At 40.0% G+C, this 57,671-nt stretch carries 57 protein-coding genes, 4 tRNA genes and 4 pseudogenes (1 of these 65 running past the window's edge); 31 read left to right on the top strand and 34 right to left on the bottom strand.

The annotated features are described in order from the left end of the window. The 8 genes from ACERCF_RS05835 to ltnD form a co-directional block, all read right to left on the bottom strand. Positions 1-1,178, bottom strand: partial view of an alpha/beta hydrolase gene (locus ACERCF_RS05835; RefSeq protein ID WP_373624954.1) — the 5' portion only. The gene continues 616 nt to the left of window position 1, outside the view; only the first 1,178 of its 1,794 coding nucleotides appear in the window; it begins with the start codon at positions 1,176-1,178; its stop codon lies beyond the left edge, outside the window. A gap of 8 nt (positions 1,179-1,186) precedes the next feature. Next, complete coding sequence (locus ACERCF_RS05830) at positions 1,187-1,861, bottom strand: cyclase family protein (protein ID WP_373624953.1); 675 nt, start codon at positions 1,859-1,861, stop codon at positions 1,187-1,189. An 11-nt stretch (positions 1,862-1,872) separates the two neighbouring features. Then, entirely contained in the window at positions 1,873-3,213 is a 1,341-nt protein-coding gene (locus tag ACERCF_RS05825; protein WP_373624952.1) for an alpha/beta hydrolase-fold protein, read from the bottom strand. A gap of 61 nt (positions 3,214-3,274) precedes the next feature. Continuing rightward, complete coding sequence (locus ACERCF_RS05820) at positions 3,275-4,633, bottom strand: GntT/GntP/DsdX family permease (protein ID WP_373624951.1); 1,359 nt, start codon at positions 4,631-4,633, stop codon at positions 3,275-3,277. Positions 4,634-4,684: 51 nt separating this feature from the next. Then, positions 4,685-5,461 (bottom strand): 2-oxo-tetronate isomerase, encoded by a 777-nt coding sequence (otnI, locus tag ACERCF_RS05815; RefSeq protein ID WP_373624950.1) that lies wholly within the window; start codon positions 5,459-5,461, stop codon positions 4,685-4,687. 1 nt (position 5,462) lies between these two features. Beyond that, on the bottom strand, positions 5,463-6,095 hold the full coding sequence (gene otnC, locus ACERCF_RS05810) for a 3-oxo-tetronate 4-phosphate decarboxylase (RefSeq protein WP_373610167.1): 633 nt from the start codon (positions 6,093-6,095) through the stop codon (positions 5,463-5,465). Continuing rightward, positions 6,092-7,333 carry a 3-oxo-tetronate kinase gene (otnK, locus tag ACERCF_RS05805; protein ID WP_373624949.1) on the bottom strand — a complete coding sequence of 414 codons (1,242 nt, stop codon included), beginning with the start codon at positions 7,331-7,333 and terminating at the stop codon, positions 6,092-6,094. The genes otnC and otnK overlap by 4 nt, the downstream gene beginning before the upstream one ends. Next, complete coding sequence (ltnD, locus tag ACERCF_RS05800; protein WP_373624948.1) at positions 7,333-8,238, bottom strand: L-threonate dehydrogenase; 906 nt, start codon at positions 8,236-8,238, stop codon at positions 7,333-7,335. Before ltnD ends, otnK begins: the two co-directional genes overlap by 1 nt. A 174-nt stretch (positions 8,239-8,412) precedes the next feature. Between ltnD and ACERCF_RS05795 the strand changes: the two genes are divergently transcribed. Next, on the top strand, positions 8,413-9,174 hold the full coding sequence (locus ACERCF_RS05795) for a DeoR family transcriptional regulator (RefSeq protein ID WP_373610170.1): 762 nt from the start codon (positions 8,413-8,415) through the stop codon (positions 9,172-9,174). Here the strand turns inward: ACERCF_RS05795 and ACERCF_RS05790 are convergent, their stop codons facing one another. From ACERCF_RS05790 to ulaG, 6 genes and pseudogenes are all read right to left on the bottom strand, one after another. Beyond that, positions 9,175-9,843 carry an amino acid ABC transporter permease gene (locus ACERCF_RS05790; protein WP_373624947.1) on the bottom strand — a complete coding sequence of 223 codons (669 nt, stop codon included), beginning with the start codon at positions 9,841-9,843 and terminating at the stop codon, positions 9,175-9,177. Further along, positions 9,833-10,484: pseudogene (locus ACERCF_RS05785) on the bottom strand (amino acid ABC transporter permease). Before ACERCF_RS05785 ends, ACERCF_RS05790 begins: the two are co-directional and overlap by 11 nt. Before the next feature lie 137 nt (positions 10,485-10,621). Beyond that, the gene (locus ACERCF_RS05780; protein WP_373624946.1) at positions 10,622-11,341 is read right to left on the bottom strand and encodes an L-ribulose-5-phosphate 4-epimerase; all 720 of its coding nucleotides are present in this window, start codon (positions 11,339-11,341) and stop codon (positions 10,622-10,624) included. After that, positions 11,338-12,198: an L-ribulose-5-phosphate 3-epimerase gene (locus ACERCF_RS05775; protein WP_373610174.1), complete on the bottom strand. Its 861-nt coding sequence runs from the start codon at positions 12,196-12,198 to the stop codon at positions 11,338-11,340. Before ACERCF_RS05775 ends, ACERCF_RS05780 begins: the two co-directional genes overlap by 4 nt. 239 nt (positions 12,199-12,437) lie before the next feature. Further along, positions 12,438-13,181 carry an HTH-type transcriptional regulator UlaR gene (gene ulaR / locus ACERCF_RS05770; RefSeq protein WP_373624945.1) on the bottom strand — a complete coding sequence of 248 codons (744 nt, stop codon included), beginning with the start codon at positions 13,179-13,181 and terminating at the stop codon, positions 12,438-12,440. An 84-nt stretch (positions 13,182-13,265) separates the two neighbouring features. Next, a complete protein-coding gene (gene ulaG, locus ACERCF_RS05765; protein ID WP_159628895.1) occupies positions 13,266-14,357 on the bottom strand; it encodes an L-ascorbate 6-phosphate lactonase in 1,092 nt (363 codons plus the stop codon). A 361-nt stretch (positions 14,358-14,718) separates the two neighbouring features. Here ulaG and ACERCF_RS05760 point away from each other — a divergent pair, with 361 nt between their 5' ends. From ACERCF_RS05760 to ACERCF_RS05740, 5 genes and pseudogenes are all read left to right on the top strand, one after another. Next, positions 14,719-16,518: a PTS ascorbate-specific subunit IIBC gene (locus ACERCF_RS05760; protein WP_373624944.1), complete on the top strand. Its 1,800-nt coding sequence runs from the start codon at positions 14,719-14,721 to the stop codon at positions 16,516-16,518. Between the two features lie 62 nt (positions 16,519-16,580). Beyond that, positions 16,581-16,847 (top strand): annotated as a pseudogene (locus ACERCF_RS05755) (bifunctional metallophosphatase/5'-nucleotidase); the annotation flags it as partial. Positions 16,848-16,932: 85 nt separating this feature from the next. Then, positions 16,933-17,049 (top strand): Ser/Thr protein phosphatase, encoded by a 117-nt coding sequence (locus tag ACERCF_RS05750; RefSeq protein WP_373610287.1) that lies wholly within the window; start codon positions 16,933-16,935, stop codon positions 17,047-17,049. An 18-nt stretch (positions 17,050-17,067) separates the two neighbouring features. Continuing rightward, complete coding sequence (locus tag ACERCF_RS05745; RefSeq protein WP_373624943.1) at positions 17,068-17,538, top strand: PTS sugar transporter subunit IIA; 471 nt, start codon at positions 17,068-17,070, stop codon at positions 17,536-17,538. Between the two features lie 38 nt (positions 17,539-17,576). Continuing rightward, positions 17,577-18,257, top strand: a complete 681-nt coding sequence (locus ACERCF_RS05740; protein ID WP_373624942.1) for a 3-keto-L-gulonate-6-phosphate decarboxylase UlaD — start codon at positions 17,577-17,579, stop codon at positions 18,255-18,257. A gap of 70 nt (positions 18,258-18,327) precedes the next feature. Here ACERCF_RS05740 and ACERCF_RS05735 read toward each other — a convergent pair whose 3' ends face one another. From ACERCF_RS05735 to ACERCF_RS05720, 4 genes are all read right to left on the bottom strand, one after another. Next, positions 18,328-19,467 carry a glycerate kinase gene (locus ACERCF_RS05735; protein WP_373624941.1) on the bottom strand — a complete coding sequence of 380 codons (1,140 nt, stop codon included), beginning with the start codon at positions 19,465-19,467 and terminating at the stop codon, positions 18,328-18,330. A gap of 9 nt (positions 19,468-19,476) precedes the next feature. Beyond that, positions 19,477-20,856 carry a GntP family permease gene (locus ACERCF_RS05730; RefSeq protein ID WP_373610180.1) on the bottom strand — a complete coding sequence of 460 codons (1,380 nt, stop codon included), beginning with the start codon at positions 20,854-20,856 and terminating at the stop codon, positions 19,477-19,479. A 122-nt stretch (positions 20,857-20,978) separates the two neighbouring features. Continuing rightward, a complete protein-coding gene (locus ACERCF_RS05725) occupies positions 20,979-22,073 on the bottom strand; it encodes a CdaR family transcriptional regulator (RefSeq protein WP_373624940.1) in 1,095 nt (364 codons plus the stop codon). A 29-nt stretch (positions 22,074-22,102) separates the two neighbouring features. After that, positions 22,103-22,936 (bottom strand): alpha/beta hydrolase, encoded by an 834-nt coding sequence (locus ACERCF_RS05720; protein WP_373610182.1) that lies wholly within the window; start codon positions 22,934-22,936, stop codon positions 22,103-22,105. 224 nt (positions 22,937-23,160) lie between these two features. Here ACERCF_RS05720 and ACERCF_RS05715 point away from each other — a divergent pair, with 224 nt between their 5' ends. From ACERCF_RS05715 to ACERCF_RS05705, 3 genes are read left to right on the top strand one after another with little or no spacing between them, the layout of a single operon-like run. Next, positions 23,161-24,702, top strand: a complete 1,542-nt coding sequence (locus ACERCF_RS05715) for a YjjI family glycine radical enzyme (RefSeq protein ID WP_373624939.1) — start codon at positions 23,161-23,163, stop codon at positions 24,700-24,702. Positions 24,703-24,706: 4 nt separating this feature from the next. Beyond that, positions 24,707-25,495, top strand: a complete 789-nt coding sequence (locus ACERCF_RS05710; protein WP_373624962.1) for a 4Fe-4S cluster-binding domain-containing protein — start codon at positions 24,707-24,709, stop codon at positions 25,493-25,495. A gap of 11 nt (positions 25,496-25,506) precedes the next feature. Further along, the gene (locus ACERCF_RS05705) at positions 25,507-26,763 is read left to right on the top strand and encodes a NupC/NupG family nucleoside CNT transporter (protein WP_373610184.1); all 1,257 of its coding nucleotides are present in this window, start codon (positions 25,507-25,509) and stop codon (positions 26,761-26,763) included. A 79-nt stretch (positions 26,764-26,842) separates the two neighbouring features. On the opposite strand, the gene rimO is transcribed toward ACERCF_RS05705, so the two are convergent. The 3 genes from rimO to ACERCF_RS05690 form a co-directional block, all read right to left on the bottom strand. Beyond that, the gene (gene rimO / locus ACERCF_RS05700; RefSeq protein WP_373624938.1) at positions 26,843-28,177 is read right to left on the bottom strand and encodes a 30S ribosomal protein S12 methylthiotransferase RimO; all 1,335 of its coding nucleotides are present in this window, start codon (positions 28,175-28,177) and stop codon (positions 26,843-26,845) included. Between the two features lie 134 nt (positions 28,178-28,311). Continuing rightward, entirely contained in the window at positions 28,312-29,004 is a 693-nt protein-coding gene (gene mtnN, locus ACERCF_RS05695) for a 5'-methylthioadenosine/S-adenosylhomocysteine nucleosidase (protein ID WP_373610186.1), read from the bottom strand. A gap of 42 nt (positions 29,005-29,046) precedes the next feature. Beyond that, positions 29,047-29,268, bottom strand: a complete 222-nt coding sequence (locus ACERCF_RS05690; RefSeq protein WP_373610187.1) for a SlyX family protein — start codon at positions 29,266-29,268, stop codon at positions 29,047-29,049. 86 nt (positions 29,269-29,354) lie between these two features. On the opposite strand from ACERCF_RS05690, the gene fkpA reads away from it, so the two are divergent. The 6 genes from fkpA to ACERCF_RS05660 all read left to right on the top strand — a co-directional run bounded on the left by fkpA (position 29,355) and on the right by ACERCF_RS05660 (position 32,874). Beyond that, positions 29,355-30,080 (top strand): FKBP-type peptidyl-prolyl cis-trans isomerase, encoded by a 726-nt coding sequence (gene fkpA, locus ACERCF_RS05685; protein WP_373624937.1) that lies wholly within the window; start codon positions 29,355-29,357, stop codon positions 30,078-30,080. Between the two features lie 94 nt (positions 30,081-30,174). Continuing rightward, on the top strand, positions 30,175-30,831 hold the full coding sequence (locus tag ACERCF_RS05680) for a helix-turn-helix transcriptional regulator (protein ID WP_373624936.1): 657 nt from the start codon (positions 30,175-30,177) through the stop codon (positions 30,829-30,831). After that, positions 30,831-31,208: a sulfurtransferase complex subunit TusD gene (gene tusD / locus ACERCF_RS05675; protein ID WP_373610290.1), complete on the top strand. Its 378-nt coding sequence runs from the start codon at positions 30,831-30,833 to the stop codon at positions 31,206-31,208. Before ACERCF_RS05680 ends, tusD begins: the two co-directional genes overlap by 1 nt. A 1-nt stretch (position 31,209) precedes the next feature. Further along, entirely contained in the window at positions 31,210-31,581 is a 372-nt protein-coding gene (gene tusC / locus ACERCF_RS05670; protein WP_373610190.1) for a sulfurtransferase complex subunit TusC, read from the top strand. A 9-nt stretch (positions 31,582-31,590) separates the two neighbouring features. Then, positions 31,591-31,863: a sulfurtransferase complex subunit TusB gene (gene tusB / locus ACERCF_RS05665; RefSeq protein ID WP_373610191.1), complete on the top strand. Its 273-nt coding sequence runs from the start codon at positions 31,591-31,593 to the stop codon at positions 31,861-31,863. Positions 31,864-31,926: 63 nt separating this feature from the next. Then, a complete protein-coding gene (locus ACERCF_RS05660) occupies positions 31,927-32,874 on the top strand; it encodes a hypothetical protein (protein WP_373624935.1) in 948 nt (315 codons plus the stop codon). A 116-nt stretch (positions 32,875-32,990) separates the two neighbouring features. Here the strand turns inward: ACERCF_RS05660 and ACERCF_RS05655 are convergent, their stop codons facing one another. Genes ACERCF_RS05655 through ACERCF_RS05645 form a run of 3 tightly spaced genes read right to left on the bottom strand, consistent with a single transcriptional unit; the run spans position 32,991 to position 35,428 of the window. Continuing rightward, entirely contained in the window at positions 32,991-33,443 is a 453-nt protein-coding gene (locus tag ACERCF_RS05655) for a DUF302 domain-containing protein (RefSeq protein ID WP_373624934.1), read from the bottom strand. A 37-nt stretch (positions 33,444-33,480) separates the two neighbouring features. Beyond that, positions 33,481-34,233 (bottom strand): esterase family protein, encoded by a 753-nt coding sequence (locus tag ACERCF_RS05650; protein ID WP_373624933.1) that lies wholly within the window; start codon positions 34,231-34,233, stop codon positions 33,481-33,483. Positions 34,234-34,243: 10 nt separating this feature from the next. Next, on the bottom strand, positions 34,244-35,428 hold the full coding sequence (locus ACERCF_RS05645) for an ATP-grasp domain-containing protein (RefSeq protein ID WP_373624932.1): 1,185 nt from the start codon (positions 35,426-35,428) through the stop codon (positions 34,244-34,246). 306 nt (positions 35,429-35,734) lie between these two features. Between ACERCF_RS05645 and ACERCF_RS05640 the strand changes: the two genes are divergently transcribed. Both ACERCF_RS05640 and ACERCF_RS05635 read left to right on the top strand, forming a co-directional pair. After that, complete coding sequence (locus ACERCF_RS05640; protein ID WP_373610196.1) at positions 35,735-36,166, top strand: PAS domain-containing protein; 432 nt, start codon at positions 35,735-35,737, stop codon at positions 36,164-36,166. Between the two features lie 80 nt (positions 36,167-36,246). Continuing rightward, positions 36,247-37,803 (top strand): diflavin oxidoreductase, encoded by a 1,557-nt coding sequence (locus ACERCF_RS05635; RefSeq protein ID WP_373610197.1) that lies wholly within the window; start codon positions 36,247-36,249, stop codon positions 37,801-37,803. A gap of 62 nt (positions 37,804-37,865) precedes the next feature. Here the strand turns inward: ACERCF_RS05635 and ffh are convergent, their stop codons facing one another. The 10 genes from ffh to ACERCF_RS05585 all read right to left on the bottom strand — a co-directional run bounded on the left by ffh (position 37,866) and on the right by ACERCF_RS05585 (position 43,442). Continuing rightward, complete coding sequence (ffh, locus tag ACERCF_RS05630) at positions 37,866-39,269, bottom strand: signal recognition particle protein (RefSeq protein ID WP_373610198.1); 1,404 nt, start codon at positions 39,267-39,269, stop codon at positions 37,866-37,868. 347 nt (positions 39,270-39,616) lie between these two features. Continuing rightward, a tRNA-Asn gene (locus ACERCF_RS05625) sits at positions 39,617-39,692 on the bottom strand. Positions 39,693-39,697: 5 nt separating this feature from the next. Beyond that, positions 39,698-39,773, bottom strand: a tRNA-Phe gene (locus ACERCF_RS05620). Between the two features lie 167 nt (positions 39,774-39,940). Then, positions 39,941-40,016 (bottom strand) — tRNA-Asn (locus ACERCF_RS05615). Between the two features lie 5 nt (positions 40,017-40,021). Then, a tRNA-Phe gene (locus ACERCF_RS05610) sits at positions 40,022-40,097 on the bottom strand. A 131-nt stretch (positions 40,098-40,228) separates the two neighbouring features. Then, a complete protein-coding gene (gene mltC / locus ACERCF_RS05605; RefSeq protein ID WP_373610199.1) occupies positions 40,229-41,326 on the bottom strand; it encodes a membrane-bound lytic murein transglycosylase MltC in 1,098 nt (365 codons plus the stop codon). 18 nt (positions 41,327-41,344) lie between these two features. Then, positions 41,345-41,614, bottom strand: a complete 270-nt coding sequence (locus tag ACERCF_RS05600) for an oxidative damage protection protein (protein WP_373610200.1) — start codon at positions 41,612-41,614, stop codon at positions 41,345-41,347. Between the two features lie 10 nt (positions 41,615-41,624). Beyond that, the gene (mutY, locus tag ACERCF_RS05595) at positions 41,625-42,764 is read right to left on the bottom strand and encodes an A/G-specific adenine glycosylase (RefSeq protein ID WP_373610201.1); all 1,140 of its coding nucleotides are present in this window, start codon (positions 42,762-42,764) and stop codon (positions 41,625-41,627) included. A gap of 133 nt (positions 42,765-42,897) precedes the next feature. Beyond that, a complete protein-coding gene (locus ACERCF_RS05590; protein WP_373624931.1) occupies positions 42,898-43,167 on the bottom strand; it encodes an NGK_0946 family protein in 270 nt (89 codons plus the stop codon). A 17-nt stretch (positions 43,168-43,184) separates the two neighbouring features. After that, entirely contained in the window at positions 43,185-43,442 is a 258-nt protein-coding gene (locus ACERCF_RS05585) for a hypothetical protein (protein WP_373624930.1), read from the bottom strand. A gap of 211 nt (positions 43,443-43,653) precedes the next feature. Between ACERCF_RS05585 and gloA2 the strand changes: the two are divergent. From gloA2 to ACERCF_RS05515, 14 genes and pseudogenes are all read left to right on the top strand, one after another. Beyond that, positions 43,654-44,057 (top strand): annotated as a pseudogene (gloA2, locus tag ACERCF_RS05580) (SMU1112c/YaeR family gloxylase I-like metalloprotein). After that, positions 44,058-44,939 carry a DMT family transporter gene (locus tag ACERCF_RS05575; RefSeq protein WP_373624929.1) on the top strand — a complete coding sequence of 294 codons (882 nt, stop codon included), beginning with the start codon at positions 44,058-44,060 and terminating at the stop codon, positions 44,937-44,939. 35 nt (positions 44,940-44,974) lie between these two features. Then, on the top strand, positions 44,975-45,214 hold the full coding sequence (locus ACERCF_RS05570; RefSeq protein WP_373610207.1) for an AbrB/MazE/SpoVT family DNA-binding domain-containing protein: 240 nt from the start codon (positions 44,975-44,977) through the stop codon (positions 45,212-45,214). Beyond that, a complete protein-coding gene (locus ACERCF_RS05565; RefSeq protein ID WP_373610208.1) occupies positions 45,202-45,525 on the top strand; it encodes a type II toxin-antitoxin system PemK/MazF family toxin in 324 nt (107 codons plus the stop codon). The genes ACERCF_RS05570 and ACERCF_RS05565 overlap by 13 nt, the downstream gene beginning before the upstream one ends. Before the next feature lie 38 nt (positions 45,526-45,563). Further along, the gene (gene sfsA, locus ACERCF_RS05560; protein WP_373624928.1) at positions 45,564-46,295 is read left to right on the top strand and encodes a DNA/RNA nuclease SfsA; all 732 of its coding nucleotides are present in this window, start codon (positions 45,564-45,566) and stop codon (positions 46,293-46,295) included. Between the two features lie 73 nt (positions 46,296-46,368). Continuing rightward, on the top strand, positions 46,369-46,872 hold the full coding sequence (locus tag ACERCF_RS05555; RefSeq protein ID WP_373624927.1) for a cytochrome b: 504 nt from the start codon (positions 46,369-46,371) through the stop codon (positions 46,870-46,872). A gap of 132 nt (positions 46,873-47,004) precedes the next feature. Beyond that, the gene (gene hslV, locus ACERCF_RS05550) at positions 47,005-47,526 is read left to right on the top strand and encodes an ATP-dependent protease subunit HslV (RefSeq protein ID WP_373624926.1); all 522 of its coding nucleotides are present in this window, start codon (positions 47,005-47,007) and stop codon (positions 47,524-47,526) included. A gap of 146 nt (positions 47,527-47,672) precedes the next feature. Then, a complete protein-coding gene (gene hslU / locus ACERCF_RS05545; protein ID WP_373610212.1) occupies positions 47,673-48,995 on the top strand; it encodes an HslU--HslV peptidase ATPase subunit in 1,323 nt (440 codons plus the stop codon). A 75-nt stretch (positions 48,996-49,070) separates the two neighbouring features. Next, positions 49,071-49,937 carry a VirK/YbjX family protein gene (locus ACERCF_RS05540; protein ID WP_373624925.1) on the top strand — a complete coding sequence of 289 codons (867 nt, stop codon included), beginning with the start codon at positions 49,071-49,073 and terminating at the stop codon, positions 49,935-49,937. A gap of 375 nt (positions 49,938-50,312) precedes the next feature. Then, a complete protein-coding gene (locus tag ACERCF_RS05535; protein ID WP_373624924.1) occupies positions 50,313-50,813 on the top strand; it encodes a toxin-activating lysine-acyltransferase in 501 nt (166 codons plus the stop codon). A gap of 18 nt (positions 50,814-50,831) precedes the next feature. Then, positions 50,832-53,693, top strand: a complete 2,862-nt coding sequence (locus tag ACERCF_RS05530; protein WP_373624923.1) for an RTX family hemolysin — start codon at positions 50,832-50,834, stop codon at positions 53,691-53,693. 74 nt (positions 53,694-53,767) lie between these two features. Continuing rightward, positions 53,768-55,894, top strand: coding sequence for a type I secretion system permease/ATPase (locus ACERCF_RS05525; RefSeq protein WP_373624922.1), 2,127 nt, complete (start codon positions 53,768-53,770; stop codon positions 55,892-55,894). An 11-nt stretch (positions 55,895-55,905) separates the two neighbouring features. Next, a complete protein-coding gene (locus ACERCF_RS05520) occupies positions 55,906-57,342 on the top strand; it encodes an HlyD family type I secretion periplasmic adaptor subunit (RefSeq protein WP_373624921.1) in 1,437 nt (478 codons plus the stop codon). Between the two features lie 165 nt (positions 57,343-57,507). Further along, positions 57,508-57,671, top strand: a pseudogene (locus ACERCF_RS05515) (IS1595 family transposase); the annotation flags it as partial.

Genomic DNA, 57,671 nt, shown 5'->3' with positions numbered 1-57,671 from the left:
TTCCAAAGGAAGAAAAACAGGAAGTTAATCACAGCACTAACCGACAGCCAAGTGATAATTCCATTCCCCATCTCTAAAGGCATAAAGCTCAATTTTGCAGCAATGGGTTCATTCGCTCCACCCCATTGGGTTAATAAAGGATAAAGTACGATAGTAACTGCAATATTAATTACTGCAAATAACCGCCAACGGCTTGGTGTGATTGCCATCTTGGTAGTAACGGTTTGTGTTGCCGCAGCAAAATAAGGGGCTTTTAGTAAATGATTTGCTAAAAACAATGCAGAAATAACAGCAAAAAATAGGGCAAATAGGCCACTAAACTCTTTATACCAATAGGTTTGTTGCTCAGGCTCAATCCAGCCTTCTCCTTTTTCGCCATTTTGGAGAGCTTGGTTAAACCAAAGAATTGCTTCTTTATTACTGTGTTCTGCGATCATTACACCTAAATGCGTGCCATCAACTAAGGCTGCTCGGCGTGCTGAACCAGCATTGAAGTTGCCGTAAGTATGATCCCATTTCAAGTTTTCACCACTAGACAATGAGAAAGCGGTCAATCTTGCTTCATTATTTACAAGATCTTTTACTGGGAACGTTTTTTCCCGATAAATTCCAATTTCTTCATATAACCCCTGTGTTAATAAGTAGTTGTTTAACTCTTTATCGCCACCATTGCTACTTAAACCATTTACTGCTTTGTGATCAGGGTTTAGTTTTGCTACTCGGATCGCATTTAATGCCCCTGTGGAATGCCCAAAGATCCCCAGTTTTTCCTTATCAACGAAAGGAAGCGTTTTTAAATATTGATAGCCATTATTTGCACCGCTGATCGTTTTATTCGAGGCTGGTAATTTTGTTGAGTAGCCGTGACCAAAGTGGTCAATGGCTAATACTACAAAACCTCGCTTTGCCAGTTCTAATGCACCAAAAGTATTGGTGGCTTCTTTATCGCTTTGATAACCGTGCAATGCCAAGAGGGCAGGTTTAGGCGAGTTTTCAGTTGCAGAGATCGGACGATAGAGTTTGGCTATCATCGGTTGATTCTGCTCCGTCATAAAGCTCACGGTTGAAACATCAATTCTGCCGAAATCCCGCTCAATCAATGAGCCAATATAACTACTGATAAAACTCAATGCTAAGAAAATAATGGCTAACACTAAGCTAAATTTACTTGTTTTCATCTTTTTTCCTATTGGATTTCTGCCAAGACTGTAACTTGCGAGCTATCAACGCCTTTTACTCGTAAAGGTAAAGCAAACACTTTTTTGAGTTTCTCTGCGTTTACTTCCGATAACATTAAATCCTCAATAATGCAGATAAAATTCGAGCTATACATTCCAAGCATAACTTGATGGGCTTTTACACCGTGATCAGGGTGAGCTGGGGAAGCAAGCGAAATAAAATCAAATCCAATCGCTTTCAAATTTGCTGCATCTTTAATCAAAAATTCGGCACATTGAATGCTTACAGCTCCACCGTTATGAGCATATTCGCTTGGGTTTTCCTTGCGTAGCTGTTCAAAACCTGTGCGGATCAATAACAAATCAGCTTGTTGAATAGCAGCTAAATGCGGTTGTAAATCCTCAGGTTCAATCATTTGCCCTGATTGCTTTGGAATATCTAACAACAAGGGTTTTTCATAGATAAATTGCGAAAGTGGCAGCTCCGTAATTGTTACACCATTCGGATTAAAATGGCGAGGGGCATCAAAGTGCGATCCAAAATGGTTAAACAGATGAATTTTAGAGCTGTTATACACATCACCTTTATCAGTACTCGTACAAGTTTCTAAGCTCAATGTCGGCTCGCCGGGAAAACCAGGGTCATTCACATCTAATGGATAAGAAAGATATTGATAAGTCATAATAAAGTCCTCTATGGGCGTTTTTGTTGAAGTAACCACTCAATCACTTCAGGGCTGTTATACACAGCGTCCCAAGTGTTGTGAGGGTTGTTATTGACAATACCGTTGTCGCCGGCTTGTTCAAAGCTAAATTCGGTGTATTTCACATTTGGGGCATTAAGCTGCTCGTGTAGAATTTGGTAGTTGATACGAGAACCTTTCACAGGCGAGACTTTGTCTTCTTTGCTGTGGAAGAACCAAATCGGTAAATCTTTAATTGCCGCTAAATTTTCTATGGTAGCATTGCCATCTACCCATTCGTTTGTATAGGCTTCGCGGCCGCTCATTAACAATGCTCCTGCAAAGAAATTCGGGCGAGCGAGTAACAGGTTTAATCCGCCCTCTGCCCCACGAGATAATCCATTCACATAGATGCGGCTGGTATCAATTTGTGGGTTGGCTTTGAGGGTTTCATCAATCATTTTTAACACGAGATTGATACGATTTTCCGTTTGCCAGTGAATACCGCCTTTTTGCCCCTTGGCGGCATTATCAAATGGGTCGAAGACTTGGTCGTATTGCGGTGCCAGCACAAAACTTGGCTCATAAGGTAAGGTTGCAATCGCCCCTTTACTGGAAATTAAGTGAGCAAGATTATCGGAACCCACTTGCCCTGAACCGTGTAGGAAAATCACAAGCGGGTATTTTTCGCCATTTTTTTGCAAAGGCGAATAGAGCCGATAGTTCAGCTTATTTTCAGGCTTATCTAAGTTCACTTGTTTTGTTTTGAAATCGTCAAGGTAAGTGGTTTTGATTTTTTCAGGCTCAGCAGTTTGTGTCCACTCTGCTTTGCCTAAGGTTGTGCCATTAGTTAATTTGAGTAAGCCTTTTTGTTCTACCGAATAGGCTAAACGATTTGCAAAAAATTCAGGAATTTTGACCGCTTGTACTTTCTCGGTTGCTATAATGTTGCCGTTTTCATCTTTGGATTTAAACTTCATCGGTGCTTTATTGGCATCTTTTACGCTATAAGTTGCCGCATTTTTATCTGCCGTATCCAATTCAACAATCACAAATTTACCGGCTTTCGGAAGTGCGGTCGTTTTTGGCTCGGCATTCACATAGGCTTTCAATACTGAACGGCTTTCCTTTTCCGCATTGTCTAAACTGGTTTGGACTTGGTAAAGTTGGCGAAGATCGCTACCCGACAGCACATTTTCAGGGTATTCCAACGCCAATCCGTTAATTTTTTGCCCTTGAGCGGTGATTTCGGCAAGCAGCGTAATATTTACTGATTTATTTTCCTGAATCATATCCTCTGCATAGAGGGAGTGAGAAAGTAATAGCGTAAATAAAAGTGTTTTTTTCAGCATAGTTTTCTCCTAAAAAAACCCACCTCATAAGAGGCGGATTTTAAGCAGTAACAGAGTGATATTAAACGAATAACATCCAAATAATGCCAACAACAGCAAAGGCGATTACACCGAAAATAGTGGTTAAAAACGTCCAAGTTCTTAAGCCTACGGATACAGGAACATTGAAGAATTTAGTCCATACCCAGAAGAGTGAATCATTCACGTGGGATAATGTCATAGAACCTGCACCAATAGCTGCTGTAAGAAGTGCTAATTGCAGATCATTATAACCTGCTGCTACGGCTGCAGGAGCTAGAATAGTTGTAGTGGTAATAGTTGCAACCGTTGCAGAACCTTGTGCTGCACGCAATAATGCAGAAAGTATGAAAGAAAGAACCAATAACGGTAAGCCCGTATTGGCTAATACGTCTGCTAATGCTTTACCTACACCACTTGCATCTAATACTTTACCAAACATTCCTCCCGCACCAGTGATTAAAATAATTCCTGCAATCGGTGCTAGAGCAGAATCTAGTACTTCTTCTAATTTATGCTTAGTCCAACCGTATCTAAAGCCTAATACATAAGCAGAAAGACAGACTGCAACAAATAATGCAAACGGAGAACTTCCAATCATACTAAATACTTCACGTACAATATGCTCTTTTGGTAGTGCTGTCGCCGTTACCGTACCTAACATGATCAGAATTAGAGGGAAAGAAATCATTGCTAACACTTTACCGAAAGAAGGTAATTCAATCTCTTTCTCTTTGATTAAATCTTTTTGGTGCTGTAAAAGATCAGTTGAAGTTACTACTTTTACGAAGTTATTTTTTGTAAAGAACGGAATAAATTTTTGACCGATTAAATATGCAGGTAGAGCTGCTACTAAGCCAATTCCCAATACAAAGCCAATATCTGCATTTAAGTTCTGAGCTCCAGCCACAATACCTGGGTGAGGTGGAAGTAATACGTGAACAAGTAACATTGCAAGCCCGATTGGTAAAGAATAAACGAGGATATTTCCCCCCAAACGTCTCGCTACACTAAAAATAATCGGGATCAATACGATAAAGCCAACATCAACGAAAACTGGGATACCGAAGATAAAACCTGTCATACCCAATGCAAAAGGGGCGTTTTTCTCACCAAAACGCTGTAATAACCAATTTGCTAATACATCGGCACCGTGAGATTTTTCAATGATTTTCCCTAGCATTGCTCCTAAACCTACGATTAGTGCAACGCTACCTAAAGTGCTGCCCATACCTGAAATCAAAGTTGGGATCACTTTACCCATTGGAATACCTGCAGTTAAAGCAACTGCAATACTGACTAATCCAAGTGCTAGGAATGGGTGTACTTTACCTTTAATCATAATGACTAGAAGTGCAATGACACTTGCCAATCCAATCAAAATTAACATTTCATTTGACATAAAGTTTCCTTCTAATGTTGTATTTACATATTTATCAGTAAATCATTGTGATTATTTATACTGCTCAAACCAACCTAGTCCTGAGGTGGTTTCCGCTCGTGGTTTATACTCACAACCCACATAGCCTTCATACCCGATTTCATCGAGTTTATTGAAAATATATTCGTAGTTAATTTCGCCTTCGTCTGGTTCGTGTCTATCTGGCACAGACGCAATTTGAATATGAGCAAATTTGCCGTTTAATTTATCGGTTAAGCGAGAAAGATTGCCGTCCACATTCTGTGCGTGGAAGTAGTCAAGCTGCACAAAAACATTGTCTCGGTTCACTGCTTCTACAATTTCCAGCGTATCAAACTGGCTTTTAAGCAGATAATTCGGTTTCACTTCTGGGCTAAGTGCTTCAAGTAATACCTTAATGCCGTGTGGTTTAAATTTATCAGCGGCATATTGCACATTTTTGATGAAAGTTTGTTTATAGGCTTCACGATCTTCGCTTTCTGGCACGACCGCTGCCATAACGTGAACATTCTCACAACCTAATGCGAGGGCATATTCCAACGCTAAATCAATATCACGATGGCTATCAGCTTCACGCCCCGGAATGGCAGAAACACCCCATTCACCTTGAGCAACATCGCCGGCTGCGGTATTGAACAACACCTGTTTTAAGCCATATTGCTCAAGTTTGGCTTTCAATTCTGCTGCCGGATAATCATAAGGCCAAAGGTATTCAACATATTTGAAACCAGCCTTTGCTGCCGCTTCAAAACGATCTAAAAACGGCACTTCGTTAAACATCATTGTGAGATTTGCTGCAAATTTAGGCATTTTATTTTCCTCTGTTTTTCAGGTCGTTCACTTCATCATCAGTGAGATAACGGACTTTCTGACCTTGTAGAATAAAATGAAGTTTGGCGGTTTCTTCCAGCTCTTCAGTGTTATCCACCGCATCAACCAAATCTGAACCAGTTACCACAACACCGTGATTTGCCAGTAAAAACGCTTTGCCATCTAAGGCTCTTTCGCCTAACTCACGGGCAATATTGCTATCGCCTGGGCGGTAGTAAGGAATGACGGGCAGTTTACCCACACGCATTACATAGTATGGAGTGAAGGCTTTCATTGCGTTGTCAGTATCTAGATTTTCCAAGCACGAAAGTGCAGTTAAATAAGTAGAGTGAAGATGTACGATTGCTTTGCAATGTGGATTTTTTTGGTACATCGCCAAATGGAAAATCGATTCTTTAGAAGGTTTATCGCCTTCAAGAACATTTCCTTCCATATCAAGGACTGAAAGGCGATCCGCCTGTAGTCGCCCAAGTGATGAGCCTGTTGGCGTAACTAAAATACGATTTTCATCTAAACGAACGGAAAGGTTGCCCGCTCCGCCTACGGTATATCCTCGCTCAAATAAAGAGCGAGCGAGGTTTACCATTTCAATTTTTTGTTCTTGTTCGGTCATTGGTACATTCCTTGTGCATAAGAGAAGAAATCTTCTTTTCCGAAATTCCCTGATTTCAATGCAAGAAAAATTGGTTTTTCAACCGCTTGTAACCACGGCACACCCGGTGCAATTTGTTTACCGATGTGGAAACCGCTAAATCCGAGCTGTTGAACCACAATGCTTGAGGTTTCGCCACCAGCGGTAATAAAGTTAGTTACACCTGCTGCTTGCAGCTTTTCTGCTAGTTTGGCAAAGGTATTCTCAATGGCGTGGCTGGCTTTATCGCCGCCGAATTGGTTTTGGATCTCTTTAAGTTGTTCTGGCGGAACAGTTGCATAAACCAGAGGAGCTAGTTCGCCATCTAAATTCTCAAGCACCCATTGGTAGATTTCTTCTACATAGTTCGGATTGTTAATCGCTTTTTCTGCCTCTAAGAAATAGCTTGGGGCTTGTTGCTTATAAGCATTTACTTGGCTATTCGTCATTACTGAGCAAGAACCTGAAAGCACAACGGTTTTGCCTTTGCTTGGTACAAATGCTTGAGTTCCTTTCTTGCCGCCTGAGCGGTAAGCCGCCATATAAGCCCCTAAACCTGAGCCACCTGTAACTAATTTGAAGTCAGCAACCGCTTCAGCAAGTACCGCAAGTTGTGAATTGTCTGCGGCATCAACAACGGCATATTTGTAGCCCTGTGCTTTTAATTCTACAAAGCGAGCTTTCACACGTTCTGCCCCTTGAATCACATCAGCATAGGCGACTAAACCTGTTTTACCTTGAGATTGAGCGTCCATTAAACGCACTAAGTTGGCATCTTTCATTGGGGTAATTGGATGGTTACGCATACCTGATTCACTTAACAGCACATCACCAACGAATAAGTAGCCGTTAAAGATCGTACGACCATTGATAGGCAAGGCTGGCGTTACTACGGTGAAATCAGTTTCTAATGCTGACATTAACGCATCGGTAACTGGGCCGATATTGCCTTTTTCGGTACTGTCAAAAGTTGAGCAGTATTTGAAATAGAATTGTGTGCAGCCGTTTTGTTTTAACCATTCAAGGGCAGATAAAGATTGTGCAATCGCCTCATCAACCGGGTTTGAGCGAGATTTCAAACTAATTACAATCGCATCAACTTCACCGTTTAATGCCGTTTTTGGTACACCGTTCATCTGTACGGTGCGTAAGCCATTTTCAACTAAGAAGCTGGCAATATCGCTCGCACCAGTAAAATCGTCTGCAATAATGCCTAGCATTAGTTGCCTCCTTTTTTCGGTAGCTCAATACCGCTGAAAATTTTGATGACCGCACTGTCATCTTCTTTGCCGTAACCTGCGTTGCTTGCTTCGGTAAACATTGAGTACGCTGTGCTTGCTAAATGGAGTGGGAAGCGTAATGATTTTGCTGTGTCATTCACTAAGCCTAAATCTTTTACGAAAATATCTACCATTGAAAGTGGGGTGTAGTCGCCATCAACAACGTGTTTCATACGGTTTTCAAACATCCAAGAGTTACCTGCAGCGTTAGTTACTACATCGTACATCAGATCTAATGGAATACCTGCACGAGCAGCTAATGCCATCGCTTCTGCACCTGCGGCAATATGTACACCAGCTAATAATTGGTGGATAATTTTCACCGTTGCACCTAAGCCAATTTCTTCGCCGATGTTATAGACTTTTCCTGCAACGGCATCTAAAACAGGTTTTAGTTTCTCAAACGCTTCACTTGAGCCTGATGCCATCACGGTCATTTCACCTTGTGCTGCCTTAGCTGCACCACCTGAAACAGGGGCATCTAACATAATTAAGCCAAGATCTGTTAATTTCTGTGAAATACCTTTCGCATCTTGTGCAGAAATGGTAGATGAAACCATTACTACAGTACCCTTTTTCAAATGTTGTGCTAAACCGTTCTCGCCGAATAGCACAGCGTTCACTTGGTTGGCATTCACAACTAATAACAGTACTGCGTCTAAATCAGCTGCAAACTCAACCGCACTATTGCCAACACCTTTTGCACCGGCTGCTTTTAAGGTTTCTAAGTAAGTTGGATTTAAATCTACACCGTAGGTATCTAAACCTGCTGCGATACAAGATTTTGCAGCACCCATACCCATTGCACCTAAGCCGACAACGGCAACGCTATATTTTTGACTCATTGTTTATTCCCTCAAATAAATTAATGAACTTGATGGGCGTATATTAACCAATCAAAAAGATAAAATCTGTGACAAAGATCACAAATATTAACAATTAATGTTAAATTTTGTTATTTTAAGTTTGGGAGCTAAATCTGATATAATTTGTTACAACAACTAAAATTAGGCGAAAAAATGATTCCTATCGAACGACAACAAAAGATATTGCAATTTATTAATAATAATGGGGTGGCTAGCATTCAATTTTTGGCAGATAAGTTAAATGTGTCGCATATGACTATCCGCCGTGATATTCAAAAACTTGAAGATGAAGGCAGAATTTCATTGGTTTCAGGTGGGGCTCAATCTGTTGAGCGATTAGCGGCTGAGTTACCACATATTGATAAATCAAGTTTATTTCACGATGAAAAATCCGCCATTGGTACTTTAGCAGCAAAGTTGATTTCAAACCATACTACGGTGTATCTTGATGCAGGAACAACAACCTTAGAAATTGCTCATCAAATTGCAGAGAGAAAAGATCTACTGGTTATTACAAATGACTTTGTAATCGCTCATTATCTTAGTAATGCAGGAAAATGTGATTTAATCCATATAGGTGGGAGTGTTTGTAAAGAAAATTTTTCAACAACAGGCTCTCTTGCCGCGGAGTTTCTTAAAAACCTTTCTATTGATATTGCCTTTATTTCAACTTCATCTTGGAGCTTGAAAGGTTTAACAACGCCAAATGAAAATAAAATTCCTGTAAAAAAGGCGATATTACAATCATCAAAAGAAAATATTTTAGTAACTGATTCATCAAAATACGGCAAAGTGGCTACTTTTTTTGTTTGCCCTTTAACCGTATTTGATCAAATTATTTGCGATAACGGCTTGTTTGAAAATGTGCAAGATGCTCTTAAAGGGCTTGACGTTAAACTAAATATTGCACAGTAATTAACTCTCCCACCTATGTTCTAATTTATTCGCCAATAATGAAAGTGGGTAGCAAATTAAGAAATAAAGCACGAAAATGAGCCCATAGACAAAAAAAGAAGCATTCGGGCTGGTTAGTAGTGAGTTTTCAATAATCTGTTGCCCTACTTTTACCACTTCAATCACCCCAATGAGTGCAGCGAGTGAGCTGGTTTTAATCATTCGAGTAAAGAGATTAATCGCACTTGGCAGTAGTCGGCGAGTGCCTTGCGGTAACTCAATGTAGCGGAAAATCTGCATACGAGTTAAGCCGATTGCTTTGGCGGATTCGATTTGGTGTTTTTCGATTGAAGCTAAAGCCTCTCGTACTAAATCGCCCATTTCAGCTGTTCCCCATAAGGTAAATACCCAGATACAAACCCAAACACCGCTAATGTGAATATCTAACCAAGTTGATAGTCCAAAATAAAGCATAAAGAGCCAAACTAAGATTGGCACAATGCGTATTGTTTCGAGGTAAAAACGAGCAAATCCGCGTACAATCAGGCTATTTGAACGCATAATCAAGCCAAATAATGTGCCGAAAATGAGCGATAGTGCAACGGATATAAAAGAGATTTTAGCCGTGAGCCATAGCCCTTGAGCCAATCGAGCGGTATTTTGCCCTTCCCATAACCAATCAAACCCCATATTTTGCCTTCCTTACTCTGTTTTCAAAATGACGGACTAAAAGCGATATTGGTAGCAAAATAATTAAATAAGCAATGAATAGCATAAATAACGCTTCGTTGGTTTTGTAATCCATTCTGGTAATGTCTTTAGTTACAAATAATAATTCCGCTACAGCGATAGCACTAATAACAGAGGTTTCTTTAATTAAAAAGAGTATATTTGCCCCAACGGCAGGAATTGAAACCTTGTGGGAAAATCATATATCGGAAGATTTGGTAGGGCTTTAAGCCGATGGATTTTGCCGCTTCCATCTGCCCTTTCGGAATAGCTTGTAAACCTGCTCGTAGGCTTTCTGCCATATAGCTAGAACCTAGAAAAACTAACGCAATCACACCACAGGTGAAACCGTCCCACTTAATCCCGATTTTCGGTAAGCCGTAGTAAAGAAAAAAGAGTTGAATAAGCAAAGGCGTGTTACGCGAAAGCTCTATATAACCTTTTGCAATACTATCAAGCGGTCTTATTTTGTAAGTGGTAATAACGGCAATAATCAACCCGAAAAAGAGAGAAAGAGAAATTCCCCAAAAGGAGAGTTGCAAGGTAAGCCAAGCTGCATCTAAAAATTTGGGAATACTGTTATAAATATAAGTGCAGTTCATATCGCATAAACATTTTTGGGATAATAATGGCTATTGTGCGAGAGGTAAAATAAAAAGGGAAAGAATTAGAAATACTTTTTTATAGAAATTAGTTATAAAAAAGTCAGCACATTGCTGTGCTGACTTTTTCGTTTGAATTATTGCCCGTAGTAAGCGTTTTTACCGTGTTTACGCAGATAGTGCTTATCTAACAACTCTTGTTGCATTGGCTGAATATCAGGACGAATTTGATGGCTGATAAAATTCATATAGGCAACTTCTTCCATTACTACTGAATTATGTACCGCATCGTGTCCGTTTTTACCCCAAGAGAATGGACCGTGCGAATGGACTAACACGCCCGGAATAGACATCGGCTCAATGCCACGAGTGCGGAAAGTTTCTACAATTACACGCCCTGTTTCTAACTCATATCCACCCGCAATTTCTTCAGGAGTCATTTTACGCGTGCAAGGAATAGCACCATAGAAATAATCGCCTTGTGTTGTGCCGAGTGCTAAAATATCTTTACCTGCTTGAGCCCAGCCCACCGCATTGCGTGAATGCGTATGCACCACGCCGCCAATATCTTTAAATTCACGATAAAGCTCTAAGTGAGTTTCAGTATCAGAAGATGGCTTTTTATCACCATATACACAGTTGCCTTGTAAATCAACCAGTACAATATCTTCCACCGTCATTTCATCATAGTCCACGCCTGATGGTTTGATGGCAACAATGCCTGTTTCACGGTCGATTTCACTTACATTACCCCAAGTGAAAGTGACTAAACCGTGTTTTGGTAATTCCAAATTCGCTTTTAAAACACGTTCTCTTAATGCTTGTAATGCTGGTGTTAATTCAGCTAATTGAGTCATAGCGTGAAGCCTCCTTCTTTCATTTTTTGTTCAATCCAACGGCGAGCGTTAATAATCTCCGCAATTGGCTCTTCTGCTTTTTCTGTCCACATTTCGATTAAAAATGCACCACGATAATTTAATTCAGCCAGCGTTTTAAAGCAAGCAGCAAAATCTACACAGCCATCACCAAATGGCACATCACGGAATTGCCCTTTGCAGGTTTCTGTTACTTTATAAGTATCTTTTAAGTGGATTGCTGAGATCTTATCCATTCCTAATTTAAGTTCTTCCGCTACGTTATCATTCCACGCAGAAAGATTGCCTAAATCAGGATAAACGGTAAACCAAGGGGATTTGATAATATCATCCCATTTTTTCCAACGAGAGATAGAACTCATAAACTTGGTATCCATAATCTCCACCGCAATGGTTACTTGGTTGCTTGCTGCAAGTTCTACAGCCCATTCTAAGCCTTCTTGGAAGCGTTGGATTGTGCCTTCGTCCTGCTCTTCATAATAAACGTCATAGCCTGCTAACTGAATGGTGCGAATACCGAGATCCACCGCTAACTGAATTGCTTTTTCCATAATTTCATAGGCTTTTTGGCGAGTAGCTTCATCACGAGAACCGAATGGGAAACGGCGATGCCCTGATAAGCACATTGATGGAATAGTTACACCAGTATTGATGATGGTTTTAACTAATTTCGCACGCTCTTTTTTGCTCCAATCTAAACGAGCTAAGCGTTCGTCTGTTTCATCAATAGAGATTTCAACAAAGTCAAAACCGCAGGCTTTGGCGATGGAAAGTCTATCTTGCCATGAAATATTTTTTGGCAAGGCTTTTTCGTAAATACCGAGTTTGTGTTTTCTCATAATTTTCCTTGAAATAATATTTTGTTTATTTGATATGATATTAAAATTGAGTATGAGCGTAAATTACTTCTGCCAAATCTCTCCTAACCCCTCTTTGCTAAAGAGAGGAGCTGATCTCCATAAAATTTCTATTCATCTTTTATTATTTAGCTTAAAAAAGCCCAGATGAACTTTAAATTTACTCCGATGGGTCACCCCTCTTTAGAAAAGAGGGGAGGGGGAGATTTGATGTAACGCCATTACGCCAAAATAATCTCTAATCCTTTCGCTTTCAATTCCTGAATAATGGTTGGATCAGCTTCTTTGCCTGTAATCAATAAATCAATTTTATTGAATTCTTTAAATAACATACCGACTTTTTTGCCCAGTTTGGTACTATCGAGTAACACAACATAGCGTTCAGCGTGCTTTGCCATTTGTTGTTCAGCGTTGGCAATGATCATATCGGTTTTAAATAAACCTTCGGTGGTTAGCCCTTTACCGCTGGTAAACATTGTAGTTGCGGCATAGCTGAGTTCATTTTGTGTGTTGAGTGAGAGCATTACTTTTTTATTTTTATTATATTGCCCACCCATAATCACTACATCATCGTGAGAGCCTTCAATCAGCTGATTTGCAAGCGGTAAATAATTGGTAATAATTTGCAATTTTTGCCCACACAGCACATTGCCGAGCATTTCCATTGTAGAGCCGCAAGTTAGGATTAAACTTTCCCCATCTTTACATAAACGCCCAGCGGCTTCGGCAATACGTTGCTTTTCTTCCGCATTGTTGGTTTTTTTAAGTTCTTTATTTGATGGCGAAAAAATGGCTTCCGCCCCATTTCGTACTTTTTTTAATTTGCCTTGCTCATTTAATTTACTGATGTCTCGACGTGCGGTGGCAGGCGAAATATTTAGCAACTGCATAATATCAGCAGTTGAAAGGACTTTCCGTTCGCCTAACAGTGTTAATAATTCTTTATGTCTGTAGCTTTCGTTCATTATTCCTTCCTTGTTTTCATTGCTATTGTAAGTTGTAATGAACCCTAAAGATAGAGGCGAATTAAATTCACCTCTAAGTTATCATTATAGCATTGATTTAAACTGAATATTTGGTTCTTGCTCAAAGCAATCATCGAAACCACGAGGGTGATGATATTCAATTAAATCTTTATCACGAGGGTAAACATATTTGCCGCCTACTTCCCAAATGAATGGGTGGAATTTGTATTGTAAGCGGTCTTTACGCATACGCCATAAATCAATAATTTCTTGCGTGCTTGCCATAAAGTTTGTCCAAATATCGTGGTGAACAGGAATGATAACTTTACAACGTAAGCATTCTGCCATACGCAATAAATCAATTGAAGTCATTTTGTCGGCAATACCAACAGGGTTTTCGCCATAGTTGTTTAATGCAACATCAATATCGAATTGTTTACCGTGTTTAGCAAATTGGATTGAGTAGTGAGAGTCCGCACCGTGATAAATATTACCCCCTGGTGTTTTGAACACATAGTTTACCGCTTTATGTCCCATTTCTTCATCAGATGGGCAAAGACCTGCTAATTCGCCACCACGTTCTTCAGCACCTTCAACAGGTAAAGTCACTAAACAAGTACGGTCGAAAGAATCCAGTGCGTGAATTTCTACGTCTTTTAACTTCACCACATCGCCCGGTTTCACCACAATAATGCGCTCTTCCGGCACACCCCATTTTTTCCATAATTCCGCACAATGCCAAGGGCCAACAAATTTAACGTGATCTAAGTTAGGATTATTGCAAATAGCTGCGGCTACGTTTACATCAATATGATCTGAATGGTAGTGAGAGGCAAGAATGAAATCCACTTCGTTAATCGCAAACGGATCTAATACCATTGGTTGAGCTCTTAAATTTGGTTGTAGTTTGCGAACACCTGCCATATTCGCCATTTGATGCCCTCGCACCATATCTTTTACTTTCTTGGTCGATTTACCACGACCACACCACAAGTCCATACAAATGTTTGCACCAGCAGGGGTTTTGATCCAAACGCCCACACAACCTAACCACCACATTGCGAAATTGCCTTCTGGCACAACTTCTTCTTCAATTTCTTCGTTTAACCAAGTCCCCCACTCAGGAAAAGTTGAAAGAATCCAGCTTTCACGGGTGATTTCTTGAATTTTGCTCATTGTGAACTCCTGTTTTGTTCATTTAAAGAATAATTTAATCACAAATAATCATATATAATCACACAAAAATAGCCAACTACTTTTTTTAAAAAATGTGATCTAAGTCTAATTTTAGTATTTATTTTTGTAGATATTAATTTAGCTATTTGTTATTTATTTGTTTTTTTAATTGTTAATGTATTTATTTACTCTTTAGGATATAAAATTAAATAATCATAATGAATAAAAATAAAATGTGATCTTGTTCACAAATAATAAGAAATAATCTTTTTTAATCTAATTAGAGCGTTTATCATTTTGTCGCTGCCTTTAATAGGCTATATTTCCCTCAAATTCAAATCTCTCAAAAAGAGGCTAAATTATGGATTTTTTAACTGAAATTCTCCTTTTCTTAAAGGATCAGGTGTTAAATAAAGCACCTTTCTTATTAGGTATTGTGGCTTGCTTAGGCTATATCCTACTAAAAAAAGATACATCTACTATTCTAAAAGGTACGATTAAAACCATCGTTGGTTTTATGATCGTGCAAGCAGGTTCAGGATTCCTTGTAACAAACTTTAAGCCTGTAATTGATGGCTTGGCAAAATATCATCAACTTGCCGGGGCGGTAATTGACCCTTACACCAGTATGCAATCCACCATTCAAACAATGGGTGAAAATTATGCTTGGGTTGGCTATGCGGTAATTGGAGCGCTATTACTAAATATCTTATTCGTTGTCTTCCGCCGTTTAACGGGTATCCGCACCATTATGCTAACAGGGCATATTATGTTCCAACAAGCAGGTTTGGTAGCGGTATTCTATATGATTATCGGTGCTTCATTTTGGGAAACGGTTATTTACACCTCTGTGTTAATGGCTCTTTACTGGGGGATTTCTTCCAACATTATGTATAAGCCAACCCAAGCGGTAACCGGTGGTGCAGGTTTCTCAATCGGTCACCAACAACAAATTGCCTCTTGGATTGCGGTCAAACTGGCGCCAAAACTCGGTGATAAAAACGACACTGTGGATAAAATGAAGCTCCCTAACTGGCTGAATATTTTCCACGACAGTATTTCTGCCACCGCATTAGTAATGACCATCTTCTTTGGAATCATCTTACTTTCATTCGGTTTAGATAACTTAAAAGAGCTTGCGGGCAAAACTAACTGGTTTATGTACATTCTTGAAATGGGCTTGAAATTTGCGGTCGCAATTCAAATTATTGTAACCGGTGTGCGTATGTTCGTTGCTGAACTTTCCGAAGCCTTCAAAGGTATCGCAGAACGCTTAATTCCAAACTCTGTATTAGCGATCGACTGTGCGGCAATTTACGCATTCTCGCCAAATGCGATGGTATTCGGCTTTATGTGGGGTGCTATCGGTCAGTTTGTGGCTGTGGGCGGCTTGCTTGCGGTTGGTTCTCCTGTGTTAATCATTCCGGGCTTTATCCCAATGTTCTTCTCTAACGCAACCATTGGTGTATTTGCAAACCAATTCGGTGGTTGGAAAGCGGTGATGAAAATCTGTTTTGTGATGGGGATCATTGAAGTGCTAGGTTCAGCTTGGGTTATCCAAATGTTAGCGAGCCAAGGCACAACCTTTAACGGCTGGATGGGTATGGCTGATTGGGCATTGTTCTTCCCACCAATCTTACAAGGTATTGTGAGTATTCCGGGCTTCTTCTTTGTAATTGTAGCAGCTTCATTAGTGTATATGTTCTTTGCATCTAAACAACTTCGTGCGGAAGAAGCGGAAGCGGCAGCAAAAGGCTTAACCCTTGAGCAATTAGATGGATACGGCTTAGATGATGTAAAAGCAGAAGAGCCAAAAGCAGAAAGCGTGGTTCAACAAGCGGTCGAAAATACTGAAAATTCTGCAAATCCGGTTCGTATTCTTGCTGTATGTGGTTCAGGTCAAGGCTCATCAATGATGATGAAAATGAAGATCAAAGGCTACTTAGACAAACGTGGTATTCCTAATATTATGGATTCCTGTGCCGTAACCGATTACAAAGGCAAATTAAGTGAAGTAGATATTATTGTATCTAGCAAGCACTTAGCCAATGAAATTGACGTGCCAGAAGGTAAATCAGTATTAGGCGTACAAAATATGTTAAACCCAAATTCATTCGGCGATGAATTAGTTGAATTAATCAACAAACATCAGGCAAAATAAGGATAACTAGGAGCAGTTGTTGCCCCTATATCAACTTATCTAATAAATATAGGAAGCATCGAATGAAGAAACTTCTCTCTACAATTTTTATTCTTTCAGCAGTCAGCGTGGCGGTTGCCAAAGAGGTAAACATAAAACTGCTCGGGACTTCCGATGTTCACGGTCGGATTGTGCCGTGGAGCTACGGAGCCGATGTGGAGGACAAATCCGGCTCATTCTCGCAAATTTCCACCTATGTGAAAGAGGTGCGGGCAAACCACAAAAATGTGTTGCTGTTTGATATTGGCGATGCGATTCAAGATAACCAAGTCGAAGAGTTTGCCAAAACCTTAGATCGTGCCAAAGAAGCTCATCAAAAAAGGCGGTGTCTGGGAAGGCCAAACAATCCCAACCCTGTGGGAATCGAAAGTGGCAATGGGATCTGAAAAAGGCACAATCCAAAATATGCTGATTGATTATATTAGCAATGTTAAAGGCGGAAAGATTGAGGGTAACTCACATCACCGCTGGGCAATTATTGGTTTGAATTAAAGTATTAAAGGACATTCTATGAACTTAAAACAATCTCTTATTGAAAACAATTCGATTCTTCTTAATCAAAAAGCAGAAAACTGGAAAGAAGCCATTAAACTAGGCACAGATTTACTTGAGAAATCAGGTGCGATTGAAACACGTTACTACGATAACATTATCAGCAAAGTTGAAGAAATGGGGCCTTACATCATTCTTGCTCCGGGTTTGGCAATGCCACACGCTCGTCCAGAAGAAGGGGTCATTAAAACATCTTTTGCGTTAGTCACTTTAGCCGAGCCTATTTATTTTGATGGCGAAGATGAGCCTGTTTCGGTGTTATTCACACTTGCAGGGAGTGATTCAGACCGCCATATGCAAGGCTTAATGGAAATTACTCAAGTTTTAGACGATGAAGAGAGCGAAACAGGGGTAAATTTAGAAAAAGTGTTAGCCTGCAAAAATGCTGATGATGTTTATGCGATGATTGATAACGTATTGAACGGCTAAGAATTAACGAATTTTAAAATCCACAGAGGAATATTAATATGTCAAAACCTTTACTACAAATCGCATTAGATTCACTGAGTTTAGAAAAAGCCGTTGCTGATGCAAAACAAGCTGAAAATCTTGTTGAAATTATCGAATGCGGCACAATTCTTGCTTTTGCTGAAGGTATGAAAGCGATTTCTACCTTGCGTGCATTACACCCGAATCACATCATTGTGTGTGATTTAAAAACTACAGACGGCGGCGCAATTTTAGCCAAAATGGCGTTTGAAGCAGGTGCGGATTGGCTAACCGTTTCAGCGGCAGCTCACCCAGCAACCAAAGCAGCTTGTAAAAAAGTGGCTGATGAGTTCAATGCGGCTCACCCAGAGCTTAAAGTGAAAAAAGAGATCCAAATTGAAATCTACGGTAACTGGACGGTTGAAAAAGATGCGAAAGAGTGGGTGGAATTAGGTGTTACCCAAGCGATTTACCACCGTTCTCGTGATGCGGAATTAGCAGGTAAAGGCTGGACGGCAGAAGACATTGAATTAATGAAACAGCTTTCTGATTTAGGCATCGAAGTGTCTATCACAGGCGGTATTGTGCCAGAAGATATTCATCTGTTTAAAGAGATCAAAAATGCCAAAGCCTTTATTGCAGGCCGTGCTTTAGTGGGTGAAAAAGGCAAACAAACTGCTGAAGCTATTCGTGCAGAGATCGATAAATATTGGAGCTAAATAGCCCTAAAAAAGAAATTGAGTTCTAACTGTCCATTAGAACTCAATTTTTTATGCGTTGAAAATAGCTTTATTTAGCTCTTGCCATTTTCCATAATCTTGCCACATTTTCTGCGGTTGAAATCAAGTTTTCTTTACCAAGTTTCAACGTCTCTTCCAAGCTATTGAGCTGGCGGATAATCGGAAATACCGCATCAATGCCGTGTTGGTAAACCACAGGGTAATCTTCCCGTAAACAGCCAACAATCGCAATCACAGGTTTGTTAAACTGTTTAGCCGTTTTCGCTACGCCAACAGGTGTTTTGCCTGCGATGGATTGAGCGTCCATTCTGCCTTCACCTGTAATCACTAAATCGGCACTCGCCACTTTGCTGGCAAGCTGGGTGGCTTCAATAATAATTTTCACACCCGAACGCAACGTGACATTTGGCAACAACAGTAAACCGCCACCCATTCCACCAGCCGCCCCTGCCCCTGCGGTATCGGCTATATTCACACCAAGCTGGACTTGAGCTTGTTTGGCGAAATGGCGGAGGGCATTATCTAAGGTTTTGACCATCTCAGGTGTTGCTCCTTTCTGCGGTCCGAAAATGGCGGAAGCCCCTCGCTCACCACATAATGGATTATCCACATCGCACGCCACTTCAAAAGCGACTTGCGATAAGCGTTTATCTAAATCGCTTAAATCAATCTGCTGAATTTGGCTTAACGCTTTGCCGCCAAAACCGATTTCTTGCTGCTGTGCATTTCGGAATCTTGCACCTAAGGCTTGCAGCATTCCTACCCCGCCATCATTAGTGGCACTGCCACCAATGCCGAGAATGATTTTTTCCACGCCAAAATCGAGTGCAGCTTTAATCAGCTCGCCTGTGCCATAGCTAGTAGTAATCAGCGGATTTCGTTCGTCGTTCGGCACAAGATGTAAACCACTTGCCGCCGCCATTTCAATAAAGGCGGTTTTTTTATCGCCCGACAGCCCGAAAAAGGCTTCCACTTGGTTTGCAAGCGGTGCTTTTACGCTGATTTTTTGCAAATTACCTTGAGTCGCATCAATCAGCGATTGCACCGAGCCTTCGCCGCCGTCTGCCATTGGCACAAGTTCATATTCAGCATTCGGAAAAATGCGGGAAAAGCCCGTTTGAATTGCCTGAGCCACCTCTAAGGCGGTCAGGCTCTCTTTAAATGAATCGGGAGCAATTACAATCTTCATCATACTTCCTTACAACAATACTAATGAGAGAAGATACACAGTCAGAATACCCACCACGCCCATAATAAAGGTTAGCGTAGTTTGGGTACGATAGCCTTGCTGTGGTGTGAGTTTGGTAAAGTTCGTTACCACCCAGTAGTAGCTGTCGTTAGCGTGGGAAACACACATTGAACCTGCGGCAATTGCCATCACAGTTAGAGCTGCTGCCATTTCGCTGGTTAAACCTAAGGCATTCATTAGCGAGTCTGGGGCGTTGAACATTCCCATAATAGACGCTGTTGTGATAATCGCCACCGTTGAGCTGCCCTGTGCGGTTTTCAAAATGGCTGAAATCAAGAACGGGAAGAAAATCCCTGCGGTGCTGATAATATGAGCATTTTGTTTGATGTAATCCACAAAGCCTGCTTGCGTAATCACACTACCTAACACCCCACCTGCGGCGGTAATGAACAGGATTGGGCCGACTAATTTCAAGGTGTCGTTAGTTAAGCTGTCAAACTCTGCCATTTTACCGCTTGACGCGAGTAGGAAAATAGCAAACACCACACCCACTGCAAGAGCAATAATCGGATTTCCGACAAACTGTAAGAATGTGCCAAAATCGCCACTTACCCCTGCAATTTTTGCGATAGAACCTAATGCCATTAAGATAATCGGCACAAAAATCGGGGCAAGGCTTAAAAAGCCACTCGGTAATTTGCCGTAGTGTTTGAGTAAATCTTCATAACTTTGGCTGATGACTTTGTCCGCTTCCGCTTCTTCGGCAATGCTCACTTGCTTGCCAATGTATTTAGCGAAGAAGTAGCTGGCAATCAGTACAGGAATAGAGACCACAACGCCCATTCCGATAACCAATAATAAGTTATTGCTTAATCCTACTGCACCCGCAGCTGCAATCGGACCGGGTGTCGGAGGAATAAAAACGTGAGCAGCATATAAACCGGCACTCAGTGCAACTGCCATTCCAACCGGATTTGCCAAGATTTTTTTACGAATCGCTTCACGGATTGGGTTTAACACCACAAAACCGCTATCGCAGAAGACAGGGATACCAACCACCCAGCCCATAATCAGCATCGCAAGTTCAGGGCGTTTTTGCCCTACCACTTTTACCACCATATCAGCCAGTTTCAGAGCTGCCCCTGTTTTTTCCAAAATCGTACCAATAATCGCCCCAAAGATGATGACGATACCGATACTTTTGAAGGTGTTACTAAACCCCTCGCCTATAATAGACGGAATTTTCGCCAGCGGTAAGCCAGCTAGAAGAGCTAACGCCAATGAAATCGACATTAACGCTAAGAAAGGGTGAACTTTCAGTTTAGCAATCATATAGATCATAATGATGATTGCCACCACAAAGGTCAGAATAAGTGCAATACCAGACATAATCAGTCTCCTCGTTGTAGAATAATCGACTCATTATTGGCGATATGCGGGTAAAAATCTTTATATAAAATTGCAAAGAAATTGTTAAAAATGATCGCTTGTTTTGTATTTTTCTACAATTTTTACGCTAAAACTGCACCGAGGTAAAGCACAAATTTTTGCTCTATGTTATTGAAAGATAAGCCAGTAATCTGCTCAATCTTCTCTAGCCGATAACGAAGGGTATTTGAGTGGATAAACAATTTTTGGGCAGCGTGATCCAGATCACAATTTGCAAAAAAATAATGGCGAAGGCTCTTTAACAACACCTGTTTTTTATCTGAAGCCAGCAATGCTTGGAACGGAACAAGTAAGGTTTTTGCCTCCCAAGAGTGGCTAAAGCTATGTAACAAAGCAGGCAGTTTGAAATCTTCAAAATGGATAATCCGCTTACGGCTTTGGATCTGCTCAGCATAGTTGAGGGTGTGGCGAGCGGTTTGATATGAAATGTTGGTTTGCGATAAATTCTCAACCGCCAACCCAACCACCGTTTTAAAGGAAATATCGGGGTCAGCCAGTTTATTTAACGCATTGCGAATGAGCGATTTATCATTCGATAAATTATTCAGTAAGGCGATTTTATCTAAACTAATTACCGCTGTGAGCAAGGTGGGGAAATGATGCTCAAAGAAATCTATCAAGTGTTGTAATTTCTCAGCTGTTGGCGTATTCACTTTAATTAGTATAACCGAGAGCGGTTTTGCAAAATCTTGCTCAAAAAAGACCGCTTGTTCGTGAATTTCTGCCGTACTTAATGTGCCGTTGAGCAACGCCCGCACAAACTCTTCACGATAACGCCGCTGCCAGCGTTCCTGCTCTAACTCAAAAGCTTGCTGCATAATCAGCTCGGCCGCCATTTTGACTAATTGAGCATATTGGCGGATCTGGGCAGGCTCGCCTGAAATGCCAACCACACCCACCGTAGAGCCGAGATAGTGCAATGGTAAATTAATGCCTGCTTTTGCCTCGTAGTGCCACTGTTTTGCAAGATTTTCATCAATTTCGACCGCTTGATCTTGGCGTAACACCAACACCGCCCCCGTGTGCCGTTGCCCGATGCGAGTAGCATCACCAGAGGCAATAATCACACCCTCGCTGTCCATCACATTGACGGAATTGGGAATAATCTGCATTGTGCGTCTGACAATGCGGTCGGCAATGGCTCGGTTGAGTTTCATATTTTATCCTGTTGTTCAGCACCGCCTAGTTAGCGTTTTAACAGCGAGAAATGCAAAAACTCCACAAAATGATCCGCCCAATGCATTTCGTGGTGGATTTCGTTTGCCATAATGCGTAGGCAAATGTTATCCAAAGGAACACCAATCCGAATTAACGACTGATAATAGTTTAATGAGCAGTCAATGTAGGTTTGATTCATATTAGAGATAAAGTGTGAATCAATTTCATCGCCTTCATTTGTGCCAACTTGAATAAACACTTTAGTGTTTGGTTGGATTGGGTGCTGGTGCGTAAATCGTAGAAAATCGGGCTCGCTAAACCAAGAGGCAAGCGAGAACACGCCTAAATGCCCGAAAATGTGAGGGTAAGCACTTCCCATATAAGCAGTGATAATGCCCCCCATTGAGCTACCTGCAAGCAGGGTATGTTCTCGCTGTGGTTTGGTACGGTAATGAACATCAATAAACGGCTTCACACTTTCCACTACCCATTTTGCATATTCTCCACCTAAACCACCTGCGTTTTTGGTTTCTGGAGTAGAACCTGTAGTTGTTTTCCAAGGGCCGTATTCATCTAAACGATCTTTGCCCGCATTATCAATACCGACAATAATCATTTTCGGCAATTCTTGCTGCGATTTAATAGTTGGGATAATTTTCCACGAATGACCGGAGTAAGACTCTTTGCTGTAAAACACATTCTGTCCATCGTGCATATATAACACGGGATAATGTTCCCATTTTTCTTGATGATAATCTTTCGGCAACAATACACGAATACGGCGATGATGGTGTAAATATGGCACATATAAAAAATGTTCCTGCATTTCCAGATAGTGATGATTGAAATGTTTATGTGCCATTATATTTATTCCTTTTTGATATTAAATGTTGTCATAATGTTATTTTACATCTTAATTTTATGGTGAGAAACAAGCGGTCATAAAAAGTGAATTTTTTGCAAATCCAAGCAATCGTTTGCCTTATTCTTTTTGGATATATTAAGACAAACTGTGATCTAAATCACAGTAATTTTAGCTAGGCTTGGGTAAAATTCTCCCCGATATTTTACATAAAGGAGAAGGCTATGCAGGCTTCATTACAAGATATTCTTGATGTAGTAAAAGCAAAAAACTTAACTTATCAACAAAAGTTGATGAGCTTAGGCAACATTGCTGAGCGGTTATTTAACCCTGTCGAATTACTTGGTTACACCGAAGAAGAATGGGCCTATATTAACAATCAGATGATTTGCGATTTGAACGAAGGTTATGCAATTTACCGTCCTCGCTATATTCTGCCTGATTACAATGTTTATATTCAAAAGGGTTGTAAATTCTTAGACTTACCGCCACCAACTAATCTTGATGAAGCCCTAGATGGCTTATTAATTATCTACTCACACGTTCCATCAATTACCACTTTCCCTGTTTATATCGGGCGTTTAGATGAATTGTTAGATCCGTTTATTACCGATGAAGAACAAGATTACATCAAAATCAAACGTTTCTTAAATCATATCGATAAAACCATTTCAGACTCATTCTGCCACACCAATATCGGGCCTTATGACACCAAAGCTGGTCGCTTAATCTTAAAAGCGGTGATTGAGCTTGAAAATACCACCCCGAATATGACCATTCGTTATGATAAAACCAAAACCTCTCGTGAATTTGCCGAACTTGCAGCGAAAGCCTGCTTGCTGGTTTCTAAACCCTCTTTCGCTAATGATGCCTACTACCGCCAAGATTTAGGCGATGAATACGGCATTGCGAGCTGTTATAACGCCTTACCAGAATGCGGCGGAGCTTACACCTTAACCCGTTTACGTTTAGGTACTATAGGGCGTGCTTGTGCAAGCGTTGATGAAATGGTGAATGAACTATTGCCAAAAGTAGCGAAATTAGCCCTTTCGACAATGGACAAACGCCATAAATTCTTAGTGGAAGAAAGTAATTTCTTTGAAAGTAGTTTCTTAGTACACGAAGGCTTTATTAAACGCACAAATTTCACGGGAATGTTTGCGATTGTAGGGCTTGCTGATGCAGTCAATCATTTATTAGCACAAGAAGGCCTAAACGAGACCTTTGGGCAAAGCAAGCGTGGTGATGAAATTGCTACCTTGATTATGGATAAACTCCAAGAAGTGAATGATGCTCACAAAGGCGTATATGCAGAACGTACCAACGATCACTATTTATTGCACGCTCAAGTTGGGGCAAGCAACCACGAAGAAGATAAACTTAATACGCCAGCTCACCGCATTCGTGTTGGGCAAGAGCCAACACTATTGGCACATTTAAAACAATCTGCGCCTTTCCATAAATATTTCCCATCGGGTACGGGCGATCTGTTTGCGTTTGACCAAACCTACACCGACCATTTAGATGCTGTGGTGGATATTATTGATGGTTCATTTGAACAAGGTTATCGCTACATTACCACTTATTTGAAAAATACCGATTTAATTCGAGTAACGGGCTATTTAGTGAAGAAAAGCGAGGTAGAACGCTATCGCAAGGGCGAAGCCGTATTGCGTGATACCACTTGGTATGGCGCAGGAACGGACGATTGTGCTAAGGTGTTCGATCGTCAGCTTCGTGATGAAGAAAACGTGAATGCGGCATAATAAAATGGCTGCACTTGCTGATATTTTTGTGCCGTTGCACCGCATTATTCCCTTTTCTAATGTGGAAGGACAGGGCAACCGCACAAGTATTTTTCTACAAGGCTGTAAGCTAAATTGCTTGTATTGCCATAATCCGGAAACGATTCCTCGTTATACGGAGGAAGCAAAACAGGTTAATTTGCAGTACTTATATGATCAAGTGATGGAGGCGGTGCCTTTTATTCGAGGGGTAACCATCTCGGGGGGTGAGCCAACCATTCATCACAAAAAATTAGTGCCGCTGTTTGAAGCTCTTCGCCAAAAAGGTTTAACTTGCTACTTAGACAGCAGCGGCTTTTTTGATTTTGAAGCCACAGAGCCGTTAATTGAGGTTACCGATAAATTTCTGTTTGACCTTAAAGGCGATGGAGCAGGTTTACAAACGCTGTGCTTTGATCGAAAAAATCAAGCAGGCAAAGTGCCAGAACAGGTAATCCCAACGGTGAATCATATTAAGCCTGAAAACTTGGCACGTAATTTGCAAAATTTAGCCAAATTATTACCGCTTGATAAAGTGGAAGAAGTACGTTTGGTTTACCTTAATGAGTTTTATGATGCCTATCATTTGCTTGAGAAAGTAGCTCAATTACTCAAGCCTTATCCAGATGTACTACTCAAAATTATTCGAGTTCATACTAAAGGAGCAAGGGACGAAGAGGGTTTAGCCCACTTTGTACCAAGCATTGAGCAAACAGATAAACTAGCGGCATTTGCTAAACAGTGCGACATAAACAAAATTATTACTATCTACTAACGGAGTTCTCTATGGATATATTCATTAGCATTATCGGCATATTTGTCCTATTAGGTATTGGGGCTTTACTCTCTAATAATAGACGTGCAATCAATTTGCGAACGGTATTTGGGGCATTAGCCATTCAAATTGCTTTTGCTGCACTGATTCTTTATGTGCCGGCTGGACGTGATGCGTTACTTGCCACCGCAAATGGCGTGAGCAAGGTCATCAATTACGGGAATGAAGGGATTTCATTTTTATTTGGTAACTTAGCTGATCCAAGCAATAGCGGCATTGGCTTTGTGTTCGCTATCAAAGTATTACCAATTATTATCTTCTTCTCTGCCCTGATTTCATTACTCTACTACATTGGTGTGATGCAATGGGTGATTAAAATTATTGGTGGTGGCTTGCAAAAATTACTTGGCACTTCACAAGCAGAATCAATGTCAGCAGCAGCGAATATTTTTGTTGGACAAACAGAAGCTCCATTAGTGGTAAAACCTTATATCAGCCGAATGAGTGATTCAGAACTCTTTGCGGTAATGGTGGGCGGAACAGCCTCCATCGCAGGTTCTGTAATGGCAGGTTATGCAGGAATGGGCGTACCTTTAACTTACTTAATTGCAGCCTCATTTATGGCAGCTCCGGCTGGTTTGTTATTTGCGAAATTAATGTATCCACAAAATGAGCGCATTTTAGATCAAATTGATGAAAGCGTTGAAGTTGAAAAGCCAAACAATATAGTAGAGGCTCTTGCTAACGGCGCAAGTTCGGGGGTATCTTTAGCCATTAACGTTGGTGCAATGTTAATTGCCTTCATTGCGGTCATTGCGTTACTTAACGGCATTATCGGCGGAATTGGTAACTGGTTTGGACGTGAAGATTTAACACTACAAATTCTCTTAGGTTATCTGTTCCAACCGCTTGCCTTTATTATTGGCGTGCCTTGGGAAGATGCAGATATTGCAGGACAGATGATTGGTATGAAATTAGCAGTAAATGAGTTCGTTGGCTATCTTGAGTTTACAAAATACCTACAACCTGATTCAGTAGTTCAACTAAGCGATAAAACCAAAGCCATTATTACTTTTGCATTATGTGGTTTTGCGAACATCAGCTCCATTGCGGTATTAATTGGTGGTATTGGTAGTATGGCTCCAAATCGCCGTTCAGACATCGCTCGCTTAGGTTTTAAAGCGGTGATTGGCGGAACCCTTGCCAACTTAATGAGTGCAACCATTGCTGGCTTCTTTATCGGCTTAAGTGGTGTGGCTTTAGGTTAATATAAAGGTTTATACAAGCGGTTAAAAAATGCTGCTAGATTGCAAATCTAGCAGCATTTATTTTTAGTTAGATTGATTATTAATTCAAGGTTCCCCACAGATCGTATTCATCTGCATTGATAATAGTTACGGAAATCACTTGACCGACACTTACCTCTTTATTTTCAAGGTTATCCACATACACTACACCATCAATTTCCGGTGCATCAGCCATTGAACGTCCGATAATGCCTTCTTCATCAATTTCATCAATAATAACAGGTAAAGTTTTACCAATTTTGGCTTGTAAACGCTCAGCTGAAATTTGTTGTTGTAACTGCATAAAGCGGTGGAAGCGTTCCTCTTTTACCTCTTCCGGCACTTGGTCTGGCATATCAGTTGCTACAGCCCCTTCAACTGGGCTGAATTTAAAGCAACCAACACGGTCAAGCTGAGCTTCTTTTAAGAAATCGAGTAACAGTTGGAAATCTTCCTCTGTTTCGCCCGGGAAGCCAACAATAAAGGTTGAACGCAGCGTTAGTTCCGGGCAGATTTCACGCCATTTTTTGATACGCTCAAGGGTTCTTTCAATAGAGCCTGGGCGTTTCATTGCTTTTAAAATTTTAGGGCTGGCGTGCTGAAGTGGAATATCCAAATACGGCAGAATTTTGCCTGCTGCCATTAGTGGGATTAAATCATCAACGTGAGGATACGGATAAACGTAATGCAAACGCACCCAAACACCCATTGAGCCTAATTGCTCGCAAAGTGTGATTAAGTTGCTTTTAATCGGCATACCGTTCCAGAATACCGTTTTGGTTGCTTCTTCTTTTTTGCGATCTAACGAGTAAGCAGAGGTGTCTTGCGAGACAATTAATAACTCTTTTACGCCAGCATCTACCAAGCGTTTTGCTTCATCTAACACCTGCACGATAGGGCGGCTTTCCAAATCGCCACGCATTGATGGAATAATACAGAATGTGCAGCGATGATCGCAGCCCTCTGAAATTTTTAAGTAAGCGTAATGCTTCGGTGTAAGTTTTACACCTTGCTTTGGCACTAAGCTAGTGTAAGGGTTAAACTCTGGCTTCGGCACATATTTATGGACGTGGTTCATTACCGCTTCATAGCTATGCGGACCTGTAATTTCCAACACTTTTGGGTGAACTTCACGGATTTGGTTCTCTTTTGCCCCTAAACAGCCTGTAACGATCACTTTTCCGTTTGCTTCTAAGGCTTCACCAATGCTTTCTAATGACTCTTGCACTGCAGAATCAATAAATCCGCAGGTGTTTACAATCACTAAATCAGCATCTTCATAGCTTGGAATAATATTGTAACCATCAGCACGCAGCTCAGTTAAAATACGTTCGGAATCAACTAAATTTTTAGGACAGCCTAAGCTGATAAAACCAATATTCGGGGTAGCACTCATATCACTCTCAACAATTAAAAAAGAAAATGCCTACAATTTTTGTCTTGTAGGCAAAAAAATTAGCGAGATTTTACAAAAAATTACCGCAAATAGCGATAACAAGCGGTCATTTTTTGATAAAGTTTTGCAACTAGTTAGTCAATATCATTCAACATTGCCAACACAATAGCGGATGATTTTTCTGCCGCTAAAGGTAAAAATTCTTCAAATGATAGATGAGATTCTTTATCTGCCACATCAGAAACCGCTCTCACAATCACAAATGGCACGCCAAAACCATTACAAACTTGTGCAATCGCTGCCGCTTCCATTTCTACCGCAACCACATTTGGGAAGTTTTGGCGGATTTCGTTAATTTTCTCTTTGCCATTGATAAAAGCATCGCCACTGCAAATTAAACCTGAAACCACATTAAAACCAGCTTTTTTCGCTTCTTTTTGGGCAAGTTCGACTAATTGTTCGTTTGGCTCAAAGGCTGCCGGGTTGGCAGGAAGTTGCCCGATTTCATAGCCGAAAGCAGTTACATCAACATCGTGATGGCGGACTTCGGTTGAAATAAGAATATCGCCCACATTTAAGTTTGAGTCTAAACCACCCGCAGAGCCTGTGTTAATAATCATATCAGGTTGTGCGAGCTGAATAAGTAATGTAGTGCCGATGGCAGCCGATACTTTACCAATGCCGGATTGTAATAACGCAATGCGAGTGTTGTTAATTTTTCCTTCAAAAATTTTACAGCCTGCTAATTCAGTTGTTTTTGGCTCAACCATTAACTTACGTAAAATTTCAACTTCCTGTGCCATCGCACCAATAATACCAATCTTCATTTTTGCTTTCCTATTTATATTAATTACTAAAAATACACCACATTAATAATGTGGCGGAGGTGTTTCTTCTGAGCGTGAGGCAACTTGGCTGAGTTGCGCTCCTTTTAATTTTTCGGCAATGTGGCGAATTTGCGTTTGTAGCTTATCGATTGCAAATTGTTGGTCAATTAATGATTGATTTAATTCCTCAATAATCATCTCTTGAAAGGCTACTTTTGTTTCTAATTCGGTAATTCTTGCCGATAATGTACAATTATTATCCATTTTTATGAAAAAAAGGTTGTGTGAAATGAAATTACACTTTACCCTATCTAGAATTTTCTTAACAGTTATTTTTATAAGGAAAAATTATGTTAAAAACTAAATTATCATTAGCGGCTGTTATTGCAGGTGCTTTTTTCGCCACAAATGCAATCGCACAAGAGAAAGCAGATCCAAAATTTGTTGATGACTCTTCTTATGCAGTCGGTGTGTTAATGGGTAAAAACATTGAAGGTGTGATTGAATCACAAAAAGAGATTTTTACTTATAACCAAGATAAAATTTTAGCGGGTGTACAAGACACGTTAAAGAAAACAGGCAAATTAACTGATGAAGATTTACAAAAACAGTTAAAATCTTTAGATGCTTATTTGTCAGCGAAAGAAGCTAAAATTAACGAAGAAAAAACGAAAGCCACTGTTTCTGCCGGTGATAAATTCCGTGCAGAGTACAAAAAACAAGCCGGTGTGAAAGAAACCTCTTCTGGCTTGCTATACAAAATTGAAAAAGCAGGCGAAGGCGAATCGCCAAAACCGCAAGACTCCGTTAAAGTTCACTATAAAGGCACTTTAACCGATGGTACGGTATTTGATAGTTCATACGATCGTGGCGAGCCGATTGAATTCCAATTAAATCAATTAATTCCGGCGTGGATTGAAGCAATCCCAATGTTGAAAAAAGGCGGTAAAATGGAAATCGTTGTGCCACCAAAATTAGGCTATGGCGAGCGTGCGGCAGGCAAAATTCCGGCGAACTCAACCTTAAAATTTGAAATTGAACTATTGGATTTCAAAGCGGCAGACGCTAAGAAATAATTGACATTCAATTCTCATTGAACCTACACAAGCGGTTAGATTTATTATAAGATTTGCAAAAAATGTAATAAAACTAACCGCTTGTAATTTATATATGACCCAAAAATTCACGCCTTTTTCCGATGAAGATCACGCCATTCTGGCTTCTTACTTCCCGATTGTAGATGGCATTGCCGCTTTAATTGGCGAGCATTGCGAAATCGTGCTGCATTCATTAGAGTTTCTTGAACATTCCGCTATTTATATTGCCAACGGACACAATACCAGCCGCAAAATCGGCTCACCGATTACAGACCGTGCTTTAAAATCACTGCACCATATGGCAACCGATAGTGTGTCTAAGCCTTACTTCACAAAAGCAAAAGGCGGTGTGCTGATGAAATCGATCAGTATTGCGATTCGTAACGGCAAGCAACACGTTATCGGTTTACTCTGTATTAATATCAATCTGGAAGTGCCAACCTCTCAATTTCTAAGTTCTTTTATTATGCCGCAAGATGAAGCTGCGGAAGTTACCTTTGCAAGTTCGGTAGAAGATTTGGTGGCTCAAACCATTCAAACAACCATTGATGATGTGATGGCGGATAGATCGATTTCTAACAATAATAAAAATCGCCAGATTGTGATTTCGCTGTTTGAAAAAGGGATTTTTGATATTAAAGATGCGATTAACCAAGTAGCGGAAAAGTTGGATATTTCCCGCCACACGGTTTATCTCTATATTCGACAAATCAAGCAGGATAGTGAGTGATGGATTATGTATTAGCGATAAAATCCCCCGTTTACGGCTCGCAGGGGGCATTTCTTGCCTACCAAGTGGCGGAAGAGTTGTTACAAGCACATCACAATATTTGCCAAGTGTTCTTTTTTCAAGAAGGGATAAGCAATGCCAATGACTTGGTAAATCCGGCAAGCGATGAAGTTAATTTAGTCGAAAAGTGGAAAAATTTGGCAAAATCGCACCGCTTGCAGCTGCATTTGTGCATTGCTGCCGCTCAACGCAGAGGCGTGGTTGATGAACAAACTACCGCCACTTCCACCACAAATGTGGCGGAGGGTTTTACCCTTGCAGGCTTGGGAGAATTTAGCCAAGCAGTGTTAAAAGCCGATAGACTTCTCACGTTTTAAAATGAAAAAATATAAACTCGCTTTTTTATTCACACAGCCGCCTTTTGGCTCTTCGGTAAGTCGTGAGGGGCTAGACGCTCTGCTTGCGGCGAGTGCGTTTTGTGATGAGCAGGAGATCTTAATCTGCTTTATCAATGATGGCGTGTTTAACTTACTGGCTAATCACCAACCTGAGCAAATTCTGCAAAAAGATCATATCTCAACATTTAAATTATTAGACCTTTACGACCTAACAGAATGTTTTGTTTGCCAAGAATCGGTAAGTTCTCGTGGTTTAGATAATGCAAAATGGATTTTGCCTAATATGCAATTCTGCCAAGAAGTAGAAATCATCGAATTACTGAATCAAGCCGAAAAAATAATGACTTTTTAAGGAAGTAGAATGCTTTATACCCTATCCAAAGCACAATATGATAAAGAAACCTTGAGTATATTAAATCATATAACCGAAAATGACACCGTTGTATTATGGCAAGACGGCGTATTACAAGCGGTCAAAAATCCACAATTTTTTGCAAATTTGCCCCGTTGTTATCTCTTAGAACAAGATGTAACGGCAAGAGGATTGCAACAATCGCTCTCGGAATTTCGCACTATTTCATTAGCAGAATGTGTGAAATTAACCGAACGTTATTTCCCTCAAATTGCGATGTAATTTCCTTTGTAATAGCTTATAAATTGGATTATGATGGGAGCCACCTTAAAAGGAGAACTTACTATGAGAACAAAATACCTTGTTTCTTTACTGGCACTAGCCCCTGTTTTTGCTGCTGCACAACAAAATAATCCAACTTGGGTTGATAAGCAACATACAAAAGCAAGTAACACATTGGATCGTTGGGCAAACAATATTAATGATTGGTTAGGCGATGCCGACCCAGACAAACCCGGCACGGCTTCATTACGTGTAATACTAGACAGCCGTTGGGATAAACACGACAAATTTACGGTGAAACCTCGTGTTCGTGGTAAAATCAAATTGCCCGTATTAAAAAAACATCTAAATGTGGTATTTGGTGATGACGAACTTGATAACGAATTAACCGATAAAAACCACGTTGGTAAACTATATAAAAATGTTGATCCGAAAAAACATTATAACTCCCGTGAAGCCCGTGACTCTAACTCGTCAATCGGTTTGCGTTGGTCTGATGGCATTAAAGAATTAGGTATTGATACTGACTTCGATATCGGTATTCGTTCAGGTAGTGATATTTATGGGCGTGCAAGAATCAGCAAAGATTGGCAAATTACTAATCAATTTAGCACTCGTCTAGAACAAATCTATCGTTACGGTACAGAAAGTAAGCACTATTTACGTACCAATTTGGAAAATAAATATACCGAAAACGAAACTACATTTATTATGAACCATACTCACTTTGAGTATCGTAAGGACGTAGATGAAGAGAGAAGCTGGGGACACAGTATTTATCGTCAGCACAATTTCAAACCGCTTACGCATATCAGCTATGGTCTTAACTTCGGTGGGCGTTTAGATAAAGATTTATCAAGATTTAATCATTGGGGGCCATTCGTGGCTTACCGCCAGCCAATTTGGAGTAACTGGCTCTTTATCCAACCGGAAATTAGTTTCTACAACGATAAAGACAGAGACCGTAAACACTTTGTTCACACCTTTGTGCGTTTAGAAGCGATTTTCTAATTCAAAATAAAGCAAAGAATTCCCTGCTTTATATTTGCAAACTTTTCATTAATTTTGACCGCTTGCTATTAGTAAAAATCCCTCTTCGGCAGAGGGATTTTTAACGCTTGAATGTGTTATTTCGCAACCGTAGCTTTAATCAATTTTTCGGCTTTGGCGAGATTGTTTTCCACATCAGCATAAGGAGTATTAGCGTGTGCAACTACTTGTTCAGCACTGTTTAGCATTACCTCTACTTTACCTTTACTCGCCTCAGTTACCAGCACTTTCAACGGCAGCTGTAAGGCTAACATCGGATCTTTCACCATTAATGGCGTGCCGGCTTTTGGTGTACCATAAACTAACACTGTCGCCGGTTGCATTTCTAAGCCGGCTTGTTTGGCAGCCGCCTGGTGATCGATTTCGGCAAAAATCGTCATTCCTTTTTCTTTTAAAGTGTTAGATAAGGTGGTCACTGTGGTTTCGAAATCAAACTTGCTTTCAAATACCATTGGTTTAACGTCAGCAATATCTGCCATTGCCACGCTACTCATTGCTAATGCAGAAACTGCAACTGCCTTTAAATTCATTTTTTGCTCCTAAGTGAGTTGTTTACAAATAATAAAATTAGATAATACCCTGTTCTTCTAATTTTCCTAAGAAATAAGGCATTTGTTTACGCCAAGTCGGCCAGTCGTGGTCGATATCAAAGCCCCAATAGTCAAACCACGCCTGGATACCTTTTGCCTTAAAGGCGTCTTGCAAACGACGGGTGTCTTCAACGTGTTGCTCTTCCCAAGCACCTTGCCCAACCGCGATGACATAATGGTTTTGACGATAACGTTCTAAGAACCAATCATCAGTTTGTCCCCAAACATAATCAATCGGTGAGTTAAAATATACTGCGTTATCACCATAAAACTCACCACTAAAAAAGCGTGCGTCATAAACGCCGCTTAAGGCGATGGCAATATCAAACAGATCCGGGTGGCGTAGGGCAAAGTTTACGGTATGGAATGCTCCCATACTGCAACCTGTTGCCATCATTGTACCGTTCCATTGTGATTCGTGGCGAATTAACGGTACAAGCTCGTGAATAATGTAGCGGTCATAAGCGTTGTGAGCCAATGCCATATCGTGTCCTGATTTGTGTTTGGATAACCAAGATTCCGCATCGTAAGAATCAGGCGTGTAAAATTTGATTAAGCCACGTTCAATAAAGGAACGGCACGCCTCAATCATTCCGAAATTGCCATACTCGTTTTCATTGCCGCCGGAGGAGGGGAAAACAATAACTGGTTTACCTGCGTGTCCGTAAACGTTGAACGACATTTCACGACCTAATTCGCCACTCCAGTGGCTTCTTTTTTCAAAATGCATAGTTCACCTCTTATTGTTTAGCTTGTGCGAATTGTGCGATTTCACGCATTTGTTCCATTGTTTCGGTGCGAGCTAAAATGCCTTTCTCGCCCATCACTTTGGCAAATACGCCCGGTACGGTTTGCACGCTGATAATATTGCCTGCAAACTTCTCACATACGGCTTCGATTGAGTTTACATAGTTTTGGTTTGCTTTGCGAGAAATATACACTACGTTCCAAGGATGCTGAATATCGGCATAGAATTTGTTTTCTTTCACAATATTGGCAAATTCACGGAACACATCGAAATCGTTGGCGTAGTTCCACATATCAATGGTTAAACCGCCCGGTGGACGGCAGTTGATTTCAAGTGGTAAGATTTCCTCTTTTTTACTGCCTTTCACACGGAAAAACTCAAAGTGGAAGAAGCGTTCTTTTACGTTAAAAGCATCCACGCATTTTTTGCCCATTTCAACCAGTTTTGGAGAAATCTCACGTGGAACGTAGTAATACATATCGCCATCTTTAGATACGGTATCTAGTACTGCTTCAGAATATTCTAGGCTAGAGTAGAACACAATATTGCCTTCGTGGTCGGTTAAACCATCAAAAGTAATAATATCGCCATCAATAAACTCTTCCATAATATATTCAACGGTTGGCGTTTTATAACCGAAGAAAGCTTCTAGCTCTTCCGCAGTTTTGATTTTGTAAGTATCGCTCGCCCCAACCCCTGAATTTGGCTTGATGATTACCGGGAATTTAAGCTGTTTTACTAATTTGCGGGCATCTTCATCATCTTTAAACACACGCCCTTGAGCCACTTTTAAGCCTGCTTTACGGAAAACTTCTTTCATTTGAGCTTTGGTTTTAATGGCTAACATATCGTCCGTTTTATAACCAAAGACGTTGAAATCGGTACGCAATTTCGCATCTAATTCGAGCCAATATTCATTGTGCGATTCAATGCGGTCAATTCGCCCGTATTTATGGGCAAAGTAAGCGACTGCACGATAAACTTGTTCGTAATCTTCCATATTATCTACACGATAATATTCAGTCAGGGAATGACGCAAATTTTCGCTCAATGATTCATAAGGGGCATCGGCAATTCCAAGCGTATTAAAACCGGCTTCACGTAAACGTACCGCAAAGGTTTCAAAATTGGTCGGGAAGTGAGGGGAAATCATCACAAAATTTAGAGGTTTGGACATAAGTTTTCCTTTCGAGTTTGCATATTATTAATTCAATAAAGTGATTGTAGGCGAAATTAATTAAATTGCAAAATATATTCAACCAAATAAATTTTTTACAAAAATTAAACACTAAAAATTAAATAATTTTACTTCTTAAAAACCTATATTTAACAAGATGTTAACCATATTAATTTAGTCGGATATTTTTTAGTAATTAGCCTTATTTCTAATTTACATCATAATGGCTATCTATTATGCTAACTATATTCATCAGTTCTGATACTGATGAATTACAACATTAATATATCTAATCGGAGATTTAAAATGGCTGAACAAATTGTTCCTTCAAATGAAGCTATCTTAAAAGCAGTACAAGATACCTTAGTAATTTCAACCACCGATTTACAAGGTGTGATTACTTACGCTAACGACCTTTTCTGCAAATTAACTGGTTTTACCCGTGAAGAATTAATTGGACAACCACATAATATTGTACGCCACCCTGCCGTACCAAAAGAAGTTTATAAAGATATGTGGGATACTATCCAAGCCGGTAAAATCTGGACAGGTATCGTACCAAACTGCGGTAAAGGCGGTGTGGTTTATGTGGTTGATACCACCGTTCAACCAATGTTTGATGAAGCGGGCAAAATTACAGGCTACATCAGCGTTCGCCGTGTAATTAACGATTTAATGACCAACTTTGAAGCAGTAGAATCAGCAAAAGAAATCTTTGATGACTTCTACGGCGAATAATTAAAAAGCTAGGATTGCGTGTAAAGGAAGCTCTCTTTTACACGCAATTTTTTATTCCTTTTTGTTTTCGAGGAGTTTTTATGTCTCTCATTACCCATATTCACATCGCTTATGGTTCAGAGTCTGGCAACGCAGAGAAACTTGCCCAACAGTTAGCCCAACAACCGTTTTTAAATCACTACTCAACGAGCCTTTCCACCCTTAATGAAACGGATTTAACCGCTTTCAACCCAAATAGCTTATTGCTGATTTTAACCAGCTCATTTGGAGATGGTGAACCACCTGAAAATGCCGATGAATTTGCAGAGAAATTGGAAAATCTGACCGCTTGTAATGTGAAATATGCCATTTTCGGACTGGGTGATATTACTTACGATAAATTCTGCGGTTATAGCAAACAGCTAGATGGCTTATTACAGGCAAAGCAAGCCCAAGCCGTGATTGAAAGGGTAGATGCAGACCTAAATTATCAAGAAATCTTTAAACAATGGTTGCCTCTTGTGCAGCAGGTTTTAACTCAGCCTAATGAAGCTCCATTAGCCCATCAGCTTTCGGTCCAAGTGTATGGGGAAGATGCCACTTATCAAGCCGAAGTGCTAGAAATTAAGCATTTAGCCAATTCAAATCCGCCTGTTTATCATCTTCGTTTGTCGCTTAAAGAGAGTGGTATTTTCTACCAAGCGGGGGATTTAATTTATATCAAAGTAAACCAGCCTGAACAGTTGTTAAACCAATATGCTGAGTGGTTTGATGATACAAACGCCCTCGATATACTACGCAATAAAGAATTACGTTTATTAAGCAAAAATGTGCTGCGTGATATTCAAAAAATTTGCGGCAGCCAAGCGTTGAAAGACTTAACGAAAATTTCCAACAAAAAAGCACTAGAACAATATTTATACGGGCGAGATTTGTTAGACGTGCTACAAGATTTTGATCCGAAAAAAACCGTTACATTAGCGGATTTAGAGCCGATGTTATCTAGCTTATCCGCTCGTGCTTATTCAATTAGTTCTTGTGGCAAAACGCACCCCGATTATGTTGATTTATGTATTCGCCACGTCTATTACCAACTCAATGGCAGAGATTATCAAGGCACAGCAAGCGATTATTTAGCTAAGCTACAAGCGGGTGATTTTATCTCTATTTTTGCAAAAGCAAATCCAAACTTCCGCTTGCCTGAAAATTTAACTGCACCCGTTGTGATGATTGGTTCCGGTACAGGTATTGCCCCTCATATCGCATTCTTACAAGCCTTAGAGAGCCAATATCAAAATATTGAGAGCTATTTATTCTTCGGCGAGCGTTATAGAGAACAGGATTTTTTATATCAAAATGAGCTGGAAAATTACCTCGCTAACGGCACATTAACGAAGCTATTTACCGCATTCTCTCGAGACCAAGCAGAGAAATTTTATGTGCAAGATGCTTTAGCTTTACAGGCAGAATTGGTTTGGGCATTAATTCAACGAGGAGCTTATTTCTACATTTGCGGAAGCAAAGCAATGAGCAAAGCTATTGATGCAGAATTAATTAACATTGCCGAACAAATCGGCAAAGAGCCTTATGTTGATGATTTTAATAATATTATTGCAAGACTTGTGGCAGAAGGTCGCTTAATGCGAGATGTGTATTAAAGTTTAACAAAAAGGCACAAACTAAATTTGTGCCTTTGTTTTTGCAAAAAAATGCGAAAATCTTACCGCTTGCCAAACATTCCGCCTAGTCCACCTAAGCCGCCCATTCCGCCGCCCCCAAATCCGCCGAGAGCCCCTTTCATTCCACGCATCATTTTCGCCATTCCGCCTTTACGCATTTTTTTCATCATACGCTGCATATCGTCAAACTGTTTAAGCAGTTTATTCACATCTTGCACCTGTGTGCCGGAGCCAAGTGCAATGCGGCGGCGGCGTGAGCCTTTGATAATCTCAGGATTTGCACGTTCTTTTAACGTCATTGAATTGATGATAGCTTCCATTTTAATGAACATCTTATCATCAACTTGATTTTTAACGTGATCAGGCAGGTTTTTCGCACCCGGTAATTTATCAAGCATCGACATCATACCGCCCATTTTTTTCATCTCAATAAGCTGATCACGGAAATCTTCAAGGGTAAAATCATCGCCTTTTTTGAATTTAGCCGCAATTTTTTCCGCTTTTTCTTGATCGACCGAACGCTGAATATCTTCAATTAAAGACATCACATCGCCCATACCGAGAATGCGAGAAGCTACACGATCAGGGTGGAACGGCTCTAAAGCATCAGTTTTCTCGCCCACACCTAAGAATTTAATCGGTTTGCCTGTAATTTGACGAATAGAAAGTGCCGCACCACCACGAGCATCTCCATCAACTTTGGTTAAAATAACTCCCGTTAATGGTAAGGCTTCATTAAAGGCTTTTGCAGTGTTCGCAGCATCTTGACCTGTCATCGCATCAACGGTAAAGAGCGTTTCCACAGGGTTCAATGCAGCGTGGATTTGTTGGATTTCCTCCATCATTTCGCCATCAACGTGTAAGCGACCTGCGGTATCCACAATCAACACATCAAAGAAATTTAGTTTTGCGTGTTTAAGGGCTGCTTCAGCAATAGCAACAGGCTTTTGACTGGTTTCAGTTGGGAAGAAATCAACTTTCAATGCTTCTGCTAATGTTTGAAGCTGTTTGATTGCGGCAGGGCGGTAAACGTCAGCAGAAACTACTAACACTTTTTTCTTATGGCGTTCTTTTAAAAATTTTGCCAATTTACCCACAGAGGTGGTTTTACCTGCACCTTGCAAGCCTGCCATCAGAATCACAGCAGGCGGCTGGGTTGCCAGATTTAGCTCTTCGTTCGCCTCGCCCATTGCAGTTTCTAATTCGCTTTGGACGATTTTCAAGAACTCTTGCCCCGGCGTTAAACTTTTGTTTACCTCAACACCTAACGCACGCTCTTTTACTTTGTTGATAAAATCACGCACCACAGGCAATGCCACATCAGCTTCAAGCAACGCCATACGCACTTCACGTAGGGTTTCTTTAATATTATCTTCGGTTAAACGACCTTTGCCGGTAATGTTACGCAGCGTTTTGGAAAGTTTATCGGATAGGTTTTCAAACATATTGTCTTCTCAATTTGCAAATTTTTTCAAAAAAAGCACCGCTTGCAAGCGATAAATTGAGAGCATTATACAAAAAAAAGCGGGTAGATTATAGAGATAAAAAAACGGCATAGCGATTAAACTATGCCGTAAGATTTGACGATATTCGAGGAATCATTATTACTTGTTGTTATATGTGATAATAATACTCCGAATTATGTATGAAAGTGAAGTGATATTTTCAAGTTTGTATCAGAAATGAGAAGTGAATCACATAATTTTTTGTAATTTTATGCACAGCATTTAAAACAGTAAAAATACACATAAAGGAAAAAGCCCCGATAATTTCTTATCAGGGCTTCGGAATATGGCTCCTCCTGCGGGACTCGAACCTGCGACATATGGATTAACAGTCCACCGTTCTACCGACTGAACTAAGGAGGAATTGATGGTGCCTCGAGGCGGAATCGAACCACCGACACGGGGATTTTCAATCCCCTGCTCTACCGACTGAGCTATCGAGGCAACATTGTTGCGTGGTGCATTATGCTGATTTTTTCGGGCTTCGTCAAATATAATTATCAGAAATTTAACCTTTTTGATCGCATAATACTAAAAATTGAACAATCTTACCGATTGTTCAATGATAAAAAGTAAAAACCCCGATAATTTCTTATCAGGGCTTCGGAATATGGCTCCTCCTGCGGGACTCGAACCTGCGACATATGGATTAACAGTCCACCGTTCTACCGACTGAACTAAGGAGGAATTGATGGTGCCTCGAGGCGGAATCGAACCACCGACACGGGGATTTTCAATCCCCTGCTCTACCGACTGAGCTATCGAGGCAACGTTGTTGCGTGGTGCATTATGCTGATTTCAGCCCTCAACGTCAAATACTTTTTGCGGAATTTAAAAAAACTCCTGTTTAAATGTGCTTTTTTTATACTTTTCGGCTAAAAAACAGCATAATTCACACATTATCGAATATTTCGATATTTCTCTCTCGCCGTTGTTACTTTTCTTAAATAATTTCTTGCTTGAGAAGATGGGTGAGCGGTGGTTAAAATTCGATAAACCGCATCAGGCGAAAGATCGTTAATTCTATCAATCGCAGAGTAGCGGTCTGAATCAAACACACGCAATACTGCGCCGGCTCCACTGTTATAAGCAGAAATCATTGCATAGCGTTTCGATAATGGATCAGCAATACCATCTAAATATTCATCACGCAAAATAGTTAAGTAGAGCGTACCTGCATCAATATTATTCGATGGATTGTAGAGATATTCACGGCTTGGCTGTCCTCTCATTCCTTTACGTGCAAAAATATCACGCCCGGCAGTACGAGGCACAACCTGCATCAAACCAATGGCATTTGCATAACTTACCGCATAAGGGTTGAAAGAAGATTCTACCTCCATAATCCCTAAAATAAGGCTTGGTTCAATACCATATTGTCTCGCCATTTTACGCACAAGTGGTAAATATTGTCTTGCACGCACTTCAACGTGTCCTTCCACCATTTTAATTGCCACATACATCGCATTTCGACCATTTTTTAAGCGACGGGTTTGGGTTTTATTTTGAATAAGATAAGTAGCAAAATCATTGGCAAGGGCAACATTAGTAATATCCCGACCGAATCGATCTTTTACCTGTCCTCTCAAAAATGGATTAGCACTAATCGGCACATCGCCTGAAGCAAATAAGTCAATACCTCTAGGGTCTCTACCCATTAATAAAGTATGAACAATGGAATTACGAAGATGATTTTGATCGCCTAAGGTCTCAATGGTAATCACACCTTCTTCAAAGGAAATATGGCTACGAGTATAGAATTTATCCGTATATTTCACATAGTCTTTCTTACTCGCCACTAATAGCTCATTACTGCCCCAAATATCATCAATATTATTAGAGAATTGCCCCGTTAAGATATCCATTGCATTGGTATCTTTTGAATAATCTACACGGGTAGATTTTGGTTTCTTGCTGCTGGAAGATTTATTGCTTCCACAGGCAATAAGAAAGGGGATAATTGCCGCTACAGGCAAATATTTTGCATATTCTTTCATTTTGAATTTAACCTTGAATTATTCAACGGGCTTGTAGCCTTCAATGATGATTTCTTTACCCTCAAACAAGAAATTGACCATCTCTTCTTCAAGTAATTTGCGATGTTCCGAATTCATCATACTGAGTTTTTTCTCATTAACGATCATCGTCTGTTTTTTGATCCACTCAGACCACGCTTGTTTGCTGATAGAATCAAAAATACGTTTGCCGAGTTCGCCCGGATAGAGTTGAAAGTCTAAACCTTCGGCATCTTGTTTTAGGTATTCGCAAAATACGGTACGAGCCATAATCTAATCCTTAATTATCATTTGTTACGCTAAACGCCAGTTCATCTAAAATGCGTTTAACCGGTGTCGCTAAGCCTATTTCATTCTGTTGGCTGAAATCATACCAATAATCAGCCTCTGAAGATACAGTAGAGAGATAATTTCCTGCCTTTTCTTCTGCTACAAGCGGTGAGTTTTCACCAATTTTTTGCAAATTCACTTCTACTAAAATAGGGGTGATATCTAAATGAAAATGGCTAAATGTGTGTCTAAAAGTCGTTAATTTTTGCGAAATTTGTAAATTTTCTGCTAAATCTGACCGCTTAAGTGCCTCTAAACTTTCAAATTGTGGAAAGGAAAATAATCCACCCCAAATGCCTTTTGCTTCCCGTTTTTGTAACAACACTTTTGAGCCATTTTTCAGAATTAAAAAATAGGTTTGGCGTTCGGGGAGCGTTTTCTTCGGTTTCTTGGCTGGGAATTTATCCCACGCCTGCATTGCATTAGTTTGGCAATGTTCTTGTAATGGGCAGAGCAGACATTTAGGTTTGGTGTGAGTACAAATCATCGCCCCTAAATCCATCATTGCTTGGTTAAAATCTGCTACTCTCTCGGTTGGTGTAACGCTTTCGCTTAACTGCCAAAGTTGGTTTTCAACCGCTTTTTCACCAGCCCAGCCTTCCACCGCAAAATAGCGGCTTAACACACGTTTCACATTGCCATCTAAAATGGGGTGAGGAGCATCTAATACTGAAGATAAAATCGCCCCTGCCGTGCTTCTCCCCACACCGGATAATGCCAATACATCATCAAATGCAGTAGGGAATTCGCCGCCAAATTCATCTCGAATTTGCTGTGCTGCTTTATGCAAGTTTCTTGCCCGTGCGTAATAGCCCAAGCCCGTCCATAAATGCAGCACTTCATCAATAGAGCCATTAGCTAAGTCAATTACGGTGGGAAATCGTTCCATAAAACGTGCAAAATAAGGAATAACTGTTGCAACTTGAGTTTGTTGCAACATTACCTCCGACAACCAAACCTGATACAGGGTTTTATTTTGCTGCCAAGGTAAATGTTTCCGCCCATATTGCTCAAACCAAGCTAAAACATCGTTAGCAAACGGATCGGAAGCTTTTGCTTTCGCTAAAGGAAATGGGGAATTGCTGTTCATTAAAAATCTTGAAATCGGGAAAATAAATTATCATACTGCAAGCGGTCAGTTTTACCAAAAATTTTACAAAATACAGGCAAATAAAAAGCGGCTTAACTTTAAGTTAAAGCCGCTTCAATTCCAATTCTAAAGCCTATTTAAAAATACTCATTACTGAATGTACTGCACCAGCTGCTGCACCCACTGCCCCAGCTCCCATAATCACAGTACCTGCAATACCGGCAGCTTGTTCTGTTTGAGCTTGACGCTCTTCAACTTCATTCGCACGCTGTTTTCTTGCTTGAGCCAGTTCAGCATCGGTAATTAATGAGGCATTTGAGCCACGTTTTGCCAAAATGTCTTGATTATTTGCACAGCCTACCAGAAATAGAGAAAGAGCTAATGTTGCAACAAATTTTTTCATATTAAAAACCTCTAAAATTAACGGAAAATATTAATCGTTTGTCTGCTACGATTTTCGTAAGATTTATTGATTGCCTCTGCTTCATTCATCTGAATTGTTCCTAAATCCTGAATAGCATCTTGGCGACGTTGACGTTGAATTTGGTAATCTTCATTATCTAATGCACGAACTCTTGCTCGACGTTCTGCGATTTCAGCATCACTAGGCATATAGCTTGGGGCACATGCAGTTAATAGGGGGAGTGAAATAGCTAAAGAAATAAGTAGTTTTTTCATAAAAAACCTCAAGTTTTATTATAATGTTGGTTATTAAATCCACATTTAAAATTTATAGTTAAATTTTCAGTATTGTAAAAAAAAAAAATGCAATACTTTGCCAAGAAAAAAGCGATATTTGATATACATATTTTGGGAGCCCAAATAATGGCTTTTTCAATATGATGTATTAATTGACTAAATTTTTCTCAAAAAGGACTAAAAGATACCGATGAAATATTCTCTTATACCTCCCATTTTAGGTTTTCACCACGTTGCGTTAATTGTTTCCGATTACGGAAAATCCAAACATTTCTACCCCCAGATTTTAGGGGCGGAAATTATGAGGAAACTTACCGCTCAGAACGCAGCAGCTACAAGCTCGATTTACGTTTTGCAGACGGCTCGCAAATTGAATTATTTAGTTTTCCTGTTACGCCACCTCGCTTTACCTCACCTGAAACTTGCGGGCTACGCCATTTGGCATTCAAAGTGGAAAGCATTGAGCAAGCTATTGCTTTTTTAGAGCAACATAATTTACCGCACGAGGGTATTCGGGTCGATGAGGTAACAGGCAAACGCTTTACCTTTTTTCGTGATCCTGATGATTTACCATTAGAGTTTTATGAGGTGTAAATGGCGTATTTACTTATTGCTGTGTTGATTTGGGCGAGTTCCTTTATTGTTGGGAAATTTGCGGTTGCAGAGTTTGATCCTATTCAGATTATGCAAATTCGGCTTACTTTTGCTGCATTAGTGGCATTCCCGTTTGTTGTGCGTGTTTATACCAAAATCCCTAAAAAGCATAGCCTGAAAGTGTGGCTGGTCAGTTTCCTCACTTTACCACTTTGTGTGATATTACAATTTTCAGGCTTAAAATTAACCTCTGCGGCGAGTGCCGTGGCATTGCTCGGGCTAAATCCGCTTTTAACGGTATTAATGGGCTATTTCTGCTTTAAAAAACAGGCAACAAGGCTCGATTTTATCTTAAGTTTATTCGCCTGCGTAGGTATTCTCATTATGGCGGCAGGAAGCGATGACAACGGTTCAATCAATGTACTAGGGCTATTGCTCGTCACCTTAGGCAGTTTGAGTTTTATTGTCGGAATGTATCTCAGTAAAGACATTTTACAATCCGTTAAAGTCACAGATTTAACTTATGTGATGTTAGTTCAAGGTGCAATAACCGCATTACCTATTACCTTACTGTTTACAACAGATTGGCAATTACCAACAAGCCTTTCGGCTTGGGCAAGCGTGGCTTATCTTGGCATCATTTGTAGTCTGCTGGCAATGTTACTCTGGAACAAAGGCATTAGCCAATCTTCCCCTATTCTCGCTGGTATTTTGCTCGCCCTTGAGCCTGTGTTCGGGTTGTTAATGGCATTAGTCTTTTTATCGGAGCAACTAAGCCTTATCACTTGGATTGGCATTATTATCGTAATTTGCACCGCATTACTTTCGGTATTCTTGCCGATGATGAAAAAATATCAGCGATTGAGTAACACTGCTCAATAAACTATAATAACTTTGTTATTACATAAGGAGGCGATATGCAGGTAACGTTACGCAAAGTCGGTAATTCCCAAGCGGTTATTATTCCAAAAGCAGTTTTATTGCAGTTGGGCTTAGAAGATAGGCTCGATATGAAAGTAGAAGATAATAAAATTGTGCTTTCTGCTCCCAAATCTTCCCGTGCTGGGTGGGCGGTTGCTGCACAGCAAATAGCACAACATAATGACGATCAATTACTTGATTTTCCTGATGATATTGAGGACGAATGGGTATGGTAAGAGGCGATATTTATTTAATCAATCTTGACCCAACCATCGGCAGTGAAATACAAAAAACTCGTCCTTGTGTGATTGTTTCTCCGCCAGAAATTCACAACCATTTACGCACCGCCCTTATCGCACCCATGACAACAGGAAGCCGCCCAGCCCCTTTCCGTATTCCTGTTGATTTTCAAGGGAAATCGGGCTTGATTTTGCCCGAACAAATTCGTGTGGTGGATAAAGCTCGCTTAGTCAAAAAACTTGGGGAGCTTGACAGCCGAACCCTATCCAAATTGCTCTCTGTATTGCAAGAAATGTTTGCAGAGTAGCTTTCTACAAGCGGTCATATTTACAGGATTTTTTACCAATGCAGTTTCCACCTCTTTCCAGCGGCATTTTACTTCGCCGTTATAAACGTTTTCTTGCCGATATCCAACTCGCTAATGGCGAGCAAATTACTATTCACTGCCCGAATACAGGGGCGATGATAGGCTGTGCAAATGTGGGCGATAGGGTGTGGTTTTCTACCTCTGATAACCCCAAACGTAAATATACCCACACTTGGGAGCTTACCCAAACCCAAACCCAAACCCAAACCCAAACCCAAACAGGCGATTTTATTTGTGTGAATACGCTAAGGGCAAATCAACTGGTACAAGAAGCATTGGAAAATCAGTGGATTAGCGAGCTTGCCGATTATCAACACATTCTGCCCGAACAAAAATATGGTAGCGAAAACAGCCGTGTCGATTTTTTACTAAAATCTGACCGCTTGCAGGATTGCTTTGTGGAAGTGAAGTCCACCACTCTTTTAACTGAAAATGGGGTTGGAATGTTCCCTGATGCGAAAACCGAACGAGGGCAAAAGCACTTACGAGAGCTCACAAAGATTGCTGGAGAAGGGCAACAAGCGGTCATTTTTTTCGCTATTTTGCACACAGGTATTGATAAGTTTGAGGTCGCAAAACAGATCGACCCTAAATACGCAGCATTGCTTGAGAACGCTCAACATCAAAATGTGAAAGTTTTAACCTATAAAGTCGAAATACAATTAGAAAATGGTAAACCGCAAGGAATGGTGTTGAGTAAAAAATTGTAATAATCGAGAATAAAATCTGTACGAAATTATTTTTTTGATTATACTTCGCCCCAAACATTTACTAGGAAAATTTATGCGTTCAGACAATTCACAAGTTTACGGTACAATTAGCCGTACGTTACATTGGGCAATGGCAATTTGCTTTGGTTTTATGCTTTATACAGGGCTTCAGGGAGAAGCGTTTCGTGAATGGCTGCCTTATCACAAATCTGTTGGGGCGATTTTAATGTTGCTCATCATCATTCGTGTGATTTGGGCAATCATCAACCGCAATAACCGCCCAGAACCTGATAATATTTTTGTTACTTTAGGGCATTTTGCTCTTTATGTTTTAATGATTGCAGTTCCTACAATCGCTTTAATTCGCCAATACGGTGCAGCACGAGGCCCGTTAGAAGTATTTGGCGTGAATGTGATGGAAGGTTCAGCCGAAAAAATCGAATGGGCGGTAAATCTTGGCAACAATTTTCACGGAGAACTAGCGTGGGCATTGTTTGTGTTATCGGCTGGTCATATTGTGATGGCGATTTACCACCAAATCAAAGGTAAAAAGATTTTAAACCGTATGACCCACTAACATAAAATAAGATGGCTTGAAGAAATTCAAGCTATTTTTTTGTAAAAAATTCAGCAAAAACGACCGCTTGTAATTGAAATGTAGAGAATGATCCCCATATAAGCGAAAGTTTTCTAAAAAGAAGGATTTAAAATGACAACGATTGTATGCGTGCGAAAAGATGGAAAAGTGGCTATCGGCGGCGATGGTCAGGCAACACTCGGAAACTGCATTGAAAAAGGCACAGTGCGCAAAGTTCGCCGTTTATATAAAGACAAAGTGGTTACAGGCTTTGCAGGCTCAACTGCTGATGCCTTTATTTTGCGTGATTTATTTGAGAAAAAGCTAGAATTACATCAAGGTCATTTAGTGAAATCTGCGGTAGAACTGGCAAAAGAGTGGCGTACCGAGCGTGCTTTACGCCGTTTAGAAGCGATGATGATCGTGGCAAATGAAAGCGAGTTCTTACTGGTTTCAGGCTCAGGCGATGTAATTGAACCCGAACAAGATGTACTGGCTATCGGCTCCGGCGGAAACTACGCTAAGGCAGCTGCTCTTGCGTTACTTCGCACAGAAAACAATTTATCGGCAAAAGAGATTGTTGCCGAAGCCTTAAAAATTGCTGGCGATATTGATATTTACAGCAACCACAATCACGTTGTGGAAGAGATTTAAATTTTTAATCCCCTCTTTAGCAAAGAGGGGCAGGGGGAGATTTGGCAGAAGTAACTGATCCTCATACGGAATTTTAAAATTGTCATCAAATCTCCCCTAACCCCTCTTTTCTAAAGAGGGGAACTACTTAATAAGGAACAAAATATATGTCAATGACCCCTCGTGAAATCGTCTCTGAATTAGACGCTCATATTATCGGACAAAAAGATGCAAAACGTGCGGTGGCAATCGCATTGCGTAACCGCTGGAGAAGAATGCAATTACCTGAAGATCTTCGCCAAGAAGTAACCCCAAAAAATATTTTAATGATTGGTCCAACGGGTGTGGGTAAAACCGAAATTGCCCGCCGTTTGGCGAAACTTGCCAATGCCCCGTTTATCAAAGTTGAGGCAACCAAATTCACTGAAGTGGGCTATGTGGGTAAAGAAGTGGATTCGATTATCCGTGATCTAGCTGATGTGTCGATGAAATTAGTCCGCCAACAAGCGGTCGAAAAAAATAAAATGCGAGCCCAAGATGCGGCGGAAGATCGCATTTTAGATGTGTTATTACCACCTGCGAAAGATCAGTGGGGAAATGTGCAGGAATCAGATAATAATTCCACCCGCCAAACATTCCGCAAAAAATTGCGTGAAGGTCAACTAGACGATAAAGAGATCGAAATTGATGTTGCCGCTCAAGTGAGTGTAGAAATTATGACCCCACCGGGTATGGAAGAGATGACCTCACAACTTCAATCTTTATTTGAGGGAATGTCGCCAAACAAAACCAAAAAACGCAAAATGAAAATTAAAGATGCGTTAAAAATTATGCTAGACGAAGAAGCGGCAAAATTGGTTAATCCTGAAGAGCTAAAACAGCAAGCGATCGAAGCGGTAGAACAGCACGGGATCGTGTTTATTGATGAGATCGATAAGATCTGTAAAAAAGGCGAACACTCAGGCGGCGATGTTTCTCGTGAAGGGGTGCAGCGTGATTTACTGCCAATCATCGAAGGATCAACGGTAAACACCAAACACGGTATGGTGAAAACCGACCACATTCTATTTATCTGCTCGGGTGCGTTCCAAGTGGCTCGTCCATCAGATTTATTGCCAGAGTTACAAGGGCGTTTACCAATTCGTGTAGAATTAAAATCGCTAACCAAAGAAGATTTCGAGCGAATTTTAACCGAGCCGAACGCTTCATTAACGCTACAATATCGTGAGCTAATGAAAACCGAAGGCGTTGAAATTGAGTTTACCAAAGAGGGGATTAGCCGCATTGCGGAAAGTGCATTCCGTGTGAACGAGAAAACCGAAAACATCGGGGCAAGACGTTTACACACTGTGCTTGAACGCTTGATGGACGGTATCTCTTTCGATGCAAGTGAACGTCGTGGCGAGAAGATTGTAATTGATGAAAATTACGTTTCTGAAGCCTTAAATGACGTGGTGGAAAACGAAGATTTAAGTCGCTTTATTTTGTAGTTTTAAGTTATACAAGCGGTTATTTTAGCGAAAAATTTTGCGAATTAACCGCTTTTCATATTGTTAGTTATAAAAATGAAAAATCTATACAAATGGCCTGCTGCACAATCGCTTTATCCGAATCGGGGAAAGAAATCTTATGCAGGGAAACGGTTTCGTTACCACCTCCATTCTTGGTTACATCGCTCCAAAATCAATCAATTTGAACAGTTTGTTGCACAGCATCCGCAGCTAATTCCGCTCTTAAATGCCAGACCGAATTACAGTTACCCTGTGGCTCACCGCTTTTTAGATAAGCGGTTTAGTGCAAAACAACGTTTGCAAAAGATTTGTGATAATTTGCTGTTTTTACCGCAAAAATTGGCTCATCTGCCACCTTTATGGCAACAAGCGGTTAATTTCGGGGAAATTATTGCAGATTTTGAGTTATGGCTTAACATCAATGAATATCAGCCGATGGAGGGGTTTTGGGCATTAGAACTTCGCCACAAGCCGACCGATCAGTTAGTTTATTTATTAACATTTGGTAAGTTAGATGAAGCCTTGTTGATAGCCGTAATTCAAGGTCCGAATTTTGAGGGTTCAAAAGAGCTGGTGAAACAATTAACCAAAAGTTGTCACGGCTTACGCCCGGCCTATTTAATGGTTGAAGCGATGAAGGCTTTAACGGCTGTTCTTGGTTATCAGAGTTTGCTAGGCATTCCACAGAAATATCAGAACAAATCCCGCTGGGTGCAAAGTAAACGCTATGTGGTGGATTATGATGCTATTTTTGCTGAGTCGGGCGGAAAGCCGGGAAATTATTGGCAGTTGTCGCTTGAATTGGAAAGTAAAAAAATAGATGAAATTCCAAGCAAAAAACGCTCAATGTATCGCAAGCGTTATGAAATGCTGGCTCATTTAAAACAAACGATGGAACTGATGATTAGAGCCGGATGCTAACTTAAGTTTATAAACGCAACTCAATATACAAGCGGTCAAAAATTTGTAGATTTTGACCGCTTGCAATTTATATATCTCATCTCGTTATTATAGATTTTCTTATAACTTTTCCTCTGCATTATAAAATTATTCAATCATCTTAAACAAAATGAAAAGCATATGTTACATTGATTTTACAATGTAATTATTTTGTTTAATTTCCCTACATTTTGTATAACTTTAAAACATTTTATTTTCCAATCTTTGCATATGAAAGACAAAAATATAATTAAATCAATAAAAACGATAAAAAATGCTATATATAATTAGATAGTAAGGTTGATATATTATGCTATAATCCGCCCCCTAATTAAGAATAGTTATCGAGTGCAAAATATGAATCAACATTACTTTAATCTATTGGGAAACATTACTTGGTTATGGATGAGTTCACCTCTTCATAGGGAATGGAGTTGTGAGCTACTGGCACGCAATGTAATTCCGGCAATTGAAAATGAACAGTATATGCTACTTGTTGATGATGGAGTTCCGGTCGCCTACTGTAGTTGGGCGGATTTAAATCTTGATACGGAGGTTAAATATATTAAGGATATTAGTTCATTAACACCGGAGGAATGGCAGTCTGGCGATAGACGTTGGATTATTGATTGGGTCGCACCATTCGGACATTCTCAATTACTTTATAAAAAAATGTGTCAGAAATATGCTGATACACTCGTCAGATCTATACGCTTCCAACCAAATCAAAAATCAGTAGGAAAAATTGCTTATTTCAAAGGAGGTAAATTAGATAAAAAAACAGCAAAAGAACGTTTTGATAAATATCAAGAAGAGCTGGCAACAGCACTTAAAAATGAATTTAATTTTATTAAATAATAGAAGGAGATATCCCTTATGGGTAATAAATTTACTAATATTTCAACAAACCTAAGAAATTCGTGGCTTACTACCAAATCCAGTTTAAATAGAACAGGACAATCATTAGCTAAAGCAGGGCAATCTTTAAAAACCGGGGCTAAAAAAATCATCCTCTACATTCCAAAAGATTATCAATATGATACCGAGAAAGGCAATGGCTTACAGGATTTGGTTAAAGCAGCCCAAGAGTTAGGTATTGAAGTGCAAAAAGAGGAGGGAAACGACATTGCAAAAGCACAAACCAGTTTGGGCACAATTCAAAATGTACTGGGTTTAACTGAGCGTGGTATTGTGTTGTCAGCCCCTCAGCTTGACAAGTTGCTTCAGAAAACTAAAGTAGGTCAAGCGATTGGTTCTGCAGAAAATCTTACAAAAGGTTTTAGTAATGCAAAAACCGTATTATCTGGTATTCAATCTATTTTAGGCTCGGTATTGGCTGGCATGGATTTAGATGAGGCATTACAAAAAAACAGTAATGAGCTGACACTTGCTAAAGCTGGTTTAGAGTTAACCAACTCATTGATCGAAAATATTGCTAACTCGGTCAAAACGCTAGACGCCTTTGGTGATCAAATTAATCAACTTGGTTCAAAACTACAAAACGTTAAAGGGTTAAGTTCTCTTGGCGATAAACTAAAAGGTCTGAGTGGTTTTGATAAAACCAGCCTTGGTTTAGATGTCGTATCTGGCTTACTGTCGGGTGCAACAGCTGCACTTGTACTTGCAGATAAAAATGCTTCAACATCAAGAAAAGTAGGTGCGGGTTTTGAATTGGCAAACCAAGTTGTTGGTAATATTACCAAAGCCGTTTCTTCTTACATTTTAGCCCAACGTGTTGCAGCAGGTTTATCTTCAACCGGGCCTGTGGCTGCTTTAATTGCTTCTACTGTTTCTCTTGCGATTAGCCCATTAGCATTTGCCGGTATTGCCGATAAATTTAATCACGCAAAAAGTTTAGAGAGCTATGCTGAACGCTTTAAAAAATTAGGCTATGACGGTGATAATTTATTAGCGGAATATCAGCGTGGAACAGGAACTATTGATGCATCGGTGACTGCAATTAATACCGCATTGGCTGCTATTGCCGGTGGTGTGTCTGCTGCGGCAGCCGGCTCGGTTATTGCTTCACCGATTGCCTTATTAGTATCTGGGATTACCGGTGTAATTTCTACTATTCTGCAATACTCTAAACAAGCAATGTTTGAACACGTTGCGAATAAAATTCATAACAAAATTGTAGAATGGGAAAAGAATAATGGTGGTAAAAACTACTTTGAAAATGGTTACGATGCCCGTTATCTTGCGAATTTACAAGATAATATGAAATTCTTATTGAACTTAAATAAAGAATTACAAGCCGAGCGTGTAATTGCAATTACTCAGCAACAATGGGATAGTAATATAGGTGATTTAGCTGGTATCAGTCGTCTAGGTGAAAAAGTACTTAGCGGGAAAGCCTATGTTGATGCCTTTGAAGAAGGTCAACATCTTAAAGCGGATAAATTAGTGCAATTAGATTCTGCGAAAGGGATTATTGATGTTAGTAACACTGGAGAAGCGAAAACACAGCATATTTTATTCCGGACACCGTTATTAACTCCGGGAACAGAAAAACGCGAGCGAGTGCAGACGGGTAAATATGAGTATATTACTAAACTTCATATTAACCGAGTAGATAGCTGGCAAATTAAAGATGGCGCAGCGAGCTCAACATTTGATTTAACGAATGTCGTTCAGCGAATTGGTGTTGAGTTGGATCATGCTGAGAATGTTATTAAAACCAAAGAAACGAAGATTGTTGCAACATTAGGTGATGGCGATGACAATGTATTTGTTGGCTCAGGTACTACAGAAATTGATGGCGGTGAAGGTTACGACCGAGTTCACTATAGCCGCGGAAACTATGGTGCTTTAACTATTGATGCAACCAAAGAGACCGAGCAAGGTAGTTATACCGTAAATCGTTTCGTAGAAAGCGGTAAAGCATTACACGAAGTGACTTCAACTCACACCGCATTAGTGGGCAACCGTGAAGAAAAAATTGAATATCGTCATAGCAATAACCAGCACCATGCCGGTTATTACACCAAAGATACCTTGAAAGCTGTTGAAGAAATTATCGGTACATCACATAACGATATTTTTAAAGGTAGTAAGTTCAATGATGCCTTTAATGGTGGTGATGGTGTCGATACTATTGACGGTAACGACGGCAATGACCGCTTATTTGGTGGTAAAGGCGATGATATTATCGATGGTGGAAATGGTGATGACTTTATCGATGGCGGTAAAGGCAACGACCTATTACACGGTGGCAAAGGCGATGATATTTTCGTTCACCGTCAAGGCGATGGTAATGATTCAATTACTGAATCGGAAGGTAATGATAAATTATCATTCTCTGACTCAAATCTAAAAGATTTAACCTTTGAGAAAGTAAATCACCACCTTGTGATTACTAATACCAAGCAGGAAAAAGTCACCATTCAAAACTGGTTCCGTGAAGCAGAGTTTGCAAAAACAATTCAAAATTATGTTGCAACAAGAGACGATAAAATTGAAGAGATTATCGGTCAAAATGGTGAACGGATTACCTCGAAGCAAGTGGATGAACTTATCGAAAAAGGTAACGGTAAAATCGCTCAGAGTGAACTGACAAAAGTTGTGGATAACTATCAATTACTCAAATATAGCCGAGATGCATCAAACAGTTTAGATAAGTTAATCTCATCTGCAAGTGCATTTACCTCGTCTAATGATTCGAGAAATGTATTAGCGAGCCCAACTTCAATGTTGGATCCGAGTTTATCTTCTATTCAATTTGCTAGAGCAGCTTAATTTTTAATGATTGGCAACTCTATATTGTTTCGCACATTATGGAGTTGCCGTTTTATTTTATAAAAGGAGACAATATGGAAGCTAACCATCAAAGGAATGATCTTGGTTTAGTTGCCCTCACTATGTTGGCACAATACCATAATATTTCGCTTAATCCGGAAGAAATAAAACATAAATTTGATCTTGACGGAAAAGGGCTTTCTTTAACCTCTTGGCTTTTAGCCGCAAAATCGTTAGCGTTGAAAGCGAAACACATTAAAAAAGAGATTTCTCGCTTACACTTGGTGAATTTACCTGCATTAGCTTGGCAAGATAACGGTAAACATTTTTTATTGGTAAAAGTGGATACTGATAATAACCGCTATTTAACTTACAATTTGGAACAAGATGCCCCACAAATTCTGTCACAAGACGAATTTGAAGCCTGCTATCAAGGGCAATTAATTTTGGTCACATCTAGAGCTTCCGTAGTAGGTCAACTAGCAAAGTTCGATTTCACCTGGTTTATTCCGGCAGTGATCAAATACCGAAAGATCTTTCTAGAAACCTTGATTGTTTCGATCTTTTTGCAAATTTTTGCCCTAATTACACCGCTATTTTTCCAAGTTGTTATGGATAAAGTACTGGTGCATCGAGGTTTTTCAACCTTGAATATCATTACGGTTGCCTTAGCTATTGTGATCATCTTTGAAATTGTACTAAGTGGTTTGAGAACCTATGTTTTTTCTCATAGCACTAGCCGTATTGATGTTGAATTAGGCGCTAAATTATTTCGACATTTATTATCACTACCCATTTCTTATTTTGAAAACAGACGAGTTGGAGATACAGTCGCTAGGGTTAGAGAATTAGATCAAATTCGAAATTTTCTCACAGGGCAAGCATTAACTTCTTTTCTAGATTTATTATTCTCTTTTATCTTCTTTGCCGTGATGTGGTATTACAGTCCGAAGTTGACTCTTGTTATTCTTGGCTCATTACCTTTCTATATATTGTGGTCTATTTTTATCAGTCCAATTTTGCGACGACGTCTAGATGATAAATTTGCCCGAAGTGCTGATAACCAAGCATTCTTAGTTGAGTCGGTAACAGCCATCAATATGATTAAAGCGATGGCGGTTGCTCCACAAATGACTGATACATGGGATAAACAGCTGGCAAGCTATGTTTCATCAAGTTTCCGTGTCACCGTATTAGCAACCATTGGGCAACAAGGTGTACAACTTATTCAAAAAACCGTTATGGTGATTAACCTTTGGTTAGGGGCACACTTAGTTATTTCAGGCGATCTTAGTATTGGACAATTAATTGCCTTTAATATGCTGTCAGGACAAGTGATTGCACCGGTGATTCGGTTAGCTCAGCTCTGGCAAGATTTCCAACAAGTTGGGATTTCCGTCACTCGCTTAGGTGATGTTTTAAACTCTCCAACAGAGCAATATCAAGGAAAGTTATCACTACCAGAAATAAAAGGCGATATCTCATTTAAAAATATCCGCTTTAGATATAAACCAGATGCACCAACTATTTTAAATAATGTGAATTTAGAAATTAGGCAAGGAGAAGTGATTGGGATTGTTGGACGTTCCGGTTCAGGCAAAAGTACTCTGACTAAATTACTGCAACGTTTTTATATTCCTGAAAATGGGCAGGTTTTGATTGATGGACATGATCTAGCCTTAGCTGATCCAAACTGGCTACGCCGTCAAATAGGTGTAGTGCTGCAAGATAATGTGTTATTAAACCGCAGTATCCGAGAAAATATTGCGCTATCAGATCCAGGAATGCCAATGGAGCGAGTAATTTATGCAGCAAAATTAGCAGGGGCTCACGATTTTATTTCAGAATTGCGTGAAGGTTATAACACCATTGTGGGTGAACAAGGAGCGGGGCTTTCAGGCGGGCAACGCCAACGGATTGCGATTGCTCGAGCTTTGGTAAACAACCCGAAAATCCTGATTTTTGATGAGGCAACCAGTGCCCTCGATTACGAATCTGAGCATATTATTATGCAAAATATGCAAAAAATATGCCAAGGCAGAACCGTGATTTTGATTGCACATCGTTTATCGACCGTCAAAAATGCGGATCGAATTATTGTAATGGAAAAGGGGGAAATTGTTGAGCAAGGCAAGCACCACGAATTACTGCAAAACAGTAACGGACTTTATTCCTACTTACACCAATTACAACTTAATTAAGAAGGAAAACAATGAAAATATGGCTTAGTGGTATTTATGAATTTTTCCTACGCTATAAAAACATTTGGGCAGAAGTATGGAAAATTCGTAAAGAATTAGACCACCCAAACAGAAAAAAAGACGAAAGTGAATTTTTACCAGCACATTTAGAACTGATTGAAACCCCGGTTTCTAAAAAACCACGTCTAATTGCTTATTTGATTATGCTATTTTTAGTTGTGGCAATTGTGCTTGCCAGTGTAAGCAAAGTTGAAATTGTGGCGACTGCTCCTGGTAAATTAACTTTTAGTGGCAGAAGTAAAGAAATTAAACCGATTGAAAACGCCATTGTACAAGAAATTTTCGTTAAAGATGGGCAGTTTGTGGAAAAAAGGCAATTATTAGTCAGCTTAACTGCATTGGGTTCTGATGCAGATATCAAAAAGACCATTGCTTCACTTTCTTTAGCTAAACTGGAGAGCTATCGCTACCAAACTTTGCTTACTGCCATTGAAAAAGAGTCCTTGCCGGTGATTGATTTATCTAGAACCGAATTTAAAGATTCATCGGAAGAAGATCGACTACGTATTAAACACTTAATTGAGGAGCAATACACCACTTGGCAAAAACAAAAAACACAGAAAACTTTAGCGTATAAGCGTAAAGAGGCTGAAAAACAAACAATATTTGCCTATGTCCGTAAATATGAAGGTGCAACACGTATTGAACAAGAAAAATTAAAAGACTTTAAGACACTTTATAAACAGAAGTCTTTATCTAAGCACGAACTTCTTGCGCAAGAAAATAAATTAATTGAGGCTCAGAATGAGCTAGCTGTTTATCGCTCAAAATTAAATGAATTAGAAAATGATCTACTCAATGTAAAAGAAGAACTTGAATTGATCACGCAATTCTTTAAAAGCGATGTATTAGAAAAATTAAAACAGCATATTGAAAATGAGCGTCAACTTCGGCTTGAATTAGAAAAAAATAATCAGCGTAAGCAAGCCTCTATGATTAGAGCGCCGATTTCTGGTACGGTTCAGCAACTGAAAATTCATACCGTAGGAGGTGTTGTTACGACTGCTGAAACCTTGATGATCATTGTGCCGGAAGATGATGTGTTGGAAGCAACCGCTCTTGTCCAAAACAAAGATATTGGCTTTGTAACGGCAGGGCAAGAAGTGATTATTAAAGTGGAAACTTTCCCTTATACACGCTATGGTTATCTAACCGGTCGAATTAAACATATTAGTCCGGATGCAATCGAGCAACCTAATGTAGGCTTAGTTTTTAATGCAACAATGACTATAGATAAGAAGAATCTAACATCGCCTGATGGGCGAAAAATTGATTTGAGTTCAGGTATGACAATAATTGCTGAAATCAAAACCGGTGAACGGAGTGTAATGAGTTATTTACTCAGCCCACTAGAAGAATCTGTCACGGAAAGTTTAAGGGAACGCTAATCGCACCTAAACAAAGCCATAAAAGCCATTTTGAGTTTTTATGGCTTTATTTTTAGTCCACAAGTGGTCAAAAAAGCTAAACTTTTTACACTTTTATAACAAATAGTTCTAACTAAAAATTACTAAGGGGCTGTAGTAGATTAGCATCACTGCTATACTACAAAAATGAAGATAACCCATTGTAAATTAAAGAAATCTTTGCAGAAAAGCTTCTTGAATTTTTTGTTGCTGAAGTGACCGCTAGAACCGCTGCTGATTTATTAGGTATTCAACCCAATACGGCAGCCCTGTTTTACCACAAAATTAGGCTGGTCATTGAACACCATTTA

The organism is Mannheimia kashgarensis, assembly GCF_041807705.1.
Taxonomy (GTDB): domain Bacteria; phylum Pseudomonadota; class Gammaproteobacteria; order Enterobacterales; family Pasteurellaceae; genus Mannheimia.
This window is presented reverse-complemented; position numbering and strand designations above follow the sequence as displayed.

Coding starts and splice junctions, on each gene's coding strand:
- ACERCF_RS05830 (WP_373624953.1), bottom strand. CDS start 1,861: ATGACTTATCAATATCTTTCTTATCCATTAGATGTGAATGACCCTGGT.
- ACERCF_RS05825 (WP_373624952.1), bottom strand. CDS start 3,213: ATGCTGAAAAAAACACTTTTATTTACGCTATTACTTTCTCACTCCCTC.
- ACERCF_RS05820 (WP_373624951.1), bottom strand. CDS start 4,633: ATGTCAAATGAAATGTTAATTTTGATTGGATTGGCAAGTGTCATTGCA.
- otnI (WP_373624950.1), bottom strand. CDS start 5,461: ATGCCTAAATTTGCAGCAAATCTCACAATGATGTTTAACGAAGTGCCG.
- otnC (WP_373610167.1), bottom strand. CDS start 6,095: ATGACCGAACAAGAACAAAAAATTGAAATGGTAAACCTCGCTCGCTCT.
- otnK (WP_373624949.1), bottom strand. CDS start 7,333: ATGCTAGGCATTATTGCAGACGATTTTACTGGTGCGAGCGATATTGCC.
- ltnD (WP_373624948.1), bottom strand. CDS start 8,238: ATGAGTCAAAAATATAGCGTTGCCGTTGTCGGCTTAGGTGCAATGGGT.
- ACERCF_RS05795 (WP_373610170.1), top strand. CDS start 8,413: ATGATTCCTATCGAACGACAACAAAAGATATTGCAATTTATTAATAAT.
- ACERCF_RS05790 (WP_373624947.1), bottom strand. CDS start 9,843: ATGGGGTTTGATTGGTTATGGGAAGGGCAAAATACCGCTCGATTGGCT.
- ACERCF_RS05780 (WP_373624946.1), bottom strand. CDS start 11,341: ATGACTCAATTAGCTGAATTAACACCAGCATTACAAGCATTAAGAGAA.
- ACERCF_RS05775 (WP_373610174.1), bottom strand. CDS start 12,198: ATGAGAAAACACAAACTCGGTATTTACGAAAAAGCCTTGCCAAAAAAT.
- ulaR (WP_373624945.1), bottom strand. CDS start 13,181: ATGAACGAAAGCTACAGACATAAAGAATTATTAACACTGTTAGGCGAA.
- ulaG (WP_159628895.1), bottom strand. CDS start 14,357: ATGAGCAAAATTCAAGAAATCACCCGTGAAAGCTGGATTCTTTCAACT.
- ACERCF_RS05760 (WP_373624944.1), top strand. CDS start 14,719: ATGGATTTTTTAACTGAAATTCTCCTTTTCTTAAAGGATCAGGTGTTA.
- ACERCF_RS05750 (WP_373610287.1), top strand. CDS start 16,933: ATGGGATCTGAAAAAGGCACAATCCAAAATATGCTGATTGATTATATT.
- ACERCF_RS05745 (WP_373624943.1), top strand. CDS start 17,068: ATGAACTTAAAACAATCTCTTATTGAAAACAATTCGATTCTTCTTAAT.
- ACERCF_RS05740 (WP_373624942.1), top strand. CDS start 17,577: ATGTCAAAACCTTTACTACAAATCGCATTAGATTCACTGAGTTTAGAA.
- ACERCF_RS05735 (WP_373624941.1), bottom strand. CDS start 19,467: ATGAAGATTGTAATTGCTCCCGATTCATTTAAAGAGAGCCTGACCGCC.
- ACERCF_RS05730 (WP_373610180.1), bottom strand. CDS start 20,856: ATGTCTGGTATTGCACTTATTCTGACCTTTGTGGTGGCAATCATCATT.
- ACERCF_RS05725 (WP_373624940.1), bottom strand. CDS start 22,073: ATGAAACTCAACCGAGCCATTGCCGACCGCATTGTCAGACGCACAATG.
- ACERCF_RS05720 (WP_373610182.1), bottom strand. CDS start 22,936: ATGGCACATAAACATTTCAATCATCACTATCTGGAAATGCAGGAACAT.
- ACERCF_RS05715 (WP_373624939.1), top strand. CDS start 23,161: ATGCAGGCTTCATTACAAGATATTCTTGATGTAGTAAAAGCAAAAAAC.
- ACERCF_RS05710 (WP_373624962.1), top strand. CDS start 24,707: ATGGCTGCACTTGCTGATATTTTTGTGCCGTTGCACCGCATTATTCCC.
- ACERCF_RS05705 (WP_373610184.1), top strand. CDS start 25,507: ATGGATATATTCATTAGCATTATCGGCATATTTGTCCTATTAGGTATT.
- rimO (WP_373624938.1), bottom strand. CDS start 28,177: ATGAGTGCTACCCCGAATATTGGTTTTATCAGCTTAGGCTGTCCTAAA.
- mtnN (WP_373610186.1), bottom strand. CDS start 29,004: ATGAAGATTGGTATTATTGGTGCGATGGCACAGGAAGTTGAAATTTTA.
- ACERCF_RS05690 (WP_373610187.1), bottom strand. CDS start 29,268: ATGGATAATAATTGTACATTATCGGCAAGAATTACCGAATTAGAAACA.
- fkpA (WP_373624937.1), top strand. CDS start 29,355: ATGTTAAAAACTAAATTATCATTAGCGGCTGTTATTGCAGGTGCTTTT.
- ACERCF_RS05680 (WP_373624936.1), top strand. CDS start 30,175: ATGACCCAAAAATTCACGCCTTTTTCCGATGAAGATCACGCCATTCTG.
- tusD (WP_373610290.1), top strand. CDS start 30,831: ATGGATTATGTATTAGCGATAAAATCCCCCGTTTACGGCTCGCAGGGG.
- tusC (WP_373610190.1), top strand. CDS start 31,210: ATGAAAAAATATAAACTCGCTTTTTTATTCACACAGCCGCCTTTTGGC.
- tusB (WP_373610191.1), top strand. CDS start 31,591: ATGCTTTATACCCTATCCAAAGCACAATATGATAAAGAAACCTTGAGT.
- ACERCF_RS05660 (WP_373624935.1), top strand. CDS start 31,927: ATGAGAACAAAATACCTTGTTTCTTTACTGGCACTAGCCCCTGTTTTT.
- ACERCF_RS05655 (WP_373624934.1), bottom strand. CDS start 33,443: ATGAATTTAAAGGCAGTTGCAGTTTCTGCATTAGCAATGAGTAGCGTG.
- ACERCF_RS05650 (WP_373624933.1), bottom strand. CDS start 34,233: ATGCATTTTGAAAAAAGAAGCCACTGGAGTGGCGAATTAGGTCGTGAA.
- ACERCF_RS05645 (WP_373624932.1), bottom strand. CDS start 35,428: ATGTCCAAACCTCTAAATTTTGTGATGATTTCCCCTCACTTCCCGACC.
- ACERCF_RS05640 (WP_373610196.1), top strand. CDS start 35,735: ATGGCTGAACAAATTGTTCCTTCAAATGAAGCTATCTTAAAAGCAGTA.
- ACERCF_RS05635 (WP_373610197.1), top strand. CDS start 36,247: ATGTCTCTCATTACCCATATTCACATCGCTTATGGTTCAGAGTCTGGC.
- ffh (WP_373610198.1), bottom strand. CDS start 39,269: ATGTTTGAAAACCTATCCGATAAACTTTCCAAAACGCTGCGTAACATT.
- mltC (WP_373610199.1), bottom strand. CDS start 41,326: ATGAAAGAATATGCAAAATATTTGCCTGTAGCGGCAATTATCCCCTTT.
- ACERCF_RS05600 (WP_373610200.1), bottom strand. CDS start 41,614: ATGGCTCGTACCGTATTTTGCGAATACCTAAAACAAGATGCCGAAGGT.
- mutY (WP_373610201.1), bottom strand. CDS start 42,764: ATGAACAGCAATTCCCCATTTCCTTTAGCGAAAGCAAAAGCTTCCGAT.
- ACERCF_RS05590 (WP_373624931.1), bottom strand. CDS start 43,167: ATGAAAAAATTTGTTGCAACATTAGCTCTTTCTCTATTTCTGGTAGGC.
- ACERCF_RS05585 (WP_373624930.1), bottom strand. CDS start 43,442: ATGAAAAAACTACTTATTTCTTTAGCTATTTCACTCCCCCTATTAACT.
- ACERCF_RS05575 (WP_373624929.1), top strand. CDS start 44,058: ATGGCGTATTTACTTATTGCTGTGTTGATTTGGGCGAGTTCCTTTATT.
- ACERCF_RS05570 (WP_373610207.1), top strand. CDS start 44,975: ATGCAGGTAACGTTACGCAAAGTCGGTAATTCCCAAGCGGTTATTATT.
- ACERCF_RS05565 (WP_373610208.1), top strand. CDS start 45,202: ATGGGTATGGTAAGAGGCGATATTTATTTAATCAATCTTGACCCAACC.
- sfsA (WP_373624928.1), top strand. CDS start 45,564: ATGCAGTTTCCACCTCTTTCCAGCGGCATTTTACTTCGCCGTTATAAA.
- ACERCF_RS05555 (WP_373624927.1), top strand. CDS start 46,369: ATGCGTTCAGACAATTCACAAGTTTACGGTACAATTAGCCGTACGTTA.
- hslV (WP_373624926.1), top strand. CDS start 47,005: ATGACAACGATTGTATGCGTGCGAAAAGATGGAAAAGTGGCTATCGGC.
- hslU (WP_373610212.1), top strand. CDS start 47,673: ATGTCAATGACCCCTCGTGAAATCGTCTCTGAATTAGACGCTCATATT.
- ACERCF_RS05540 (WP_373624925.1), top strand. CDS start 49,071: ATGAAAAATCTATACAAATGGCCTGCTGCACAATCGCTTTATCCGAAT.
- ACERCF_RS05535 (WP_373624924.1), top strand. CDS start 50,313: ATGAATCAACATTACTTTAATCTATTGGGAAACATTACTTGGTTATGG.
- ACERCF_RS05530 (WP_373624923.1), top strand. CDS start 50,832: ATGGGTAATAAATTTACTAATATTTCAACAAACCTAAGAAATTCGTGG.
- ACERCF_RS05525 (WP_373624922.1), top strand. CDS start 53,768: ATGGAAGCTAACCATCAAAGGAATGATCTTGGTTTAGTTGCCCTCACT.
- ACERCF_RS05520 (WP_373624921.1), top strand. CDS start 55,906: ATGAAAATATGGCTTAGTGGTATTTATGAATTTTTCCTACGCTATAAA.